The organism is Saliphagus sp. LR7, from assembly GCF_003344565.1.
In the GTDB taxonomy this organism is placed as follows: domain Archaea; phylum Halobacteriota; class Halobacteria; order Halobacteriales; family Natrialbaceae; genus Saliphagus; species Saliphagus infecundisoli.
The window spans coordinates 391,260-446,008 of sequence record NZ_QPND01000003.1 but is presented as its reverse complement, the minus strand read 5'-3'; the positions used below and the strand labels follow the sequence as shown (position 1 = coordinate 446,008).

Below are 54,749 nucleotides of genomic sequence, written 5' to 3'. Positions count from 1 at the left end.
CGCCGACTGCGACGCTACTCTGTCTTCCGCGGCTGGGATGGATCATTGGAGCACCCGTCCAGCCCAGATTCGTCGGTAATTCAGGCTTCAGCGGCAGTGAGCTGAGGACGCTTTGTGAGGTACTGAGACTTACACCCCAGATACCATCGGCTGCATCGCTTGCGAGCGCTTTCCGAAGCGAAGGTATAGGCCCCCCATACCCTGCCGTGGCCATATCTCGAATCTGGTTAGGTCCTATGAAAACCGCCCGCGCTAACACCCACGCCCCAATCAATTCCATCACTATTCCTGGAATAACGTCTGGGATCACGCCACAAAGGATAGCATCTAATATAAATACAAGAATTGGTATAATCACACCGAAAAAACCATATAATTTTGTTGCTGAATTGAATCTGTCGAGAAAATCTTTTTCTGCATGTAGTGCTCGCATTTCGGCGTTAGAAGGGGATTGCCTGTCAGGCTGATCTTCTGTTGATGAGACCACACCCCAGAGAAGGCGGCGACCTACCCAATCAGTGATTGAACGAATTAACCGAGCCATCGATTTCTCTCTTAGCTCCTAGAATCCTTGTTCTCTTCTTCAAACCCTATATGGGCGTTCTCTAACCATTCCACATTCATGCCATCTAGCTCTTCGTTATTTTTCAATTGTTTTACTACATCGAGATGGCTTAATTCAATTCGGATTTTCCCATTGGAGATTCTGGAGTCCGCGACAGACAATCGGCTTCCTTCAAGGACAGAAGACACTGTTTCTTCAACGCTATCAGTCACTTCCTCTTCTTTATCCGAAAATTCACGAAACCGATCAACAATCTCTTTGCTCATATGCTATCCAATCAACTAGGGAAAAAAAGTTTCCGACCGATGCGTAGTACTACCCGGTCTTCAAATTGGCGCCGAAACATTTGTATCAAAATCTCTCGAACCGAGTCTTAGATACAAGCCCCTCCCGGCCATTCACCGAGTCAGGCCCACCGATTTCTGCCTCCTCTGTATGTGACGATCCGACGTGTTGCTCGGGAAGGGACCGATCCTCGCTCCCGAGACCGCCCAGCGCCCGCTACTCCTGGCCGTCGTCGTAGACCAGCAGGTCGATCTCGAGGACGGCGACCTTCGGATTCCGACGCGGATCCAGAAGGACTACCCCAACGATCAGACCCCGGACCCGGCGACGTTTGAGCTCGACCCGGCCGGCGCTCTCGGGACGATTGAAGCGATCGAACGCTACGTCGACGATCGCGACGGCTCCGCGGCGGCGTTGTTCCCGAGCCAGAAGGGGAACCGGATGACGCCGAAGGGAGTCAACGACGTCGTCCAGCGGGCCGCACGCCGCGCGGAGATCCGTCCCTACTCCTACGAGGGTCGTCGGTCGGCCGACGTCGTCTCGTCGCACACGCTACGGCACGGCGTCGCCTGGCGGATGCTTCGCGCCGAGGAGGACAACCGACTGTATCACGTCCGGAACCGACTCCGCCACTCGTCGATTCTCACGACCGAGCGGGAGTACGATCACTTCCAGCGGATCTAGCCCTAAGTACACCCGTCGTCGGTAGTGACCAGTTTCGCTCTGGTCTGGGAACGCATATGTACCTCCAGCGGCAAGAAAGTCGTGCCGACGGACGCCCTCTCCGGACTCAGCCACTCCTGGAGGGGAGCTCCTGAGGCACTGAGTGACAACCATGTTGATCGAGACGACACCTGCGACGGCGCTGCTCGCGATCCAGCTGTTCCAGACAGCACTCATGATCGCGATGCTACTCGACGATTGAGAGTCCGGGTGCCACAACGCGGCACCCTCTCCGGACTCAGCCAGTTGATGCTACCAGCCTGGCAGCCTAATAGCTTGCGGACGACCAGTCTGGTAGTTGCTCGGACGGACGTTTAGACCAGATCACGGATGTGGCTACCGATCTCGAAGGTGGAAAAACACTGCCCCGGTGGCGATCATCCCGGCTATGAACATTCCGACAGCGACCCATTCTCTGGATGTTGCCGTATAGTAGACCGCTGCAAGAGTGACCGTGTGAAATACCATAAGCCCGATCGTCAATTTGAACTGCCGCTGCTGACGAGAACTCTGTTCCTCGAGTAACTCGTTCTGCTCCTTTAGGGTCTCATGGAGCCCTGAAATGTCGACTCCCTCAAAATCACTATCCGTGTCGGGACTCAGATTCCCGATGAGGTCACCGTCCAAGAGATTGTCAACTGAATCTGTTCCATCACCCTTCTCATCTTGACTATCATCCATACTCGCTCCGTTAATCAGCTCTGAGAGTGATTTTCGCTCGTTTCCCCCACTCATTCTTTCTCCATCTCCTCGGTTGATACTTCCATAGAGTATGCATGTGTGAACGTCGACAAAAAGTTCGGGGTTGATCGTCGGTGTTGCCACTAAGCGTTCGTGTTGATACGACACGCCTCAGAAAGCGAGGCGATCAACCGGACACCGCGTTTCCGCTGAAAAGTAGTCCCGCTGCTCAACGGCCACCAGGGGTGACACCCCGTGTGCCGAGTGAAAACAATCCTATTCGACGTAGACGCCGTACTGGTGTAGAAGCTCGTTCGTGATCGCGAACAGCCACTCGACCGGACGCTCCATCGCGACGCCCTTGGTGGTCGTCTCGATCAGGTGGGCGTCCATTCCATCGCTCGCGCAGAACCGGATCATCGAGGCGATCCCGGTCCCGTCGGACTGCCCGGGAACGTGACTGAATTTATACTCTCCGCCGAACCTCGAGGGATCGACGTACCGGGCGTTGAACTCCTTGACTGCCGTGGCTCCTTTGGATTCTCCACCCGACGAGGAGTAGATCGCCTGACCCGCACCGTCGGGATAGATGCCAGTCGATCGGTGGAGGTCGATCACGACATCGGCGTCCTGTACGTGCTCCCAGATCGCTCTCGCGAGCTCCGTCGACGGCTCCGAAGATCTGGGCCAGACGCGGTTGAGATCGTAACCGGCGGTCCGGGACCGGTCCGCGATCGCCTCGGGGTTCGCTCTCGGGATGATCCGGAGCGTCCCCGCCTGGGGTCGCATATTCGCCAACCTTCCGGCGATTCGCCAGCCTGGATCCTCGTCCCCGTGGACGCCGCCGATCAGCGCGATAGTCGGCCCCGAAGCCTCACCCTCGATCTCGAAGACGGGCGTCTCGGTTCCCTCGGCCTCGATCCACTCGCAGGCGCGGCCCGATCCGCTGCTGGACACACCACTGTTTCCGCTGTTTCCGGAGGCCTGGATCGGCGGGTGCTCGTCGACGTCGCCGAGCGGGTCTCGGATCACGAGTTCGTCGACGACGTCACGGGGATCGGCGCCGGGCCACATCGTCTCGACCTTCCGCAGGTCGGCGTCGAGCAGCTGGAGGGCGCCGACGCTCGAGCCATCGTAGAGAACGATCCCGTCGAGCAGCTGCGTCCCGTCGATCGACAGCCGGTCGGCGCCGTCCTGGACGCGGATGCAGTAGCCCTCAGCGCCGGCGAGGGACCCTCCGCGGACGTCGACCCGCCCGGACTGGACGTCGATCGCGTCCCGATCACCGCCGCCCCCGGAGGCGTCGATGACGCTGTCCTCGAGGACGACGTTCCACCGATCGACCTGGACCGCCGCGCCCTTCGCTGACGTGTCGCCCGTGTCGATCACGCGGACGTTATCTCCCTTCGCTGTCGCCCGCCCTTCGCCGCGGAGGGCGAGGCCGTACTGGCTCGTCTTATTGCGAACGTAGACGTCCTCGAGCGTGATCTGGTGGGACTCGTCGGACCACAATCGGACGGCCTCGTTCTGCCCGGTCTCTTTGTGGACGTCGAGCCCACGGACGACCGTCGCGAGCGCGGCGTCGGCCCCGAAGCAGATCCCGTTGGGAACCTCGTCCTGGTAGAGGCCGTCGTAGTCGTCAGGGGTGTCGGGATAGCGGGGCGACTCCTGGTAGTAGTCCTCCTCGAGCATATCGGCGCTGAGGGGGAGGTCCCAGTCGGCGTTGCACGCGATCGCGACGTCGTTCTCCCCGATCCGGATCGCCGTCCCGCCGCAGTTGTGACCTTCACAGCCGAGGAGGATGTGAGAACCGGGGCCGTCCTTGAGGTAGAAGCCGTTGTCCCACCACTCCTCGACGGAGCAGCCGACCCAGAAGTTCGTGCCGACGTGCTGGGTCTCGGAGCCGACGCCGATTCCGTGGTCGAACTGCGTGTGATCGACGTTCCCAGCGGGGGTGTCGCCGTCCGTGAGATTGAGATGTCGGTGGACCCCGACCCCGCCCTCGGAGGTCATGCAAGAATAGAACCCGAACTTGTCGCCTCTCGTCGAGTCGCGATCGTCGCCGTCCTCGAGGCCGCGACCGTCGTCGTAGTAGTCCCGCCGGCCCTCGACCGACAGGTTCTCGGTTCGGACGTGATCGTTGACCCACCAGCGCCCCCAGCCCGCGTCGTAGCCCTGCTCGGGATCGACGACGAGCGCGAGGTTCCGCAGCGAGAGTCGGTCGAACGTCTGGTGTCTCGACTGGGTGCCGCCGACTCGGAGAACGTAATCGAGGTCCTCGCTCGCGACGACGAACCGAGTTCCAGGTGGCGCGTCGATCCGCAGCTCGCTCCAGTCAGCGTTGCCGTGGAGGTCGATCGGCGTTTTGATCGGGTAGTCGCCCTTTTCGAGCCTGAAGTGCGGATCCTGGTGCTCGAGGACCTTCGCGCCAAAGTCGTCGCACTCCTCGGGCGAGAGCTCGATCGTCGGGCCGCTCGTCTCGATCGGGCCGCGGTCCTCGAGGGCCGACCGGAGCTGGGCAATCTGCTCGCCCTGCTCGGTCTGAGTCTCCTCGAGAGTGTCGATCGCGTCTTCGTTCTCGGTGATCTGTGCGTCAGCCGTGTCGAACAGCTTTCTGTCGGTGGTTTCGCTGGACATGATACTGTTGTTACTGTGAGTCGCGGACCGTCACCGACGGTTTGGCCACCCGATGCTGTCACTCGGTGAAGACGTTCCGAGAACTCGACGGCCTGATCGTCAACGTCCCCGCTGTCGTCACCTGTTCATCCACCACCTCGTAGCCTGTCGTGTGGAACCGCAGTTCATGGTGGTATGTCCCGTCATCGATCTCTCGAGAGTCCTCGGGCGGGATGGTGAACGTTGCCGTCGCGTCGGCAACATCGATATCTCCATCCGGGATCTCGTAGACGACTGTATCGTTCCATTCGTTCGGCGTGACGACCCAGTGAACCTGCGACCCCTCGAGGTTGTCGCGGTCCTCGACCGGGACTGTGATGTTCGCCGATTCACCCTGCCACATTTCGAAGTCTTGGTTTTCGAGGGTCATGTGTATCGCTCCGCGAAGTTCGTACTCGGCCGTCCACAGTCCTCCCAGAGTCTGGTCGGCAGCCCACAGTCCTCCGAGAGGTTTGTCGGCGGCCCACGTCCCGCCCAGGGTGATCTGCCGATCGGCCGGTTCCTCCCGCGGGTCGAACACGTAGAGGGTGGCCGTTGCAGCGTCCGTGTTAGCCGCCACCGTGAGAAGTGAACGGGTCCGAAGAGCCGACGCGCCGGCCGTCTCGGCGTCCGATCCCGCCGCGACCAAAGTGTGTTCCTGCCGGAGAGGCACGACACTCGCATCCGGATCAGCACTCGCAGCCTGGAGGGTGCGGATTTGTCTCGTCGGCGCCGTTGCAACCTCAGCGTCGACCGCACGCACCCCCAGCGAGATAGCGTCGGGCTCCTCGATCGCCAGGGGGACCGTTGCACTCTCGGCGTCCGTCCCGGCGGCCGTGAGGGATCGAAACTGAGTCGTCGTCGCCGTTGCCGCGTCGGTATCAGCTGACACCCCCGCAAGTTCCCAGGCCTGCGTGACCTCCGCCTGAGCGGTATCCGCGTCAGCGCTCGAGCTCGCCAGCGATCGCGTCTGGGTGGTCGCCGCGGTCGCCGTCTCGGCGTCGGTCGCCGTCGCCCGAATCGAGATGGCTCCTGGTGGAGTTGATGTGACCCGAGCGGTCGCACTCTCAGTATTGCTCGCCGACGCGGTGAAGGCGCGCGTACTTGACGTCGTCGCCGCCCCGGTATCGTGATCGGTGGCACTTGGCAGAAGTGTGCGTGCCAGCGTCGCCGTAGCGAACCCGCTGTCGAGATCGGCACTCGAACCCTGGAGGGAACGGGTTCGGCCGAGTAGTGCGGTTGTCGTGTCCGTCTCGGTGCTCGTCGCCGCGAGGGACCGAACCCGCGTGACTGGCGCCGCTCCGGTATCGATATCGGTAGAGTTCGCCAGGAGCGTTCGCACCAGCGCGGTCGTGGCCGTTGCACTCTCGACGTCAGTCCCCGTGGCCGTGAGCGGACGCCCACGGGTCGCTGTTGCCGTCGCTCTGTCGGCATCGGATGACGCACCCGAAAGTTCCCAGGCCTGCGTGACCTCCGCCTGAGCGGTGTCCGTGTCGACACTCTCGCTCGCCAGCGATCGCGTCTGAGTGGTCGCCGCGGTCGCCGTCTCGCCGTCGGACGACGTTGCTCGGAGCGTGACGGGCTCTGGTTCAGTCGATGTGAGTCGGACCGTCGCACTGTCGATATCGGTAGCGCTCGCCAGGAGTGTCCGCGCCAGCCCCATCGTGGCCGTTGCACTCCCGATATCGGTGCCGTTCGCAAGAAGCGTTCGCACCAGCGCGGTCGTGGCCGTTGCACTCTCGACGTCAGTCCCCGTGGCCGTGAGCGGACGCACACAAGTCGCTGTTGCCGTCGCCGTGTCGCCATCACCTGATAGGAGCGAAAGTGCCTGCGCCCTCGTGACCTCCGCCTGAGCGGTGTCCGCATCGGCGTTCGTGCTTGCGAGCGTTTGCGCCCGGGAGGTCGCCGCTGTCGCCGTCTCGGCGTCGGACGCCGTCGCCTGGATCGAGACGGCCTCTGGTTCGACCGAAGTACTCCGAGCTGTCGCGGTATCGGTATTGATCGCCGCCGCGGAGAGGGTGCGCGTTCTTGCCGTCGTCGCCGCTCCGGTGTCGATACCAGTCGCACTCGCTCGAAGTGTGCGCGCCAGCGTCGCCGTAGCGGCCGCACTATCGGGAACGGTCGCACTCGCCCGGAGTGTTCGCTCCCGTCTCGTCGCAGCGGTCGAACTATCAGCGTTAGTGCTGGTGGCCGCAAGCGAAAGGAAACGGCTCGCTGTCGCCGTTGCCACGTCGGTATCGGCGGACACACTCGACAGTTCCAGTGCCCGTTTAAGCGACGCCTCGGCTACGTCCGCGTCAATACTCTCGCTCGCTACTGTTCGCGTTCGGGTCGTTTTCGCGATCGTCGTCTCGGCGTCGGACGCCGTCGCCTGGATCGAGACGGCTTCTGGTTCGGTCGAGGTCAGTCGAGCCGTCGCGCTTTCGGTATCGCTCGACGCTGCGGTGAGGCCGCGCGTTCTCGATGTCGTCGCCGCTCCGGTCTCAAGATCGGCGGAACTTGCCAAGAGTGTTCGTGCCAGCGTCGCCGTAGCGGCCGCACTATCGGATCCGATAACACTCGCTTGGAGTGTTCGCTCCCGTCTCGTCGCAGCGGTCACACTATCAGCGTCAGCCCCGGCGGCCACGAGCGAGCGAGCTCGAGTCGGAGTCGCCGTTGCCACGTCGGGATCGGCGGACACACTCGACAGTTCCAGTGTCCGCTTAAGCGACGCCTGGACGGTATCCACGTCGACACTTTCGCTTGCGAGTGTCCGCGTCCGGGAGGTCGCCGCTGTCGCCGTCTCGGCGTCGGACGCCGTCGCCTGGATCGAGACGGCTTCTGGTTCGACCGAAGTACTCCGAGCTGTCGCGCTATCGGTATTGATCGACGCTGCGGTGAGGCCGCGCGTTCTCGCCGTCGTCGCCGCTCCAGTGTCGGGATCGATACCATTCGACCGGAGTGTGCGCGCCAGCGTCGTCGTACCCGTCGCACTGCCGGAGTCGTCACTACTTGCCGTCAGGTCTCGAGTGCGCGAGATCGAGGCCGTCGCGGCATCCGTATCGTCCGCGGTTGCGATGAGCGACCGGGTTCGCGACCCAATCGCAGTCGCGGTGTCGATCTCGGCCGCCGATGCCGAGAGGGTTCGGGAGAGCGTCGCCGTCGCTGTTGACGTGTCAGTATCGATCGCACTCGCCGCGATATATTCTAACTGCGCTGTTCGAAGCGTCCCATCGGCGATGATCGTCCCGTCGGCTTCAATCGTCTCGTATGTCTCTGTCTCGCCTGTTGGGATGGTGTGTGTCTCACCAGAGGGAACGTACAGGTCGACGGTGGAATCCGGCTCGACGGCAGAAGGTGCGACGACCCCCCCGTCCGGGGTCGCGGTTTCGGTATCGGAATCGGTCTCGGTTTCGGTATCTGACCCCGTTGGCGAGAGTTCGACCATCTATAGGTGTGGGTAGGCGAGCGGTTGGGTGGGGTTGGGGAGTTTACCCGAGTGTGTAAGTGATCGCCCCGGCCGGGATCGAGACTTCCTCGCCGATCGTGATCTCCGGGTCGTTCGGTTCATCCGCGACGATGAACTCGTCGGTGTCGGCGTCGTGGATCACGACGTCGACCACGGTCCCCCAGTCGTTCTCGGCTTGGCCAAAGTCTATGACGACGTCGTTTTCCAGGGTCGTGTTCTCCCCCGGTACATCGGCCGTGGTCGTCCAGTCGGCCTGGGCAACCGTCTCGGCGGAGTAATCCGCCGTCCCGACCTCCTTGGTATCGAGTTCTGTTTGTGTATCGTCGTAATTGACGCTGGTCGTCATCAGGCGGATGTCCGCGCCGCCCGCGATGATGACGTCGATTGCTGACTGTGCTGCTGTCTGATTGAGCCCTGGCATTGTAAGGTATCTCTGACCGCATCCACTCGGGATTCCGCCCGTTCGTTCGACTCTCGATGCATCTCGCGGCCGATCAACTCGCCGCGGAAGTGGTCCGGGGTAGTTATGGCTGGTTCGCTACAGTTTCGGTGTTCGCACCAACCGTCTGTACTGTGGAAGTTCCGGAACCGCGACCGTTATTGCCAATGAACGTGTTGTAATCCGACCCGCTCGATTCCACAAACGCATCTGACGAAACTGTAGCATCAACGTTCGAGCAAATACAATCAGAGACACCGCTGAATATGATTCCGTGACCCCTGGTCGTTTCACCATTTTCCCGGATCGTCCCACCATCAATGACAATATCGGATAACGACCCACCGACTACCAGAATCCGGGCCCCACGACCACACACCCGGGCTGTAATGCGTGCAGTTACATCTCGGATCGTCGCGCCTGCGTCGTCGGGAATAATAGTAAGGGCGTCCTCGTCCATCCCAGTGGCAGTAACATCCACATTGACCGACTCTAATATGGTATTGCCGTCGGAATACAGGTACACACCACGATGGCTAGGTGCTTCAGCGAGATCGCCCGTGACCGCCACGTCAATATCGACATCGCGGATAGAAACTGCTTCAGGGTACACGTACACCCCTGATTGCGTGGTCGACGCCCGCAATTCAATATCAGGTTCATCAACACAGATATTCTCCAAGGGGCCACCCCCTGACGAGTGCCCAAGAATCGTTACTGCGCCTCTATCAGTTCTGGGCTGTTTGATAACGTTATTTTGAGTCGTTGAGCCGCTTGAATCTCCGAGGAGAAGGACCCCTGACCCAGTATTCTCGATGACGTTATTTTTCACGACCCCTTGCGCGTGATGGAGTGACGCGCCCGCTTCGGACCAATCACCGCCGTCCGTATCGTGGAAGTAGTTGTCCTTGATTTCAATATTCTCGCAAACCCCGTTGGGTCTACCCATGTGGGTGCTTGAGGAAGCGGACTGGGCGCAGTGTCCGTACTTTGCGTTATGGGACTCGCAGTTTTTGATCGAGCAGGCTTTTGAGGATCGGCGGATTCCGAGGGTATCATCTCCGGTGTGATGGCCGTAGACGCCATTGATTGTGGAGTTTTGCCCCTCGGTGATGTACGCCGAGAAAAACCGCTGGTCTTCGCCACTCGGCCCACCGCCAGACGTGATGTTATACGCGATATTGTCAATCTCAAGCATCCCCGTTTCCCCATTCCCGATTTGAGAACGAGTGCATTTGTGGAGCCAGACGCCCGCCAACGATGTTAAGGGATCCAGATTATCGTTTTCGTCGTGGATTCGACCAGCTCCGACAATATTGACGTTCTCGTTTCCGTTCTCATGATCTGGGTTTGTAATTAATCCAACAGTGTCGTAACCGTTCAGTGCGGTCATAACGGACGGAGAGAAGTCTGAGGCGGGGGAAAGCGTACAGCCAGCAGGGATTACGAGTGTTACGTTATCAGGAACGAGTGGTTGATCGGAGAGGGTGTACGTCCCCCCCGGAACGACGACCGTTCCGCCTCCCGCTGGAAGGCGGTTAATTGCCTCGTTGATACCCGCGGTATCGGAGTCGCCGACCGCAAACTCAACCGTATCCGAGAGAGTCTCGGTAGTTACCGAGGCCAGCGCAGCCGACTCTCCCAGCGCGTCCCCGGCGTGATCGTGAGAGTCGGGCGGCCTCGACTCCTCTGCATCGTCAAGGGTTGCGTCGGATATCTTGCTGTTGAGATTAGCGAGCGTATCCGTGGTGTGACGGTCGCCACTGAGGCTGTGGTCCTCCGGCGTGAACGTACTCGGAACATTTACGAGATTGTCATAGCTTCCAGAGAACAGCTCACTCGCGAGAGCGTAATCCACGGAGTGAGCCCCATCGCCGTGGGGATTGTCAGCCTTCCCCGACACCTCGGTATCGACATAGTCCTCGGAAGCGGCGTTAGTAATCTGGCTAACGGTATAGTCACCAGATTCGGCAGTAACGTCGCTGGTGCGGCCGAAAACCGAACTAACCGCGGCCTCGGGACTTTCAAGTTCTTCCCAGTTACTTTCGACCGTCGGTTCGTTTCCACGGAGAATATACGATTGTGAGGCGCTCTGATCGATCGCTACGTCGCCAGTCTCAGCCTGGGTGAGATCCGTGAGTGCCTGGCCGGGCTCAAGGACGTATGTATCCGTGATCGCCAGCGCCGGGAGCTGGCTATTCGGAACCTGACTATTCGCGTCGAGGGAGGCTATCCCGTTAGCCGAGCCGACGTCAGCCTGGGCGGCATAGGCCTTGGTGTGGGACCCGTTTCCGTGGGTTTCAGCTGTGAACGTATTGGGGACGCTCGTTAAATCACTGTATTCTCCCGAGAAAATCGCCGACGCCAGGGCGTAGTTATCAGTGTGAGCCCCGTTTCCATGGTGCTCCGGCGGCTGGGAATCGCCGTCAACGGCGATTGGAGTCCCTGTTGCATCGAAGACAAAGAGAACGTTTCCGTTCTCATCTCGAATTTCATCGCCCTGGTCAAACTCGATACCGTTTGGATCGTCGCCTAAGCTAACCATGGTTGTGTTGTTTCTCTAATAATTCCGCAACGGGGTTCCGCCACTCGTTTGTCTCAGTGCGTCTCAGTCCAGCCGATTCAGTTCGGTATCGGTGGGTTCACTCCGCATACCCGAGATCGGCGAGGCGCTGCTCGACGTCCGCATCGGCTGTCGGACGTTCGTCCCGGCGCGTGTGTTCGATCGTCTCGAAGGGGTTGCCACCCTCGCCACCCACCGACTCAACCTCAAGCCATGGCACGACGCGCGTCCACCGGCTCGATGCTTGGTGGGACCACCGTCCACCCTCGCCGAGGTGCTCGCCGTGGTCAGCAGTCACCACCACTGGACAGTCGAGTGCGCGGACGAGACGCTGGACCTCTTTGAGCGCATAGATGAGGTTCGACGCGTACGCTCGTCGGATTTCGTGCTGCGAGACCTCGCCGGCCTTGGCCTTTTCTCTCCAGTGGTTTGTCACTGTCTCCCCATCCTGATCGACACGCTCGCGGAACGGGACTTCGTCGTCCCGGACGAGTTCTGGCAGTCGGTACTCGCCGATATAGGGGAAATGGGGTTGGAGATAGTGTGCGACGAGCCGGGTCCGATCCATGTCCGCGATCGCGCCGAGTGCCAGATCCGTGATGACGTCCGCTGGCGTGGTTTTGAGGTCGCGGTCCCAGTGGGTGTCCCACGCCGGGATGACGTCCCCGAAATAGGTCTCTGGATCCGTCCAGTCCGCGCGCCCACGTTCCTCGGTGTAGAACTGAGAGATCACCGGCGACGGGTTGACATAGGTGAGGTCGTGAAAGCCGTCCCATGTGTTGTGGACGTACTCTCCCGTCCAATGCCCCGCCGACCACACCTCCGAGAGATCGCCACGGAGGTAGCCGTCGGAGATCGCCTCGAACGCATCGTATCGGCAGGCATCAAGGATGATAAGTGCGAACTCGTCCTGAGCAACGAACTCCTGAATCCGGGGCTTTTGGCGCTGAATCGAGCGCCATCGGCGGTAGCCCTCTTGCCGGGCCTCCCCGACTTTGGATGGGGCGTGTTGGCTGAGGTACTGGGGGACGCGCTCGGGTTGGGCGAGTCCCTTGCGGACGAGCGTCAAGAGATCGTGCATAGCGGCCCGCTCGCACGGGTTTGCCTTGAATCCGCCGGTCTATTAGGTTTGATTCGCACTCGTGATCGTGTTCGCGCCGACAGTCTGGGGAGCCGCTGTCCCGCTCCCTCTCCCGTTACAGTTCGCAAACGTGTTGTAATCACACGCGTCCTCCTCCGAAAAGGCGATCCCCTCGCCGTTAACGTTGGGAACGCCGCCAACGTTGGCACGAACTCCCTGACAGATTGAATCCACCCCGCCGCGGAAAAACACACCCCTCGGGGGGCGAGTGGTATCACGGACATACCGATCCGTCGAGAAAATAACGCCCCCAGAAACTGACCAGTCTTCGAGAGTGCCCCCATTCTCGTTCGACGCTAAGACCCCATACCCACATTCACGGATTGTCGGGTCGCTGATCGTCACTCGCCGGACGTTCCCTCCACCTCGAGACGCGATCGCCGAGTCGGGCATATCCCGGATCGTCGGCGACGAGACGGAGACTTGTGCGATCCCGCTTCCGTTTGGATTCCCGATGTCGATACCGACGACCCATTCCTCCCCGGCTGGCCCACGGATTGTGGGGGATGAGATGTTGATATTGATGAGCTCCGCCGTCTCGTCATCAAGATAGATCCCAGTTTCAGTGTTGTCTGACATGTCGATAGTCGTCCCATTGACCGATATATTCACGAGTCTCCCCGGCGTGGAACTGTGTGCGTAAATATAGGTCCCGTAGACGTATGGATCTCGGATGTAGTTATTGCTGAGCGCCGCCCCGGAGGACTCCCCGAGAACAAGGACTCCCGAGCCCGTGTTGATGCATCGGCAATCCCGAACCGACGAGTCCTCGGCGTGGTGGAGCGCGATCCCCGCTCGTGCCCAACTCGGTCCGTCCGAGTGTTGGGCAACACACGATTCGATGTCGATATCTCGGCAGGGCTCACCGTTTATCCGGCCAAAGTTGCTCTCGCCAGCAGCTGCTTGGATCCCGTGGCCCGCTCCCGAGTGCTCGGTGGTGCAATTTCGGATCTGGCACCGCTTTGACGTCCGACGGATACCGAGCGTATCATCGGCAGTATATCCCCCGTATAGACCGTCCATTGACGAATCAAAACACTCAGTGAACAGACAGGCGAAATACCGTCGATCGGAATCGCTGCTGGGGTCTTCTTGGAAGAACGAATACAGGATGTGGTCTATCGTGAGGTCCCGGACCGTGGAGTCCTCGCACTTGTGGAGCCACACCCCGGCCCACGAGAGGGTAGGGTCAAGATCCGCGCCCTCAGCATGGATTCGCCCCTCCCCACGGATGTGGATATCGGAGTTGCCGTTGTTGTGGTCTGCATTCGTCACGAATGCAGCAACATCGTGATCTTCGATTGTTGTCGTTGAAAAGGAGTGATTGCTTGCCGGGGTGATCGAGACTCCATCGGGGATATGTGCCGTGACTCCCGACGGTACTTCGATTCGGTCCGCAATTTCATACAACCCAGGCCGAAAAACCACTGTGCCGTCAGAATCGGCCAGTACGGCGTTAATCTCTGCGACCGAATCGCCGGGTTTGACAAACTGAATCCCCGAAACCGACCCAACGGTCGCCGATCCGCTAATGTCAAGCTCATCGCCAGAGAGATAGCCTATATCAAGGGAATCTCCCACAACATCAAGAGCGGGGACGGAGAGCGACCCTGTATCTTCAAAAGATGTGATACTGGACACATTGGACTGGGGGACGACCTGCGGGAAAGGAACCTGCCGACTGACGCCGGCGACCCACATCCCGCCGTCATACCCCCAATTGAATCCTCCTGGATCCATCTCGACAGCAAACCACTCCTGGCCGCCGTACTGGCAGGAGATGAGCTGGTGGTCAAGGTTGTCCTCCTTTGCCGTCCGGACCACGAGCGATCCGGCCATCTCCCCCTCCGAGGAGATGCTCGCGTTGATGTCGAGCGTGTTGACCGTCCACGACTCGTCGCCGGAGTTTCGGTACCCCGTGACTTCGTAGTTGATCCGACCGTCCGTATCGCTCGGCCGGCAGAGGAGTAGGACGTGCGGGACCGTGGGATCGGTCCAGTCGTCGGCGCCATCGACCGGCGTCCACGCTTCCCGAGTCGCGTCACTGTCGTCCTCGAGGGACATCACCGCGGGGTTCAGGTAGTCGGACCCCAGGCCCTCGCCGTCGTGACGGTCGCCGAGGATTCGGTTGACGATATCCCACGTCGGTCGATAAATCTGGTTGTTCCAGATGCGAGGATCGTGCTCGTAGCCCTGTTTCGCAATGGCGCGCTCGTCGGGGTAGTCCTGAAGCCCCTCGTCGGGGTGGACTTCGGTCTCTGCTTCCGCGTGGTTCTCCTCGCCGTCGGTCTCGTACTCGTGATCTGCCATTGTTATGACTAATTGTCGTAAAATCGCTGTACTCGGTGCCGGTGCTACTCGTCGTCCTCGAACCAATACTCCCGATACGTGAACCGGAACGGGGCCTCGCCCCAGCCGCGATCGGTGCCGGCTGGCTCGGGCTCGTCGGGATCCGTTGCAGGATCGTACTGGTCGTCCAAGAACTGGAACCACTGCCGCTCGAGGTGACCCTCGTAGCCGACGCCGACAGCCTTCATGCGCTCGATGTGCTCGGTCACGTACGACTCTGGGATCGGACTCGCGTCGAGGGCGGCCTGGTCGATTTCGACGTCGAACAGCGCGCAGGTCTCATCGAACGGCTCGACGATCGTCACGGCGCCGGGCACCGAATCGAGATCGATGCCGAGCAGCACGGCGACCGAGTGTCGGATTTCGTCGATCGTTCCGCCCGAGATCATCACAAGATACCGGGCACGGATCCGGCGCCGGAGGGACGTCTCGCTCTCGCCCTCCCAGCGATCGACCTGAACCCCCTCGCCGATCCGCTCAAGCTGGCGACCGGCGGCGAAGTCGAGATACTGGGCGGCGAAGACCTCCATCGCCGCCGCCCGCATGACCTCGGCGAGCTCGGCGTAGACGGCCAGCAGGGTGCCGTAGTCCGTTTGGACGTAGTCGCCGTTCTCGTCGGTCGGCGTCTGGAACGGCGATTTGAGATAGCCCTCGATCCGCTCGCGTTCGGAGATGTCACGGGCCGGCGAGACACTCTCAGCGAGTGCGCTACGGACGTCGACGAACTCCTCAAGCCAGACCCAGGGGTCGTCGTACTCGCCCTGTGAGAGTGCGGTTCCGGTGCTCGACATCGGTTACGTCCTCCGGGTGACGTTGATCTCGATGTTTGCCGGATCGACGATCGGGATCTGATCGAACCCCATCGTGATCGTCGCCTCGTCCATGTACTGCGGGTCCGTGCCGATCTGGACGTCGAGGTTGTCGACCCAGGACTCGATGTCGTGATCGAGCACGGCGCCGAGCACACGGCTATAGTAGACGTCCTCGTCGAGGCCCTGGCCGTCGTACCACTCGCCGGCGATCGACCCGCCGATCCACTCGACGATGTTCTCTTTGACGATCGCCTCCGTTCGCGAGGTCCACTCCCGTGTGACCTCGAGGGAGACGTCGACGTGGATATCGACCCACTCGGCCGACCGCCATCCGAGTCCGGTGGCGTATTCGGTCCCATCCGAATCGTCGAGCTCCGCCGGTCCCGACGAGGGGCCGACCGACCGGATGCCGCAGGCCCGCTTGTTGAGGACGGCCTGCGAGATCACGGACGCATCCGGGTTCGATTCGGTCAGCGGGTCGAACGCGACAACTGGCTCGATCTGCCTGCCGACGTACACCGTCTCGCCCGTGTCGGGATCGGTTACCTCCCGGATCGGCAGGTCTTCCTCGATCGAGACGTCCCGGACGTCGGTCTCGTTGTCGCCAGCCGTGAGGATCTCCGCCTCGATGGCGTCCTTTGTCGCAGCCCCCCCGATCCCGAGTGTATTCAAGTACCTCCTGCGGAACTCGTGGTCGACCTCGCGATCGCGACCGGAGACGAACGAGTAGGTCGTGTCGTCCGCTCGGGTCCCGGTGCTCCCTGTTGGGAGTGGGTTCGTGACGTCATCGACGCCGTTGACGCCGTCTATCACGCGGTCGATCGCGCCGGCTTCGACGTTGGTCGACGAGCCTGTCTGTTCGTCGGTCAGGTTGAGCGTCGACGTGACCGGGTCGACCGCACGGATCGGGACCCGCTCGATCATGGTGCCGCCCGCCGGGATCGTCGCCGGATCGGTCGTCTCGAAGTAGATCGTCTCGCCGTCGCCGGCGGCGCCGGTCGCGACGCGCGTTCCGGCGTCGATATCGATGTCCTCGGACGCTTGCTCTTCCGAGGGGTAGAACGTCACCTCTCCCGTTGCCTCCCGGCGCTGGATCCGATTGAAGCCGTGCTCGGAGAGTTTTTGGTCGAGCTGCTCGCCGACGGCCGTCCCGAAGTAGCTCGAGTAGTAGACGGCCTCGAGTTGTTCGAAATACGTGTGGAACTGGAGGACGCCCCACTCGACGCGCTGGAGCTCCTCGCTCGAGACGCCGGTGATCTCCATCCCCGAGCGGTCCTCCCACTCGCGGACGAACGTCTCCCAGATAACGTCGATTGGAGGCCTCCGAAATCCGCTTGACGTAACTCCGAACTCCCGAAACAGGTCACGAATCGCTAGCGTTGATTGTTCGGTGCCGTTGCTACTCATGAGTGTTTCTTGCCATTTGTGATGTGTTTTTCACTCCGCTATTTCTATCAGCGTGTCGAAAGCACCATCAGAGAAGTGTTCCGCGGTCCGATGGCAGGATGCGCATAGTGGAATGAGGTTCCACTGTTCGTTCGGCCCGCCACAAACGACGGGTATGATATGATGCACCTCTACCCTCGACCGAGACCCGCAGTGTTCGCAAGCACTATCGGCCTTTTCCAACGCCTTATTGCGGGCCTTCCACCAAGTTCCGGTAGCCGCTCTCCGCAAGGCAGTATAGTATCCACCCCCGCCTTTCCACTGCGGGTGTCCAGACCCAGAAAATTTCTCCGACAGGAAATCCCCCGCACACCCTCGGGAGCAGTATCGTTGCCCCTCTCTATTCGGATGCACCTCAAACTTCTCGCCGCACATTTCGCACGCCTTCTCAACCTTCCCCGTGTAGATGGGGTTATCCTCACCAGTTTGGCGTTCTGATTTGGCATTTCCAAAACATTCCCTACTGCAGTATTTTCGAGTGTCGGCGAGGTGTTTCATCAACACCATTTCACCCCCGCACCACTCACAAGCCTTCTGCACGCGTTCGGATCGGTTGGGATTGTTTTCGATTACGCACTTTTGGTCGCGACATCCCTCGCTACAAAACCTCGCACTCTCTTCGCGCGACGGTTTGACTTCGAATGCACCACCACAGTTGTCGCAGGTGAGTTCGACATCGTCCTTCTGTTGCGCATCAAATTGACATTCTCGACTGCAGTAGACGTTCTCCTGATCTTCAAGAGCAGTCGACCACTTCTCGGTCAGGTCTTCACAGTTGTCGCAACTCACCTCAACTCTCGGCATATCCACAAATGACTTCGAAGGTACTTATAATTACTTAGTTCTACTTAGTAAGTGGGGCTAACCAAGACCAAGAATTACTTACCTATGGGTGCTGTTGAGATGGTCAATATGGTTACGTACCAATTCCAAGTGGATGATGAAATCTGGGAAGAATGGAAGGATACAGTCCCTCGAAGCAAGTCGCTCGACAAACGCTTAGTCGAGCTAATTGAGGCCGATACTGAGGGACAGGTAGATTGATCTACTGCGGGATGTCGTGGAACTAAGAGCGAGCGCCGCCGATCCAGCGCCACCACTCGGACCCCGCCCCAAGTTCCGCTGGCTCGCCGTTCGTGAGATGGACGGTCACCCGGACCGTCGCGTTCTCACGATCGCCACGGGGCCGGTTGATCTCGATATCGCTCGGCTCGAGGCGCTGGACACGAGGGTCGGCGTCGGGGCCGATCGCGTCCCGAATCGCCTCCTTGGTCTGGAGGTCGGACTCGCCGAGGGCCTGATCGGGATCGATCCCGAACTCCGGCCGAAGGGGGTCCTCGCCCTGAGCCGTGAGCAGCGTCCGGGCCAGCTGTCGACCGACCATCGTGGGCCCGTCGATCACGCGGACCGGGCCGTCCTCACGAACTCGGGCAAACGAGCCCGTCTCGTGGGAGAACCTGACGGCACGGCCGAACGAGTCCGTCGATTCGTCGTACTCTCGTGTCGGATTGTCGAATGAGGTTGCCATGGCGTTAGTTCGTCGTTAGGAGGTTGCTGGGGCCCGAGCCGAGTTGATGCCCCGCTTCGGAGAGCGTCGTCGCGACGACACGCTTGTGCTGCTCGATCTGGTCGGCCTCGTTCCACGCGCTCCACGTGATCCCGATCTGGCTGTGGATCCCGTGGGTTTCCCAGGCGTAGGTCGCGAGCATCCCGTCGTTCTGCGCGCCCGCCTCGTCGACGGTGTTCCCGACCGACCACTCCTCCGAGGGATCGAAGGCGTAGTTGGCGTTCACCTCGTCGACAGCGGCCTCGCTGATCGGGCGCGTGGTGCCGTCGTCGCTCGGGAAGATCGCATGGCCCTCGCCGCCGGACTCGTAGAGCTCCGTCCGCGTGTGGAGATCGACGAGGTACTCGGCGTTTCGGGCCACGAGTTCGTCCTCGATGGTTTGTGCGACCGACGTCTGCGGGCCATCCGTGAGGTCGAACGCCTCGTTAAGATCCTCGCCGTTGCAGGTCCGGGTCTCGTTCGCGGCCGCCGACGGGCAGGGTGTCGGCCAGACGATCATCGTCCCGCTCTCGACGGGATGGGGCCACTCCGTGAGCATGTCCTCTAAGGCCGTCACGCCGGTCTGCTCCGACGCGTGGATGTTGAGGGCCACAGTGACGGGGCCGGCAGCGTCGGCCTCGTAGACATGGATCTCGCTCTCCTCGGCAGCGCCCTCGTCTGCGACGTAGGTCTGCCACTCGGGGAGCGGTTCGGCGTCGGTCGTGAACGTTGCTGGTTCGCCAGTCGACTCGGCTTGCTCGCCGTCGTGGCTGGCCGTCCCTCGAGCCCGGAACTCGTACTCCGTCTCGGTGTCCAGCCCCGAGAGGTCGGCCGTGTACTCGCCGGTCGACGGCCGGGTTTCGGGATCGGTCTCGGTCCACGTCGACGTCCCCGCCTCGCGCCACTCGAACGAACAGTCGGCCGTATCGTAGCCGGTTAACTCCTCGAGCGTTCCCGTCAGGGTCGCGGCCTCGTGGGTCACGTCCGACGCGGCGCCGGTCGCGACGGTGATCACACGGGCCGGCGTGGTGAAGGAGACGACGTCGCCTGTAACTCGGTCTGGATCTGGCATGGATTAGGCCGTTGAGTAGTCGAAGTAGGTCGTGGGGACGCCATCGTAGTCCGCGGTCGGGTCGGCCAGGCCGAGATCGGATGCCGTGATCGTCTGATCGGTGTAACTCGTGTCGTCCTCGACGATGACTGTCCCGTTCGACCCAGCCTCGATCTCGTCGTTGTTCTCCGAGAGCAGGCGGCAGGTATCGGTGTCGGGGATGTGCAGCGTCGCCCCCGTATCGGCACTGGGCGGCGAGACGCCGACGAGGGCGCCCGTGTTGTTCGAGCGGTCGTGGAAGTAGACGTCCTCGAAGGTGATCTGCGGGACCGGCGTCGACGAACTGCCCGAGCGGTTCATCCGCACGGGCCGACTGTTGCCCGACTCGATATCGAGGACACAGCGATCGAAGTTGACCTCCTCGATCTCAGTCCGCATCTGGATCGCGTTGCCGCCCCAGGAGTTGCCCTCGGCGATGATCTGGAGCCCGATGATATCGACGCCGTCGCCGTAGTCACACACGAGGGGCGTGCCGGCCGGGTGGTCACCCGTCGTCGGATGATCGGTGACGACCTGCGTCCGGCCGCCGATGACGGTGTCGCCCCAGGAGACGCGAATCCCGCCCTTGCCGTTCTCCTCGGCGACACAGTCCCAGACGATGTTCTCGCCGTTGGGCGTGGAACTCGTGAGGTAGAAGCCGTTGCCGAAGAACTTCTTGACGGTGACCTCCTTCCAGACGTTGAGGCCCTGGTGATCGGGGTTGCTGTTCGGCCCGATCGCGTGCGAGGAGTCGCTGCCCGTCTCGACGGACATGTCCGTGCCGCCGTCGGGGAACTCACAACGGTGGACGAGGCCGGTCGCGCCGTCGTCCACCTGGACCATGAACGTGTTGAGTCCGCCGACGGCGTTGTAGTTCCCGTCGCCGGTCAGGTCCTGTTGGCGCTGGCGCTGACCTCGGAGGGTGACGTCCTCGAACCAGGCGCCGTTGCTGATGTTCACGCACTGCATCAGGCCGACGTCGGTGGTCCCATTCCCCGGGTCCTCGGTGATGTCGAACGTGATCCCCTCGAGGGCGAGGTCCGTCGCCCCGTTGATGTTGAAGAGGTATTCGAGGTCGGTCCCGACGTAGTAGATGGTCGCGTCGTCTCCGATTGCGGCGATCGTCTCCCCGAGCGGCTGGGACGTCGAGACCGCAGTCTCCATCTCGTAGGTCCCGTTACCGAGGTCGACCACCTCGCCGTTCTGCGAGGCCGTCCTGATGAGCTCGGCCAGGTCGCCCGATCGACCGTCGTATGCCGAGGCATCGACTACGGAGTAGTCGCCGCTGTTGAGGAAGTCGGGTTTGGCGTCGAGTGCATCCCAGGCGCGTTGTGGGACGTCGTTCGCGAGGTTGATATCCCCTGTCTGTCCACCCGAGTCGGCCGTAAAGGTGAGGGGATCGGTCGTCTCCGTGCGTCCCTCGCTCGGGACGTCAACGCGAGCCCGCCATTCGTACTCGGTGCCCTCGGTGAGCCCGGAGATATCGATCTCGTACTCTCCGGTTGCCGATCGCGTCTGTGTGCTCGACTGCGTCCACGAGCCCGAGCTGCTGGCCTCGCGATACTCGACCGAGACGTCGGCCTGATCGTAGTACAGAAACGTCAGGTCGCTCCGGAGGGTCGCCGTCGATCCACTGATGTTCGTCGCGGTGACCGCCTCGACAGCGACCGCCGGGTCGGTCGTGAACTCGTAGGTCGACGGATCGCCGGTCAGGATCGTTGCCTTGGAGAACGCCAGCGCGTCGTAGTCGGTGCCGTCCTCGAGGCCGGTGACGTCGAACGAAAAGGTGCCTGGATCGCCGAGGACTGCCGCATCGACCGACTCGACGTCGGCGTTGCCCTCGGGATCGGAGAGGTCCGAACCCGAAGGCCCGTAGACGAAGCCGACGGTTGTGTCCGCTGGCCCGTAGAGTTCCGTGAGCTCACCGTGGAGTGTGACGCCGTCGAAGTTCAGACCGGTCACCGCGTCCGTCAGGACAGCGTGGTCCTGAACGAAGGTCCTGATCAAGCCCTGATACTCGTACTGGGTCTCGTCCTCGAGGCCGGTGATGTCGCCGCCGGGGAACGGGCCCGACTCGGACATGACGTAGCGATCGGTCTCGATCCACTCCGACGCGCCCACCTGTCGATAGCGGAACCACACCTCCACGAGATCGGAGGTCGTCTCCCCGAGCCCCATATTGAGGGTCACGCTGAACGCGCCCGGGTTGCTGATATAGGGTTCGTCCGTCGGCTCACCCGCGTCGTCGCTCGCGACGAATCGGAGGGTATCGCCGGTCGCTCGCTCGCCGCCCGCTTCGGCAACCGCTCGGTATTCGTACTCCGTCCCAGTCTCCAGCGAGTCCACGACGTCGCTGAACGGGCTCGACGAGTCGACGTCCTGGCGGGCTGTCTCGGTCCATGCCGAGTCGCCCACCTGCCGGTACTCGAAAAAGCACTCGGCTGTCTGTTGGCTTCCGCTCATGTGAAATGGTCAGTTATCGGGGTAGAACGCAGTCAGTTCGCCGTTCAGCGTCGCCGAGTCGGCGTCGACGTCGTCGGGAAGGCGCGTCTCCACACTTAGGGTCGATTCCGTGCTGAACTCGAGGACGTCGCCGAAGTGAAACGAACTCGAGTAGGTGTACTGGTCCAAATTCCCGCGGAGCGTCGCCCCAGTGTCCGACACCTCGTCGGGCTGGAACGTCGAGACCGAGAGGCCGACGTGCTGGGCGGTCGCGACGGCTCGGAACTGATAGTCGCTGTCGGGTTCGACGTCGACAGTCTGGCTGAACAGCGCCGGCGAGTCGAACGTTGCCGAGCCGAGCCGGTCGCCCGTCGTCAGAAGCTCGTCGGCGAAGTCAATCTCGAACGCGACGTCCGCCTCGTCGTACGACCCCAGGGAGATCAACTCACCCCAAAGTTTCGCCTCCCGGGCCTCGACGTCGGTGACCTGCACCGTCTCGACAAGCAATCCGAACTCGTCGGCGACCAGCGAGCGGACGCCGGCCCGTGCGGCTCCAACCGGCATTGTCAGGCGGTTTGCATGTTCTTGCCGCTCACGATGCCATACCACTCTCCGAGGGTCCGGACGAACGAGAGCGCATCTCGAGCACCGGATCCAGTCGAGATCTCGTGTGCCTCGCCTTCGGTCCAGACGGTTTCGGCAGGCCACTGGACAGTGTGTCCGCCGACGTCGTCCTGCTGGACAACGACCCACAGCTGCTCGCCGTACTTCTCGCCCTCTTCTGTATCGGCGATCTCGATCTCGGCGTTGCCCTGGAGGGTGAGATGCCAGTGGTTCGCCGCCTCGGGATCGATCGTGTAGAGACCGCTGATGGTATCCTCGAACGTGTCCTCTCGGTAGCGGCCGTTCGTGATCGAGTCCGTCTCGAGGTTCGGGATGCCGACCGCGTCGGTCACGGTCATCTCCCCGCCCTGCGAAGTCTTGGCCTCGATCTGGCCGTCCTCGATCCCGAACTCGGTGCCGTCAGCCGTCTCGCCCGAGATCCCGCTCTGGTCGACGGACATCGAGTGGCCCGCTGCGGACTCGGCCGTGACAGAGCTCCCGTCGCAGGTCATCGAGTTGCCTTCCGAGTCTGAGCAGCTGACCGACGAGCCGTCGCACGTCACCGAGTTCCCCTCGGGATCGGTCGCTTCCATCGTGCCGCCAGAGCAGCCGACCGACGCGCCCTGGGGTGAGACGCAGGCGACGTTCTCCCCCTCGGCAAGCATCTCGGCGCCCTCCTCGTTGGTCGCCTTGAACTGCCCGTCCGTGAGCTCGATGTCGGCCTCGTCGGTCTGGCAGCGGATCTTCTCGCCGTCGACGGCGATCTCGCAGAAGCCCTCGAGTTCGTCCTCGCCTTCCCCGTCGTTGAAGCCTTCCTGGAAGCCTTTCTCGGTCGGGACACGAAGCCGACAGCCGTCCTCGCCCATCCCGACGATGCAGCTCTCCCACGTCTCGGGATCGTTCGGGTCCTGGATCGGGAACGCCGACTCGATCCCCTGGGGTGAAACCGTCTGCTCCGATCGCTCGCCATCCTCGCCGACGGGCGTCGAGAGCGTCGCCCCCTCCTCGGTGACCTCGCAGAGGTTGTAGGCGTCCCAGTTGATCGCACCGTCTTCGATGGGGTCCTCGTCCCAGGCGGCGTCACTGCCGGCGTCGTCCCCGCCGTTCTCGGCGGTCGCCGCGCTCGCCATCATCATCCCGCCGCCGGAGACGTAGCAGAGCTGCTCGTCCCCCGGTGAGGACATCAGGACGCCGTTCTCGCCGCGCTGGATGGTGTGCCCGCTCGGGTGGGCTTCGGACTTGCTGCCGTCCTCGCTGTGACGCTCGCGATAGCCGCCGGGGTACGCCCGGTCGTAGTCGCCGGGCGCACTCTCGACAGCCTCCTGATCGTCATATCGGAGGCCCGGCTTGAAGTAGCCGTCCTCGGCGACGTGATCGCGGTGCTTGTCGAGCGTTTCGTGGTAGTCCGAGTCCTCCCGAAGCGCCTCCATCGGGACGTCCGGCACCGTGAGCATCCCCGGCTGCGGGAGTTCGATCGGCGGGACCTCCCCGTAGCCGTCGCCGGCCGACGGGAGCATGACCGGGATGTTGACGAGTTTCCGCCCCTCCTCGTGTTTGACCCGGACGTTCACCCGGTCGGGCTCCTCGAAGAACTCCTCGGCGATAACGGGGATCTCGAAGTCCTTTTTCTGGAGATGCTGATCGACGATCCCCGCCCCGGTCGACTGGTAGTCCTCGAGAAACTTTGCCATTTGAGTCCTCTGTCAGTAAGGGCGGGCGATCCCCGCGTCCGTCTGCTGTCCAGCGGGTTGATACCGGTACTCCGAGTCGGTCGGCGCGGCCTCGAGTTCCATCTCGTGGTCGCCGTTCTCCGTCGACGACGTGAGGCTGTAATTGACGATCCGATAGACGCCGTTGATCTTCTCGGTCCTGATCGGCACGAGGGCGTCCTTCTCGATCTGCGGATCGAGCAGCGCCTCGACCTCGACGTTCGAGCCGCCGTCGGACTTCTTCTCCTTGCCCTCGACCTCCCCCGAATCGAGGACGTTGCCCTGCTTGTCCTCGGTCAGGACGTCGATCTGGGCGCCGACGTCCTCCGCCTTCGGGACGACGTTGACCTGGCCTCGAGTGGCATACCACTCGTATTTCTCGTCGCCGAGGTCCTCGGCCTCCTCGACGATCCGGTCGAACCAGTGATCGAGCGTCGACTGTTGGGAGATGGACCACGAGTCGCCGATCACACCGCCGGGGACGGTGATCCGGCCGGGCCGGAGGTCCGCTAGCCGGGCGAGGTCGCGAGCGATGAAGTCGACGGTCGGCTCCTCCCAGGACTCCGTCTCCCGGACCTCCTTGATCCGCTTCTCGCTCTCGTCGGCACCGGAGAACTTGTAGGCTGTGTCGGCGCCGTCGACCTGCCCCGGTTGCTTGGTGCCAACCTCGCCGAAGATCACTGGCTTCGTGATCTCACCGCGGTAGCCGAGTTCGATCCTGAACGGGTCGCCCTCGGAGAGTTGGGTCCACTTGTCCTCGGCGAGGTTGTAGATCGTCGCCTCCCCGCTCAGACCGTCGTCCTTGTCGTGAGAGACCGAGACCTCCATGTGGACGTCGGAGTTGTACTCGCCCTGGGCGACGACGTCGAACGCCGGCGTATGGACCGAGCGGTACTGCTGCCACGCCTCGAACCCCATCGCTAGAGGACCCCCACTTCTGGCAGCTCCCGCTCGAGGATCTCCTGGCGAGCAACCCAGTCGGCCCAGCCCGGCGATCGAGCGCCGGGCCACGCGACCAGCTCGACCTCGTCGCCGAGCGTCTGGGGCGAGACCTCCTGATCTTCCTTACTGAAATCGATGAACGCGAAGCCGATGTGCTCTCGCCAGGTGTAGCCATCGCCGTAGTGGACCGGCTGGCGCGAGATGATCTCGCCCACCTCGTCGAGTTCGACCTTCCACGTCCAGTACCCGGCCGTATCGTTCCAGTCCATGAAAATATCGAACGCCCGATTCGGGAGCGCGGGATGGTCCCGAACGGTGCGACGGACGGGCAGTCGCTCGGAGATCCGATCTGTCGGGAGGTCGATGACGTCCCACGAGACGATCCGGAAGCTCGTGACTACTCCGGGCTGATCTGTGGCGTTGGTGGACATTAGAAGAAGTCCCCGATGTCGTCGGCAATGCTATCGACGGGCGACATCGCTTCCGAGAGGAACCCACCGCCCTCGGAGGACGTCTCCGGCCCGTCGCTCGTTTCTCGGCTGTCGCCGCCCGAGGTCTCGCTCGCAACCTGACTCTCCGAGCTCCCGGTCGCCTGCCCGTCTCCGGTGTTCGCGACGATCGACCCGTCGCCGACGTCGGCGATCTCGATCTGCTTCCACTCGAGCGTGACGTCGAACTTGTCGTCGTACTGGACGTCGTTGTCCCGGCCGACCGAGTCGACGACGACGTTCGAAACCGACCCCTCCGCGGTCGTGATCGTGATCGGGTCCTCCTCTCTCGCGAGATCCCGCAGGGCGCCGACGTCACCCGACCGTGAGGAGATTTGGATCGAACCGGTTTCGGGGAGGGCGACGTTGCGCTGGCCGACCTCGGCGCCCGACTGGATCGGCTTGCTCGGGACGTCCTGCTCGCTCGTCTGCCCGCTCCCGACGGCGCGCTGGTACTCGTTGCCGTCGATGATGATCGGCCGGCTGTAGGTGGAGTTCGGGTTCTCTGAGACTCTGGGCATCGACTAGTCACCTGCCATGTCGCGGCGTTCTCGGTTGATCTCGTCGGCGAGGTTCTGCGTGTGCTTCTCGGCGATCTCGTTCATGCGCTGCTCCGAGGGCGTGCCGCCACCACCTTCGCCGCCCTCGTGGTAGTGGACCTCCGTGTGGACGGTGACGCCCGAGCCGCTGGTCGTCTGACCGCCCGATGGCGGCGGGCCGCGACCGTATCTGCCGCCGGGGCCGCTAGACGACGTGCCCTGCTGAGGTCCGGCGGCCGGAGCCGCGGCGCCGCCAGCAGCGGGACCGGGACTCATCGGCGTCGGCGGCCCCTGGGTCGTTGCCGGTCCGGTGATCGCCGCGGCCAGCGGGTTCCCGTCGCCAGTGAGGGCGCCGGCCGCGTCACCGACCATGCCGCCGAGCGGGCCCGGCAGCGCGTTCTGGAGTTGGCTCGCCATCTTCTGGGCCGGGCCGATCGGCGCGCCCTGTTCCTGACCGATCCCCTTCGCGACCGTCTGCGGGAGGGCGCGGCCCTGTTCGGTGATGTTATCCAGCGGCCCGCGTTCGGCGTCCGAACTCGGAAGGTAAGAGGCAACCTTCCCCATCGCGCCCTTGGTCGCCGACTCGAGGGCGCCGTCTCCGTCACCCATCCCCTCGGCGAGCGTGCCGAGGATCGGGATGTCCTTGAGGCCGGGGATGAGCCCGAGGATCGTCTGGATAGCCCCCTCCAGCGACCAGAACTCACCTAGCAAGGGAGCCAGCAGCCCGCCCTGTTGGAGCCACGCCAGATACCCCTCGAGAGCGCCCATCGGATCCGTCACGATCCCGATGGCCGTTCCTAAGAGATTGAAGTCGCCCAACAGTGGTGACAACAGGCCCCCCTGATTCATCCACGACAGGTACATTCGGAGGAGATCAAGCGGAGAGAGGAGCAGTCCGATACCGCTTGCCAACATGCCTGCCGCCTCGCTTGAATGGCGAAGCGCCGCACCTATGAAGGAGATCTGGAGTGCAAGCGGGAGGGTGATTATCTTGACGAAGATTCCCAGAAGCTTGCCGAGAGTGCCGAGGAACGACCCTGTCGCGCCGGCCGCCCCGCCAAGGACGCCCCCGAGCCAGCCGATCGTCGACCCGATCGCAGAGGCGACCATTTCGGCCTCAGAACCAATACCGATGAAGTCCAAGAGGCCCGATTTAAACGCGATGACCGCGGCAGTGACGCCTATCGCTATCCATCCAATGGGTCCGAGGGCCGTCATGAACGCCAGTGCCGACGCGGCGGCTGCCGAAAGTGCGCCACTGGCTACCCCTGCCGCGCCGGCGAGCGTGAACTTACTCGCGGCAGCGGAGATCGAGGCCGCCCGCCCTGCCCAGAGGCGAGTGACGAGCTGGGAGGTCGACATCGTCATCAGCGTCGTCGCCGTTGTCGCGGCCTGGGTTGCTGACGTGTACGCCCACTGGGCTGCGGTGTAGGCGTAGGTATTCGTGTAGGCTGCCTGGGCGGTGACAGCTTGGATCTTCATTTGGGCGATCATCGCTGCGATTCCAATGGCGGCAGCAGTGGACGCCGCCCCAAGGGCGAGAAGAGCAACACCGAACGTCTCCGCGATCGCCGCGTTCGAGTTCAGCAGATCGACGAGGCCGACGAGCGCCGATCCCCCGAGCATGAAGACAGGCTCGAGGGCCTGATAGGCGGAGTACGCGAACGCCTGCATTGAGCCGATTGCGTACGTTATCTGGCCTCGAAGCGACTGCATTCGGCTGTCGGCGAGGTCGGTGCTGGTGACTACAGAATCCAACCAGTCGTTGATCTCGCTGGCGCTGTCACCGGCAGCGATGTTTTCTGTCAGCGTTTCGGCTGCCCCCTCGTCAACGTTGAGTGTGGTTTGAATTTCAGTTTGGAGTTCTTCGTCCGTGAGTTCTCCACTCAGTTCGGCGTACTGAGCGATCATCTCCTCCTGGTTCATCCCCGGCGTGATCTCGACGTCCGAGCCCGCGAGGCGGTCGTCAAGTTCACCGCTATCTAGGTTCTGGAGTTCCTCGAACGAGCCAGCGAGGTCCGCGCCGGCGACCTGATCGACCTTCTCCTCGAGGGCTTCGACGTCGCTGATAAGCGGTGCGATCGCGCGCTGCCCACGCTGACCGAAGACGTCGGTCAGGAACGCGGCCCTCTCCTGTTCGGTGAGGCCCTCGGTCGCCTCCGACAGCGTGCGGATGATCTCGGTGAAGTCCTTGACGTTGCCCTGCTCGTCGGTGAACGACGCCGCGCTGAGCCCGACTGATTCGAGAGCATCCGCCGCCTTCCCGCTCGGCGAGACTATTCGAGATAATGCGTTCTGGAGGCTCGTACCTGCCCGAGAGCCACGGATACCGTTGTCCGCTAGTGCCCCAATGGCGGCGTTCGTCTGCGTGATGTTCTGCCCGGCAGCGGAGGCAGCCGCCGATGTATAGTCAAGCGCCTGGCCGGCCTCTCGGACCGACGTCGCGCTGCTGGCGAAGACCGCCGCCAGGCCATCAGAAACCGCCCCGGCCTCATCGGCCTCCATATTGAAGGCGTTCAGGCTGCTCGTGACGATCCGACTGGACTCGGCGAGTTGGAGTTGTCCAGCAACAGCGAGGCGAGAGACCGAGTCGACGGCCGCGATCGCCTCTTCGGCCGACATCCCCGAGTAGACGAGTTGTTCGAACCCCTTCGCGATGTCATTGAGATACAGCGGGAGCTCAGCCCCGAGTTCTTGGGCCGTATCCCGCATCATGTTCATCTCGCTGGCCGACGCCTGCGAGGCTGCCTGGACGATGCTGAACGTCTGCTCGACAGCCATTCCAGCTTGTCCGATTTGCTGAAGTCCCAACGCGGCGGCCGTCGCCCCTGCGGCCGCGACAAGGAACGCCCCTTGGAGAGCGCGGGCCTTCTGGTCAACCGAGTCCATTGCGGCCTCGGTCCGGTCCATCTCTCCGCGGGCGTCGCCCATCGCCCGATTGAGCGGCGACGTATCGCCCTGAAGGGAGATGAACAGCCCGCCAACCTGGGTGCCACCTGCTGCTCCTGACATTGGTGAATACGGTCTCTTGAAGAGTCGCGCGGCTCGCCGGGTGCGAGCGTGAAAAGTCGGTTACGGCGCTATTCTATAGGTCGTTCGAGGACGAACTCGTACGTTGTGCCGTCGATATCGAGAGTCTCCACCAGTTGCCAACCTTCGGCCGCAGCCTCGACAAGAGTCGGCTCAGCGTCGCGCTTCCGTAGCGACCCAGAGAACTCGACCGTCTTGTATTCGAATCGCTGCTCGGTCATGGGTTCGAGATTGTCATTACCGGTGAAAAGTTCCCGGGCTAATCCGCCGCGAAATCGCCGAGTTCTGTCTGCCCAACGATCTCCGCGCCCTCAAGTTGCTGCCGGTACTCTTCGCCCGAAAGGCGGCCCTCGGGAAGTTCATCACCCGACCAGTCCGTGAATGGCGCGTCGAATAGATCTCGGCAGTATTCTTCTGAGAGGCGGTGGCATGAGTGACATAGCGGGATTAGTAGGTCGTCCGAATTACATCCACCAGATAAGATCGGAACGATATGATGTACTGCGAGGTTTTGCGGGGCATCTGGTCCGCTTTCCCCGCACATTTGACATTCGTTACCATGATTTTCACGAACCTTTCCAGCAGTTTTCGCCCAGGGGCCCGAGAGGTAGGATCGGAGGGTGCGGTATAATTTGTGCCCACCCTTCCAGTGGTTGCTTTGCGGACCAGACAACCCAATATCTCTACATTCTATTGAACAGTATTTTCGACCATCTGAAAGAGAGGATCTAATCTCTTGATCGACTCCACAGACTTCGCAGGTGTGGGTTACATACTCTCCGTGAGGCGGGTTTCTTTTCTGCCAAGAGGCGCGGCAATTTTTGTCGCAGAAAATATGATCGTAGCGTTCGAGACGGTATTCATTGCAGATTACATCCGCCCCACATTCAGTACAATTCACTCGCTGACTGTTGTAGCGTGGGCTGTTCTCGCCAGCCACCTTCCCTGAATCAGACAGAGCCTCGCCAAAGCAATCCGGAGAACAGTACATCCTCCGATCTGCTCTTGACGGGGGTACGTCGTACCCATCGCCACACCATTCGCAAGTATTCGTGACCGGGCCGCCGTTATACCCAGGATGGTCCTCACCTGACCGATTCTCCGATTTCCAAGCAGCCTCACAGTCAGTGCTACAAAACAGCGCAGCGTGTTGCTCAACACGGTGCCTTGGCCGAGTTATGCCTTTTTCGCACCAACTACACTCCGTTTCGACCCCGTTTATCTGCTCACCGTGCGTCTTCGTATGGTGAATGTTCCGGGCTGCGAGTGTGTCGAAACCTCTCTCACAGCTTGGGCACTGATATTCTCCCTCCGTTGGGTCCGGTATGTCGCCGCCGTTCTGGAACAGACGCCGACACTCACGATCGCAGAATAACCTCTCCGACCGCTCAATTCGGTTTCTTGGGAAGTAGTTAGTTTCACCACACCACGGACATTCGACTGGCTCACCGGCGATACTTTCACCGTGCGCCTTTGAGTGGTGTACCTTGAGACCTCGATCTGAGTCGAACGACCGTTCGCATGTCGGACACCCGTGAACCTCCTCATCACCGTCAGAACTATCGTCGTCAATCGCGTCCTCACTCATGCTTGGATCTCCAAGCGCGTCGACCGGTCCCTTTCACCGGTCGGCTTTCACCGAATCCGCGCTTAGAGATGCATGAGTGTCCAGAATAGTAAGTATTTGGGTTAACAGATCACGCCATATTCGAGAGACGCTGCTCGACCTCGTCGGCCGCCTGGGCCATGCTCTCGAAGTCGCCGAACCGGCCCCATGCGAACGCGAGGTCGAAGACGAGTTGCCGCTCTCGCTCGGTCAGCCGGTCGTTCCAGATCTCATCGGTAAGCGTGGGCTCGTCGACCATCGCCTCGCAGAACTCGCGTTTGTCGTCCCGGAGGACGGCGACGAGCAGCTGCTCCATCGTCTCCTCGTCGTCGGGTTCGGCGAGGACGAACCGCTTGGCCTGATAGCCGCCGACGGTCTCGATCGTGAGCTCCGTCGTCGCCGGCTCGCCGATCCACGTCTCGGCAGCCCCCTCGTAGTCGATCGCGTCGTCGACGTCCCCGAAGAGATCGCTAGCGGTCTCGCCGCCCGGAGAGAGGTCTTCGCGATGGTCACCGTCGCCGCTGAACTCGATCGTCTCTGCTTCTGTTTCGGTCATGTGTCCTCCTCTTGCTTCTGTTTCAGCCGCTCGATGTGGTTCCGGAGTGCCGTGTCGTCCACCCGACCCTCGGAGACCCGCTTCTTCACGGCGCCGTCGAGCATATCCCATTCCTCTTCGGTGAGGTCATCGGGCCGCTCGCCGTACTTGGCGCGCTCCTCGGCCTCTTCGCGCTTCTCTTTCTCCCACTCGGCGTAGACCTGCTCGCCGATCGTGTAGAGATCGACCCGCTCGGCCGACCACTTGAGGGTGTCCTCGAGCGTGAACGGGTTGTCCTCCTGCTTGGCGATATGGAGGCGGGCAAAGCCGTCGTCGGACTCGAGATACCGCTTAGTCGTATCTATCTCGAAATTTGCGCTCGCCCAGGATCTCCTCAGACATCCGCTGGCCAATCTTGAACTTGTCGTACCAGTTCATCGTCCCCCACAGCGACGTCGCCTTCGAGTGGTCCTCGAGTCCGTGTTCGCCGGTTGGGTCCGGAACGACCGTCTTCCCCTTCTCGGGGTGCTCGACGATGTAAACGTCGTAGTGGGGCGTCCCCTGAACGGTGAGGCACTCATCGGCCAATTCCCGGCGGAACTGCTTCATCTTCTGCTGCTTCCGATGGTCGTCGATCTCCTGGAAGTCCTGGAGCTGGCGGATCGGGCGCTCGAGGTCGTCCATTCGCGCCGGTTCCGTGACTTCGAACGGCGTATTCTTGAACTCGAACTTGTGTTCGACACGTTCGCCGACTTGGGACGACTCCGTGATCTCCGTCCCCTCCCAGGAGAACTCGCCGTCCTCGTCGAGCAGGCCCGTGTCGTCGAGCGTCGGGTCCGGTTCGACGTCCTCCGAGTCGGAGTCGGGATCGGGGTCGTCGTCGCGATCGTCGCCAGCGCCGGCCGCCGTGGGCTCGCCACTCGGATCGGATGGTGGGCTTGCGGTCGCCCCGCTGTCGTCGCCCTCCTCGCGAACAGCGACGCCCATCACAGCATCCATCTCGGCGTCGGTGATCTCGTCGTCGGCGTAGGCGACCTTGACCTCCGTGACGGTCGGCCGAGTCCGGGCGCTGCCGGTGATCTGCTCCACGACCGCGTCGACGTCGATCTGTCCGGGCTCGGTCTCGAGGTCGTGATGGGTCACGGCCTCGGTCTCTCCGGTGGCCTCCTGCTCCCGCTGGCGCTGCTCGTACTCCTCGCGAAGATGATCGTACTGCTGGATCATCGACATGCGCGCCTGTTCGTCGATGTCGGGGTGGTCGAGATCGTCGAGTGTGAGCTCCGACGGGGGCGTCGTGTGAAGCTTCTCCGGCCCGACGAGATCAGGATCATCGTCGCCCTCGAGGGTCGGCGTCTCGTCGAGTGACGTGGGCTGCCCGCTCCGCGCCGGTTCGCTGTCGGTCGCCGGCTGGTCCGATGTGTCCCCGCCGACGCTGACGTCGATTGTTTCGTCCCCGATGCCCTGCTCGTCCGTGGTGTGTTCGTCGTCAGTCATGAGTGGCGTCTGGTGTGCCGAAAGGCCGCGTCGGCACTGTACGGAAAAGGATCAGTTGCAGCGTGATGCGGTCGGGAACGGAATCAGGCAACGGGCCAGTCGCCGTCCCAGTCGACCGTATACATGTAGCCGTCGTCGGCGCCGTCCTGGCTCCAGCTGCCGAAGCGGACACCGACGACCTTGTGGCGGTCGTTCGCGTCCTCCTCGGGAAGCGCGAAGACGGCGGTGCCGATCCGGCGCTCAAGGACTGCCTGCTTGAGGAGCGGAGCCGCCGGCGAGGTCGGGAAGACCTCGGCCGAGCCGCTCGCTCGGACCGGGCGGTCGTAGTGCAGCCGGTAGTCGTCGACGGCCTGCTCGGTCGAGCTTTCGTCGCTGAACTCGATGTCGAAGCTGGCGAAGCGGACGATGCCGACACCGTTGATGTATGCCTGTGCGTCGCTGACGGAGATGCGGCCCGTCTGGCCTTGTGGAGTCTGGTTCGTGGACATGGATCTGTCTCGTGGGTGGTTTCTGTCGGTGTGCTACGCGCCGGTCAGAGTGTGAGGACGATCGTGACGTTGAGGCGGTGGACCGGCTCGTTGAGCGTCAGCTCAACGCGAACACCGCTCCAGATCCGGTTGGATCGATCGGACTGGCTGGTTTCCTCGCGGGGCGGGACCGTGACGCTCATGTCGAGGAACATCTCGCCCTCGCCGACGTCCGACCGCAGCTCGTCCTCGATCGCCCCCTCGATGGCCGCCTGGGTGATCGAGTCGAACTGGGCGCCGTCCTGCAGGCGCTCCGTTGCGGAACGGACGATCCGCTTCAGGGCGTACGCCTTGCGCCGGACCCGGTCGAGATATCGGTAGTCGTCGCTGAGGCCGGCCGTCGTGAGGCTGTTCGACAGCTTCGGGTCGCCGTTGTCGCTGTAGATGACGTTCGACGGGCCCGAACCATCGTCGCCGTTCTCGAGGGAGCCGGCCTCTCCGGGCTCGCCGACGAAGCGCCGCAGGCGCGGGTTCGACGGCATCGCGACGTCGAAATCTTCTTGGAAGATGTTGTAGCCCGCGTCCTCGACGGCGAACTTGCCGAGAGCCTTCGCCCCGATCGCCTCGGTGGGCGACTCGTGCGTGATCGGAAGCGTCCACGCCGACGGAGCGTAGGCGCCGACGTCCTGGGCGAGCTGGAGGGCGTGCTCCGGCCGGTCGAACAGCTGGGCGCTGTGGTAGACCTGGGCCCGCATGGCCTGGTGCTGTGCCTGCCACGGGGCCAGCGTGTCCATCTCGCCGATGCTCTCGTACCCGTAGCTGTGGTTGGCGAGATCGAGCCCGTCGACTACGCGGCCGTCGACCGCGCCGAAGACGTCCGTCCACGAGATCGTCGAGTAGGTGACCTCGATCGAGCCCGACGTCGACGTCGTCCCCTCGCCAGTGTCGTTGTTGAGGGCGACCGTCTCGGCCGAGTCGTCGGGATCGGTCTCGCCCCGGCCGGCGTAGAGACTCTGGGCGTCCTCGAGGGACACCGGGCTCTGGACGGTGTGGTAGACGACGGCCTCGGTGCCGTCGATCGTCACGGTGACGTCGGCGAGCCCGGAGACCGGGACGTTCGACAGCTGGAACTGATCGGTGGCGTCGAAGGTCTCGGAGTGCTCCTCGAACTCGACGGCCATCGCCTGGACGGTGTCGGCACCGTCGGCGAAGTACTGGCTGGCGGCCGTCTGGAGGTCGCTGTCTTCGCCGTAGTCGTCTGCGACTGACTGGGCGTCACTATGCGGTGTCGGGTTGAGGAAGCCGGCAGTGGGCTCATTCCCGGTCTGGTAGCCGTCGATGAGCACCATGTCCTGCAGGGCGTCTCGAGGCGCGGCCCCGAGATCTTCCTCAACAGTGGCGTTTACGAGTCGTTCTGCGATTGGCATTGGATGTGTCTCTCGATGTGTTGTCGGTGGTTGGCAGGCGATTCGAAAGCGTCAGCGGGTATCGTAGGGATCAGGGCCGGCCTCGACCTCGGGGTCGATCTCCTCGGTGACGTAGTGGAACTCGCTCCACGAGTCGACGTAGGCGAGTTCGACGGCGGCGTTGCACTGGGCCTCGCTATCCTCCACTTGGTCGGACATGTCGGTCGTCCCACGGCCAGGGATCTCCCGGGGCAGGACCGAGACCGACAGCTCGTCGGCGAACGTGTCCGGCACCGTCGGGTGGGAATCGTCGATCGGGGCGCCCTGCTCGTCGAACAGGTCCAGCGGGCGGGAGGGCCACGTCTCGGTGAGGAACGAGTGGACGGCGTCGCACAGGGCGACCGCCCGGTCTCGGGGACCGACCACCTCGTCGGCGATCATGGCGGTCCCCTCAGCGGTGACGATCAACTCGAGCGTGTCGTAGCTGTTGTGGCCCTTGATCTCCCGGCCGTGAGCGTGGCCCTCCTCGACCTCGTCGGGATCGAACCGCTCGGTGGCGACGTGGTTGTCGACCGGGTTCGTCTCCTCGATCACGCCCGTCTCCGGCCACGCCAGGGCGACGCTCTCGTAGGGCTCCGGGGGCTCCTCGAACCCGGCGCGGTGCTTCCGGAGCTGGGGCTCGAGAGCGACCTCCGAGATCGCGTCGTCGGGGTGGGAGACGTCGACCCAGTAGAGGTCCGGGAGTGCCTCGATGATCTCGTCGCGGACTGAATCGGGGAGCATGATCTAGCGAACTGGGTAGTCGCCGCCACCGTCACCGCCGTCGTCGCCGTCCGAGCCGTCGACCACGCCCTCACCGCGACTGTCCGGCGTCAGGGCGTACCAGGCGAAGCGATCGCCATCGAAGTCCGTGACCTCCGGCGCCTCGACGCGGTACGGCGAGTTCTCGCCCACCCCATCGTCGAGGATCAGGCGGTCGTCCTCAGTAACACCCCGATCGAGCATGGCCCCGAGGACGTAGTGGACGTCGTCGTCCGGCCGATGGGGCAGGATCTCGAGGTCGTCGGCATCGGGTTGGGAGACGAAGAACTCGGTCTCCACCTCGTCGCCGAAGTGCCAGACCGTCTCGCCGCCGTCGTTCTCGGCCTCGCCTGTCCGCCAGGTGACGGGCCGGGTGAAGTCCGGGTCCTCGAGCACGCCCCGGAACGACGACTGGGTCGTCGGGCTCGAGTCCGTGCCCAGGTAGGTCATGAGAAGACGGCCCGGAGGTTCAGCGCCATGATCGCCCGACTGATCCGCCGGACGAGCGTCGACTGGAGAAGCTCGGTCCGGAGATGCGTCAGCGCCGGCTGGATGACTGGGCGCTGCGGGACCGTCTCGGTGCCCATCTCGTGAATCCCGATCTTGGAATCCGAGTTACCGAGCACGACCGAGAACGGGCCCGTTCGCCGGACGAAGTTCGCACCTCGCATGTCGCCCGACTCCTCGAGGATCGACGCGTGGCCCTTGTTGAGGATCGTGATCGGGGAGAGCTCCTTCCAGGGCCGGCCGAGGGCGTCCCGGTTCTTGTCCCAGTTCTTCTCGACGTTCTCCTTTTCGGCTTGAGCGGCCTCGTGGAGTCCCGTCGAGAGGGCCCCCTCGATCGCCGCCTGAGCCTCATCGAGGTTGTCGGTTCGTTGGACGGGCATGGTGGATCACTCTCCGTCGTCGATGTCGGGGTGCAGCGGGTCGTCCTCCGAGAGCCTGACCTCGTTGTTCTCCGACTCGAGGGCCTGCTTGACGCGGACCGTGTACTCGATGTCGTGCTCGCCGGCCTCGAACTCCTGGCCGGCGAAGCTCATCACCATCGCCTCGGTGACGATCCGGACGGTATCGGGGGCGTCGTCCCCTCGGGGATCGGGTAGGTTGATGCTCTCGATCCCGGCCCCGGTCGCTCCGGCGCCGGTGATCGCCCGCTGGATCCGGGGCGACTGGTTGGAGTTGTTCGCCTCGGCATCGCTTTCGTCGGCAGCCTCATCGGCCTCTGAGTCGTCGCCGGTGACGTCCTCGAGTGTGGCCGAGAGCGCCTCGTGGGCGGTCTTTCGATTCTGACCGCCGGACTCGGCCTGTTGGAGGGCGCGGATCTGGTCAGCGTCGTAGTCCTCGGCCTCGAGGGCCGCCTCTAGTTCGTCGACGGTGGGCTCCTCGGCGATCGCTCGCTCCTGGAGGTCGTCGGCGGGCAGTTCGCCAGTGTCGGCGAGTGGATTGTCGTCGTCCATGCGTGTGTTCACTGTGTGTTCATCGGTGTGTCCGGCTGTGTTCACGTCGCCGTCAGGCGATCAGTACGAGTTAGTGCCGTCGCGAGTCACGGTGACCGCCCACTGCTCGTCGGTCTCTGTGAGGAGGTCGTCGCGACGCTCGCGAAGGCCCTCGATGAAGGTCTCGACGTCCCAACTCTTGTCGACGTCCGTGGCGCCCTTCGAGGACAGAAACGCGTCTTTATCGTTCTCGATCAGGCGGATCGCCGCCGACAGCGGGATCAGGTCAGCGAGAGCCTCCTCGTCGGTCGAGTTGGGAAGCTCCCGCCGGAGCCGGCTCTCGGTCTTTCGGACGTGGAACTTGACCTTGCTGGTGTTGAGATCCTTGTCGAAGTCGTCGAGTTCGAAGTACGTGTCCTCGATGAGTTGCCCGTCGACGTCGTCGGGCATCAGCTACTCCTCCTCGAGTTCGGCGTTGATCGCGTCGACGGCGGTGCTCCGGTCTTCGGCCTCTTTCAGGGCCTCGAGTTCGGCATCAGTGTAGTCGCCGTCCTCGAGTTTGTCCTTCAGCTCCGAGACGGTCGGCTCGGTCGGATCGAACGGCGGTTCGATGTCCTCAGAGTCGGCATCGTCGTCGGTCTCTTCGGACTCGTCGCCACTCTCGTCGCCGTCGCCCTCGGCAGGCTCATCGACACGCTCCCAGTCGCCGGAGCGGTGCCCAAGGTAGTGGTCGGCGTCTTCCTCGTCGACGTCGATCTCCTGGCCGGGCTCGATCAGCTGACCGGTGTTCGCGAGGTCGCCGAACAGGGCATCCCCATCCCATCGGAGTGTTGGCATCGGTGGAGGCCCCCGTTAGACCCCTCGGATGACGCCGAAGTTCTCGCCACGGGGCACCTCGAAGCCGAGCTCCTGGGCGCCCTTGATCCACGAGCCGATGGGGTCCCAGTCGCCCTTCCGCTGGACGAAGAAGCCCTCGTTCTGCTCGATGGCGAGCTGTCCGGGGATGTCGACCCCGTTCATCGTGTTCGTGAGGTCCTCGAGGAACCAGGGGAAGTACGCCGACGCGGGGCCGGCCCGACCGACGACCACGTTCCGGACGACCTCGCCGGCGTTGGGGTCGTACGGCTCGAGGATGTTGTCGCTCGCTGCCGCGTCGGGATCGTCGACGACGTTGTCGTTTTCGTCGATGAGCTCCCCGTTCTCGTTCTCGCGGGGCACCTCGACCATGACGCGCCGGATGTTGCCGATGTCCTCGTCGACGATCTCCTGGATCGTGCTGCGATCGAGGCTCTGGATCCGGACGCCGGTGAGGCGATCCTCGAGGTCCGACGTCTGCTTGAGGTCCCGCATCGCGGAGGGACCCATGTAGACCGTCGGTCGCGGGGGGACGCCCTCGCCGTAGAAGCCGTTCGTGGTCGTTCTGTAGGCGAGGTGGCCGAGTTCCTCGACCGGCGTCGCGTTCGCCGAGTCCGACCAGGCGGTCCCGTCGTCGATGACGTGTCCCGTCGGGATGGCGTCGTGGTGGGAGGTCCCGAACTGGCCGATCAGGCCGTCGATCGCCTCGTCGCCACGCCAGCTGATGATCTCCCGGGTGAGGTAGATCTTGATCTGGATCTTCTGGACAGCGCGCTGGAACAGCGAGTAGACGGTGTTGTCGCCGAGTCGCCGGTCAGCGTCCTTCTTCGGGTTGAACTTCTCCTTGTACGACTGGGTGTCGATGTCCTCCTTGTCGGGGAGCTCGAGCGACCCGACCGGCGACTCAGAGTCGCCATCGACAGGCTGCATCCGACGGACCATACCGTCGAAGGTGTAGTACGCCTCGTCGGGGTCGTCGACGTTGATGATGGGGAACGTGTTCAGCGCCGAGGCGAAGCCGTCGCCTTCGGACAGCTGAATCCGCTCCATCTGGTCGACCTTCTCGACGACCTCGTTGCGGATGACTTCAGGGCGGAGCAGGTCTGCTTCGTGTGCAGTAACGGGCATGTGTGATTAGGGGTGAAAAGCGGGGTTGGTTGCGACGTGATTCGTCACCGTCGGCGGGCGACGGCGACCTTGTCTGCGGTTCCCGAGGCGTTTCCGTGGGGCGTCCAGACGCGGCCCATGACGAGCTCCGGCGTGTCACCGCCGGCAGAGTCGTAGGCGCGGACGCCGCCAGCAGCGTCGACGACGAGGTCGCCCGGCGCGAGGGTATCCTCAGCAGCGGGAAGCCAGTCGACGTACTTCCGGAGGAGAACGCTCGACTCGCCGAGGACGTCCCCGGACTCGTAGGTTGCGTTCTCGTCGTAGTCGTCCGGGTAGCCGTCCAGGTGGCCGACAGACGCGCCGGCCTCCGAAGTGGCGGCAACGTGGACACGACCGCGGGACTGGCCGACGATCTCGACCAGATCGCCATCGGTCGCGACGGTGCCGTCACTCGCCACTTCGACGACGACGTCGACCGTGGAGCCGGGCGTGAACAGCGTGAGGTGGCCGGACGCCATCAGGCCTCACCTCGCTGGGCCTCGACCTTCTGGCGGAACTCCTCGGGAGTGTCGCACTGGGCCGGGTCGACGCCCATCCGTTCCTTGGCGAAGGCACGGTAGGACATCTGCTCCTTGGAGGCCTGGCGGACCTGCTCGGAGCCCATCGCCCCGACGGCGATCTCGTTGGCCTGCTCGAGTTCCTCGTCCGTGAGGTTCTGGCCGGGCTCGCCCTCGGGGGCGCCCTGGCCGTTCGGGGCCGGCGTGGCTCCCATCTGTTCGCGAACGATCTCGACAGGGCTGGCGTCCTCGTCCTCGGCGTTCTCGGAGATCATCGAGAGGAGTTCGCCGGCGGTGTGCTGCTCGGCGATCTGCTCGGGAGTCATCATCGACTCGGGGCCGAGGACGATCTCGCCGAGCATCTCCTTCAGCGACTCGACGTCGTCGCCGTTGGTCGCCTCTTCGAGTTCCGAAACCTCCTCGGAGAGCTGTTCCTTCTTGCTTTCGAGGTCGTCAACCTCGTTTTCGAGGTCCTCGATGCGGCTCTCTCTCTCGGAGAGCTGCTCCTCGAGGTTTTCCTTCTCGTTCTCGGCCGTCTGTGCCCGAGTTCGGGCGTCTGCTAGCTGCTCGACTAGCTGGTTCTTGTCGCTCATAAGTGGGGTATCTGGGGGTGCGTCGCCACCGGGTTCTGCGCCGCCCCCGGTGGACGATTGATCTGGGTTGACGCGTCCCGCACGGGTATCCGCCCGCTCGTCAACTGTGAGAGTGCTATCGCCGTCGGTCTCAGCAAGGCCCTCGTAGGCCGCTGCCTCGAGCCAGTCGAAGTCCTCGAAGACGGCGAACGGCGAGTCCTCGAGGGCGGCCATCAGGTCCTCGTTCAGTGTGTTGAGGTCGGCCGCCTCGGTGTCGATCACCGCGACAATCTCGGGCTGCTCGGCAGACTCCGTTGCGCTCGCTCCAACACCGTCGATCGAGACGAGCGCCGATACCGCCTCGTCGACGTACTCCTGGTCGACGAAGCTGTCGTAGCTCACGAACCGGAGTGTGTAGAGCTGGGCCAGCTGCTCAGTCGACTCGTCGATCCAGCCGAGGCGCTTGAGCACTGGAGCCGCGAGCCGGCCGAGCAGGGATCGGTCGCCAGCGTCCTCGCCGGGAGCGTTCTGCTCGGAGTCGATGGCGTCAGTGACCGACGGCAGTGAGTTCACGCCGTTCGGTCCGATCCGCTCGAGTGTGCCCGCCACCATCCGGTGACGCTCGTTCCGAGTCTCCCAGCCGTCGAACGCCGCGTTTGGCTGGTGGACCTCGACGAGGACGTCCGCCTCGTCAGCGTCTTCGAGAGGGTTGGCGACCACGCCGTATCGCTCGCCACTGGGCTCGCGAGTGCCACCGGCCGACGACTGCCATCGGACGGCGTCGCCGACACCGACAGCTAGCTGCTCGAGTGCAGCCTGTTGCTCCTCGTCGGGGCCGACGTCGTGATCGTCCCACTCGGCGTTCGCGAGCGAGAGGATCGTCGAGCGGGCCCGGCCGGCGCCGTCCTCGGAGAGGCCATCGACCTGCGGAGCGAGGTCGTATGCCGACTCGAGGGCGTTCCGGTTCAGTTGGCCCTCGCCATCGAGGACCCACAGGGCGAGGTCGTCGCCGAAGGACTCGACCGGACGGAACTCGACGATCGCCGCGTTCTGGGCCGTGTCGAGATCGCCGTCGTAGGTGTCTTCGAGCGTCGGGGCGTCCCAGGACGCCGTCGACGTCCCCGAGTAGTCGGGCTCGGAGATCGTCGCGTCGGCCATCTGCTCGACCATCTCGGAGGTGACGGCGCCGCCAGCCTCGGGGTTGTACGCCAGGGCCTCGGCCATGCCCTCCGTGATCGAGATCGAGGCCCCGTCCGCAGCGCCGCGTTCGAGGAGCGTGACGCGCGGGAGGGCGACGATCTGCTCGACTGGGTGACCGCCCCGATCGCGGTCGTACTCCTCGAGGAACCGGAGCCAGTCGGCCGACAACTCGAGGAGGCCCATGTCGATCCGTTCGGCGATCCCCTCGTCGACGAGCGGGGCGTAGCCGACCGGGCCGACGTCCTCCTCCCACTCCCACTGCTCGACCTCGCCGAGGATCCGGTCGCCGGGCACCTGGGCCGTGATCGGGTAGTGGGGGTTCTCGCCACCCTCGCCGAGGACGACCCGAGTCGGGTTGCCTTCGAGATCCGAGAGTGCGCCCTCCTCGAACGCTTCTCGGAGCGGTTCGCGATCCCAGATCGACGGGGCGTTCTCAGCGCCGTCGCCACGATGGCCGGTGACGTGTTCGCCGACCTCGACAGGGACGATCCGTGCGACCGGGCGGTCCTGGCTCTCGTCGTGGACGATGTTCGCGACGCCGTCGCTCAGCTGCTCGTGGTGGTCTTCTCGATCGATGTTCATGATGCAGGTTGAGTTGCTGTGTTCGGGATCGGGACGATCAGGCACCGGCAGGCGGGGTGCGTATCGCGAACGGGCTTCGGTGCGTTCCCGTTCCGAATCGCCTTGAGACGGTAGGGCCCGCCGGCCGCGTAGGTCCGGCAGGTCGGACAGACACGCAGGTCGCCGGCAGTGATGAAGTCGGCCTCGGTGCCGTCTTCCTCGTGGACGTCGATCTCGACGACCGTGCCCGTCTGCTCGACACCGGCCTCGTAATACCGCTCGATCGCGGCGTCGTTCGTGATCTCGACCCCGTAGGAGTGGGCCAGCAGCCGGGTCGCGTTCTTGCCCGCTCGCGAGTGGTCGACGCGCTCTTTCAGCCGGTCGAGTGTGACGCCGACCGCTAGTCCTGCCCCGATGGCCTCCCGATACTCGCGGGTGATCTCTTGTTCCGTCCGCCGGCCGACGTCCTCGAGCTCCTGAGCGACGGTGAGGTACTCCTCGGCCAGCTGCTCTTGGTGGAGGTCCGAGGGATCGTCGCGAAGGACGTCCGTGCCGTCGATGTCCGCGTCGACGTCGTAGCCGACCCGTCGGAGTTCACGGTCAGCGACGTCGATGCCGTGAGTGTAGAACTCCCGAACGCGTTGGGCCGTCCAGTGGGCGCCTTCTTGGGCGTCGCGTTGCCGGACCGGCTCGACGACGATCCGCTCGATGGCGTCCTCGACCCAGTCGCGGAAGTCGGCGATCTGCTGACTGTCGGAGACGTCGTTCTGAGGCCGGTAGTAGGAGTTGCCCCGAAGCAGGTCGTTCAGTTCGCCCTTGAACTCCCTCCACCGCTTGTTGAACTTGCCCTCGAAGCGTTCCCGGCGCGTCGTCGTCCGGGTGGGATCCTCCGAGGCGCCGCCAGTCCCGGTCTCGGCGAGCTGCTCGACGTAGCCGGCAGGGGAGTGGTCTGGGCGGCTCGACATAGATCAGTCCCCGTCTGACCACGTGTGAAGGTGGGCCGAGGCCTGCAGATATCGCGGGTTGCCAGTCCGGAGGTAGTTGAAGTACGCCCGACGCGACTCTGCCTCGGCGTCCATCAGTCCCCCTCCGTCCCGGTCTCAGCTTGCTCTCGGGCCTCGATCGCCTCCTGCATCCCCTCGTCGGCCTCGTCGATCGCGGGCACGGTGTCCTCGTCGGCCTCGTCGATGAACTCCTCGGGGTCCATGTCGGCCAGCTTGAGCGGGAGTTTCGAGCCGAACATCGTGTCCGCTCCCGACTGGGCGTAGTTCGCGAGGGCGCCGATGAACGTCGAGACGGCCTCCGAGTCGAAGTCCGATCGCTCGAACGGGTTGTCCGCCTTGGGCTGCTCGAGCTTCCAAGATACCTCGCCCTCGTACGACGTCCCCCCGGAGAGTTTGTCGGCCTTCTCGGCGAACAGCGGCTCGATCTTCTCCTCGATGTGCAGCTGCTCGCCGTCGACGTAGCGGTCGTCCTTCGCCATCTGTGGCTCGGCGACGAACTGGTTGATCCCCTCCTCGAACGCGATCTTCAGCTTCGAAACCGGGAGCAGCGAGAAGATCGCCTCGATGTCGTACATCACCGCGTCGTCGATATCAGTGACCTGCCCCTCGACCACCTCGATCTGGAGGTCGCCCATCTGGCCGGGGAGGTAGTCGACCCGGCCAGCCTGGGACTCCGTGTCGCCGTCCGACCGCCCGGATCGGGAGGCCGTGTCGCCCTTCTCGCCCGCTTCGGCGAGCGCCTCGGCGTCCTCCTGGTCCCACTCCTTCCCGATGTAGATCCGGTGGGGATGCCCGGCGAGTGCGATCGACGCGTTCTGGTCGCGTAGCTTCTGCTTCAGGGCGTCGATGTGGTACTTCATCGCCGGCCAGAGCGTCCGGCCCCAGGGGCTGTCCTCCGGCGGATCGTAGGTGATCTTGACGATGTCGTCGGCCGCAAAGCGGATCGAGTCGAAGTCCTCCGGGTCGCTCTCGTCGGGCTTGCCCGGTTCCTCGAGGCCAGGGTACTGGATGTACGCTGCCGGTTCGCCGTCCTCCGTGCGAGGATGGCTCGAGTGGACCGGATCGTCCGGCTGGACGATGAGGTTCTGGTACTCGTGGGTGTAGATCTGCATCGTCGCCGGATCGAGCATCATCACCGCCGCGAGGGCGTCGGGATCGTCGCGGGTGCCCACCTTCTCGAGGAAGGCCCCCGGCTTGGTCCGGCGCTTCGATGGGAGTTGGTTGATGATCTTCCGGATGTCCTGGCCGGTCTCGCCCCCGTGAATCGCACAGTTCTTGCCCCAGAGCTCGAGGGCCTCGGTCATCTCGTCGTCGCGATCGCCGTCGATCGTCGCCTCGACGTTCCAGCCGGGCTCGACGACCTCGTCCTCGAAGATCTTCAGCGCCGCCTGGACGAACGCGAACTCGAGGTAGTACTCGTTGTAGTCCTGCTGGATCGACTGGGGCGGCTTGTGGACCTCCGTCTCGACGAGCTCGGTGCCTTCGGGTGTCGTTCGCGACGTCCACTGAGTCGGGTGGCGATTGCCGCCGGCTTCGGGGCTGTCCCGGGTATCGTAGCCGTAGACGTACTGACCCGAGCTGTCGGGTCGCGATTCGCCACGCGGGTCTAGCGAGTCGTTGGATGGTGAATCGGACATGGGTGGCAGAATCGACTGTTACAGGCTGAAGCCGGCGCCGAAGTTCCGGGGGTCGAAGTCGGTGACGTCGTCGAACTCGGTATCGTCGCTCGCCGCCCAGGCCGCCATCATCGCCGAGTCCAGGTAGTCCGGCGAGTGGTCGAGCTTGTCCTTCACAGCGTCCTTGCTCGTCAGCGTGTAGACCTCGGCCCCGTCGTCGCCTCGGGAGGCGTAGAACTTCTCCTCGAACTCGAGTTGGCGAGCAGCGGCGAGGAGTTCCTTCCGCAGCGAGCGGCTCTGGATCGCACCGCCGTTCTCGAAGTACTCCCCCAAGAGGTCGTTGCCCTCGGCCCACTTGCTATAGAAGGTGTCCTCCTGAGTCGCCTTCGAGCCGGCTTCGAACTTGCCGACGTCGGGGAACGCGTCGGCCAGCATGTCGTGGATCGCCTCGCCGGAGCCGATGAAGTCGACGCCGATCGGATGGCGGGGCATCTCCTCGAGAATCGACTCGAGTTCCGCACCCTGCTCCTGGTGGTTCGTCCCCTGTTCGTCGTACTGGATGACGATGACCTCCGGGTACACCGTCGAGAGGACAGTCTTGTCGGAGCTCCGGGCGACGTCGATCGCCGATCCGAGGGGCGGGCCGAGTTCGAAGCTGTCGTCAGCGGCGATCTGCTCACCCCGGTCGAAGGCGGCTTCGATGTCCGAGACGCCGTAGGGCCGGTTGACGGTTGCCCCGTCCGGCGGCATGATCCCGGCCCGGCGCCGGTACCATCGCTTCGAGAGGTCCGACCGGAAGTCGGGGTTGTCCCGGAGGTCGTCATCGGTCCGAAACGTCGGCTCGCCGTTCGTGTCGAGCTTCGGCGCCGAGACGCGGCGGGCGGTCTCGAAGCCGGGCCACGTCGAGGCGTTCTGCTCGACCCAGTCGTCTTCCAGCTTCGACACGCCGGCGATCCCGTCGACCTTCGGGCCGTCGCGCTCGCCGATATCGACCTGGACGTTGTACGCATCGAAGCTCGAGAACTCGAGGACCTCCCAGTTCGGGTGGTCATCCATCAACGGATAGATGGAGTTGGTCTCGTCCTCGGGCGGGTTCGCGATCGCGATCAGTCGGTCCCGATCGTCGCTCGCGAGCGAGCGCATCGCTTCAATGACGTCCTCGTCGACGTCGTCCTTGTCGGCCTCCTCGATGATCGAGAGGGTGTACGCTGAGTGGACGCCCTCGAGCTCGCCGGCGTCGCGGGGGGACGTCGCCTCGAAGAAGTGCTCGGGGTCGCCGTCGATCTCGATCCGCTCGGGGCGGGACTTGTACTCGCCCGGGAGGGGGATCCGCGCGCCGGTGTGGAGGTTCTCGACGGGCTTGCAGTATGTCCGCTTCATCTTCCGCTCGGTCCCGGACGTCGCGAACGACACCGCGGGGTACCGGCAGAACAGCCAGACGATCGTGATCGCGGCGAGGATGTAGGACTTCCCGAGGCCGTTCGCCGACACGACGAGGACCTGCTTGTGGGCGGCGACGGCCCGGCAGATCTCGCGTTGTTTGCCGACGGGCCTGATGCCGAGGTAGTCCTCGATCGCGTCCTCGACCCAGGTGACGTCCCCCTCCTCGGCCCGTTTCGCGTAGTGGCTCGGCGGCTTCGGGACGTCGTCGGGATCGATCTCCTCTTCCTGTGCGGCCTGTTGAATCGACATGAGCTAGTCCTCCTCGCCGTGAGCGCGGCGAAGGTCGGCCATGAACATCTCCTCGAGCCCGCCGAGGCCGACGTCGACCTCGTCGGCCGGCGTGATCCCGAACGTATCGCAGATCGCCTCGAATCGGCGGCCGAACCGTTCGTCACCGGAGCGCCGATACTTCAGGAGGTAGTCGGCAGCGATCTCCCGGGCGACCTCCTGTGCGTCCTCTGGGTCGCGCAGTTGCTTGCGGACGTCCTCGGCGGCCGCCTGCTCGTCCTCGGTTCGCGTGTCTCGAAAAAACTCCTTGAACGCACCATGGTCCTCGCCGTTCGTGTTGCCCTCCGGGGCACCTCCGTTGTTCCCGACGGCGTTCTGGTTGCCTTCAGGGGCGCCGGCGTTTCCGCCATGGTTCTTACAGCGACCCTCTCCGACGTGGTCCGTGCCTCGCCCCGGCCAGGACTTGCAGTAGCCGACGAAGACCGTCTCGCAGTCGTCGCGTTTCTCCGTCCGCTTCCCGTTGCAGTTCTCGTCCGTTGGGTCGCGAGATGGGACTTCGGAGCTCGGCTGGCCGATTAGTTCGTCGACGTCCATGGAATTGAGTTGTGTCGTCAGCAGTTCGAAGTAGTCGTATGGCGGTCAAAAGCCGGGTTTTCCGACGTTCGGAGATGGCTCGGAGACGTCGCGAGGCGTGGGAGCCTCGAGGTGCTTCGAGGTAGAGCGGTTCCCGTGCTGGCCCTCCTGATGGCAGTCCCGGCAGAGACCGATCAGGTTGTTCCGGCCGGGGTTCCCCTTCCGGTGGTCTCGGTGGTGGAGTTCGATCCCGTCGATCGCGTCGCGGGGACGGCCACAGCCGGGGCAGGCGTGGCTGGATTCGTCGTGGTCGCCCCAATAGAGGTTGCGTGCCAGCTGGCGGACGTCGTGGTCAGGCATCGGAATCGGGATTGAGGAGTTCGTACGTGCAATCGCCACAGAGGGTGACGGTGTCGCCTTCGTCGTACCCGAAGTTCGAAAGGTGGCCGCCGATCGGGTGCGTTCTGAAAAAGTCCTCTTGGAACTGCGCGAGGAGCGCCGGGAAGGGATGACACTCCCGACCGCAGTCGTCGCAGTTTGCGCCGTAGCCCATGTGTTAACCCTCTGTTCATCGATGGGTCAGTCGATTCTCGACCTCGTCAGCTGTCTCGCGGGACGTCTGTGCGACGATATCGTCGATGTGGTCGACCGTCAGCAACTCCATCTGTTCATCCGTCTGTTCACGGCCGCCGTCGGTCGGTTTCGTGCCCTCAGCGGCCTCGAGAAGTCGATCGATCGTATCGCTGAGGCTGTCGTCACCGGCGCGGTCCCGTTCGGCGACGAGTCGCTCGTGGACGCCCTCCGAGGTCGAAATCGTTTTTCGGTCACTCATCGTCCAGGCCCTCCTCGGCGTCTGCTTCGGGATTACCGAAGTGGTAGACGGCGAGATCGTGTCGGAACTGGCGTTTGTCGTCGGGGACGTCGCCGATCGTCGGCACCGGATCGATTGTTGAAACGAGGAGCGTCCCCGAGGCCGCTTCATCGACGAGCTCGTGGGCATGCTCCGTGGTGATCTTCTGCATGAAAATGTAGGCCTGACTAGGGGACGAGCATCGTTGGCGGGACCTGGACCTCGGTGCCGTCAGTTGCAATGAGGAGTTCCTGGCGCCACTGGAGGCGCTCGTGGATGTCGACGATGTCCTTGACAACGACGTCGACCACAGTGCTGCCGATTCGAACGTCGACGGCCTGGCCGATCAGGGCCCGGAGATCGGTCTCGTCAGTCGTCATCGGGGTAGTCCTCCGTTGCGTCCTCGAGTTGCCCTTCGTTGTGGTAGTCGTCATTATCACGCCCCATGTCGACCGACACCGCGGGCGCTGCGTTGGCGACCTCTTCGAGCTTGAAATCCCACTGGCGGCCGAAGATGATTCCGAGGACGATCGAGACGCCAGCGTAGCTCATGAACATGAGGCGGGAGTAGGGCGCGGCAACCTCGATTCGGCCAGTGATGATCAGAACCGTCCAGCCCATCCAGAACAGCAGGAGGAGGGTACTCTGGGCGGCCTGCGTCCGGGTCGTCTTGTCCATGAGTAACCTCAGTGCTGCGACCTCGCAGCGGGCCTTTTCGAGAGGTCGGCTCCAGTCATGAGCTGCTCGCGGATCGAAGTCGCGCCACGGAACTGGTTTCGTGGACATGTCATCGATCAGCCCCGATTGTCTCCGGTATCGTCGCTGCCGGAAGGGCCGCTGACCCTCTTACGGAAGATCTTGCTCGCCGTGCTGCCAAACAGGACGAAAATCGCGACCTGGCCGATCTGATCGGTGATCGGGGGCAGATCGGCGTTCATCGCCGGGGCAACGTAGAACGTTGCGATGACGATCAGGGTACTCAGGCCGATCAGGTACCACTCGAAACGACTCTTCGGGTCGGTGCCGGTATCGGAACCGGATGTGGCCATAAGGACGGACTCGGGGAGTCGAACCCCGATCGCTGCCTACAGCAGTCCGTTGGGTGGGAGCGGTGAGGTGTGCGCCGGTCGCAGGGATGGTTTCCTGCGAGGCCCGCCGGAGATCCTCGGCTCTCCAGTTGTCCCGGAGGCCACCGAGGCGGTCGAGCCAGACCCGACGCGATACTGGGCGGCGCATGGATCGAAGACTGACGTCCTGCTGATCACGGATTCCGCGTTGATGACGATCTCCAGTAGAGGTGGTTCGGGGGTGCGTTGGATCCGCCCAGGAGCGATTCGTGTCCCTTCAGGCAACAGGCCCACATGGGGACGCGCCGGACTCCTGGGTGACTACAGGTGGATCGACGCCTCGATCGCCTCCCGGACGGTGGCGCCGTCGACGATCTCCTCGAACAGCTGGCGCTCGTCGATCTGGTGGATATTGCCCGATTCCCTCAGCCGGACCGTGAGGGTATCGGCGATCACGAACGGGTGGAGATTCCGAAGGTCTTCGTCGGGGTGACTGTGATCGGTCGCCCCGCAGCGCCCGCAGATCGTTCCCGTCCGGACGATGCTATCCGACGGGTCGGGAGTATGCTCCTCGGGATCGGGCTCTTCTACCTCAACGAGGTCGCGGTCATGGTAATAGGTGAGATCGACGAGCGAGTCCGGGTCCGGATCGTCGTAGTCGTACTGTGCGCTCGAGAGACTCGCGATTTCCTCGCGATCCCTCTCGTACCGGCGGGAGGTCTCGCCGATTGTGGCGTTCTGGGTCCGATGTTGGGTTCCGACGTATGCATCCGGCGGTGTCCGACCGCTGGCGAGGATGTCCGCCCGGTGAACGACCTTCAACTGCGCGAAGCAGGTGAAGCAGTACTTGTGCGAGTGTTTCAGGTGATCGAGAAGCTTGTTGGCTTTCTTCTCCCGTTGATGGACTTCGTAGCAGTCGCTCGAACAGAACGATCCTTCGACGGCAGGGGGCTCGAAGTGCTCATCGCACTGTCCACACTGATAGGTCTCGGCGGGCACTGTTGCGATTGACATAGCTATGGAGCCGACGGCCGCTACCAACGACCGGCGGAGAACACTGAGGTACTGGGACGATGGGGACGTGTGTTGATTAAAGAGAGTGTTATGGGAGAGGGTTGCTCATACGAGATTGATCTCTACAGCCAGACAAAATCACCAAAAGGATAAATACCGGCTATTGCAAATTAATACCATGGTTGAGATTAGCACAATACCGAATACGAAAGGGGGGTTCATTCTAGATCATTGCCATTCGGATGATGAGGTAGAAAAATTGGATGTGTATTTCACTGATAGAGGATGGGAGAGGGTACCAGAACAAGAGATGATTACTAGAACGACTAATTCTGATTATATTGAAGAGGAAGAATATCATACAATAATTCTTCCATATCATTCTGAATCAGAAAGTCAAACATTTATATTTTGGAGTAGTTTAAACCAAGTTCCTTCGGTGGGATATCATATAACAAAGTTAGATACAGAACCTTACCTAAATAACTTAGGCGAACTATCTAATAATTATGGTGAAACGACAATATCTGATGGTGGAAAGTCAAAACATAAATATAAGAGAGAGAAAAAGCAAGTGATTGGTGGGGACGTTGAGTCAGAAACTACAACAATAACCTCAATTAAAGAATGTGGAGATGTAGATTGGCAGTGCGTTGCTTCAATTGCAGGTAGTTCATTAGGAGCTTTAGCAGCTTGTGGTGCGTGTGCGACTACCTTAGAACCACTCTCTTGTACAGCATGTCTGGGGACAGTCTTACAGCAAGGTGAAGGTCATTGTGAGTGGTGCAATGACAATGATTAACTTGCTGAGGCGCGTAGACTGTTTACCTATAAAGGGTGAGCACTATCCCACTGCCCATGTTCAATAAACAATTAGGGACATATTCGAGAAATTTTTATCCGATCTTAATAGCAGTAGCCTGTCTCGCTGCACTCATCTACATTATCCAGGCGGGAATTGAGCCAGTCGATCTTCTACTCACAGCGGTTTTTGTATTGCCAGCTATTTTTCTTCTTATTCATTACCAACAGTATACGAGCGAGGGAAACGGCAGGTTAGCGTCTATTATAATAACTTATGTTCCAGGCGTCATTTCTATTGGAGGGATAGTATACATATTGTATATTTCATGGACTACTGGTTTTTCTACTCGGCTATTATTCTTCCTCATTCTATTTTTGGCCATATTCGTGCGGTTCCTATCAGCAATAAAACTTAATAATAGGAAACAATGATCGATTTCCTCGATACATTCATAAAATAGGTTTAACTACGGGTTGATTTGATGATTGAGCTTAGCCCCCACGATTTGAGTCTTCGTTAGCTACGCTGTAGAGTATTGACCGTGCGTCCCCGATGCAATTTCTCGAATCGATCAATCGCCGTTGCATTAATCGACGAGTTGCATATCGGACTGTTCGTCGCGGGAGGTACGTCTCCTCAGCAAGCTCTGTCTGCGAGAGCTCGCCTTGATACTCAAGAACTTTTAGAACGAGCTTGCAGCTGGGCGGGAGATCTTCGATCTCCTCGGGCATCTCGAGTTCCGTCACTGTGACCACCTGTTCGGAATGAATTGACTGTCAGTCATCAGATGGGACCTCCATTGGAGGGTCAAAGCTCTCAAGGGTCGGGCTGCTCCCGACGAGGAGTTGCTCACAGAGTGATTCGGCCAAGTTTACCGAAACCGCGTTTCCAATCTGCTTGACCGTCTCGGTCTTGTTACCGGCGAACCCGTAGCTCTCGAACCCCATCGCTGCAGCGAGTTCCTCGAGCTTGAGCATCCGGAACAAGATATCGATCCCTAGTGGGAACAGTTCGGGGACGACGAGCGCGAACCGGTCCCGCGTCGAGATCGTCGGCACCGGCGCCCCGATCGGCTTGCCGACGTCGCCGGCGATCCGGCGAAGGACCCTGACGGCGCCCGAACTCATCCCGCCGGCGCCACAGAAGAGGGCGACCACGACGATCTTCTCGCCGGCCGCGATGGTGTCGTAGATTAGGCTCTCCGGCGACGTCATCGGTTCCCCCTCCATTCGCGCTCGTCTAGGCAGCGATCACACCACCCGAACCAGCCCCGTGGGTAGGCCTCGACGGGTTTTCGGTAGAGGTTGTTTGACTTCTTCGAGATCTTACAGAGGGTGTCGGTCCCCTCGTCGCTCGCCGGGATGTGGAACTTGCGATCGCGGCCACCCTGGCCCGACCGGACGACGAGCTCCTCAACGCCGTCCGGGGCGCCCGCGTCGCGGGTGTCGGCGCTCATCGGCCGGAACCCTCCGGCTCAGACTTTTTGTATCGAGACGTTGATCCGAATATATGGCTGAGTATGTGGCTGTCTGCCATGACTGTGACTGGGAGCAACCGATGCCGGATCGGGAGAAGGCTGAGCACGCGAAGAGAGTCCACGAAGACCGGCATGGCCACGACGTGACTCTCGACATTTGAGGGTCCGGATCTCACGCGTCCTCACCCCCGTGATCTACCCCCGCGTAAACTGAACATTGATCGCTGCCAACGACCGAATGCGTTAATAGTTCACATGGTGTTAGCCTCTCATGGAATGTAATCGCTGTGATAGTGATGGGTCCGACCGGGTAGAAATCGAATATGAGACAGGAGCTGTCGTAATCATGTACCTCTGCCAAGAGTGCTCCAAAAGAATAGCACGGGATGCTGAGGTAACCGGAGCCAAGCCTTCTCCAAAGGCGTAATCCTAGACAACCCCAGAGGGAGTTGCGATCAGTATCGCCCTTAGACATCACGATCCGCCCCCGTGTGCATGAACCAGCGAGTGACCTCCCGCGAGAAGAACGAGGCACCACACTCAGGACACTTCTTCCGGTGCGGGTTGGCGTTCTCCCCGTGTTCTTGCCAGCCACAATCGCAGATGTTCGACCCGTTCATCGTTCCACTCCGGTCCCAGACGTAACGCGGTCGTTTCTCTCCGACATGATCAGGCCCTCCCGATGTGCTTCAGATAACCTTGTTTCGGCTCGATCAACACCCCGTCCTCCATCCGCATCTTCTGGATGTCGCTGTAGATTCGGTCGCGATCATAGCCGTGCTCGGTGACCAGCTCGTCGACGACCGTCTCCTCGCCAACATGGCCCTGCTCGCTCTCGTCCTGGAGGCGCTGGATCGTCTTCGCGAGCGTCTGCTTGCGATCCTTCTGGCTCTTCGAGGTTCCCGTCTCCTGGATGTCGGCGTCGAAGTTGCCATCCTCGTCCTGGCCGAAGTCCCGCATCGACTTGCCGACGGCCTCCGTCGCGATCCGAGCGTGGCGCTCGGTGATCACCTCGGAGAACTCGAACTTGGCAGCGGCCTCGGTGACCCGAACGATCCCTTCTAGCTTGCGGAACGTGACCGGGACGGGTTGGTCCTCGTTGTAGTCGTAGATCCCCCGGAGCGAGTTGAAGCTGTCCTCGAGCTTCTCGCGGACGGCCTCGCTCTCGAAGACAGGGTCGGGCTGGCGCTTCGCGAGCGCGATCCACTTCCGAAGGATGTCGTCCTCGACGGTCGGGACAATCCGCTCGGCGTCCTCCTCGTCGATCTCGAGATCCTGGCCGGCCCGCTTCGCGGCGTCGCGCCCGGAGAGCATGTGCCGGGCGATCTCCCGATCCTCCTCGGGGTCGGGCTTGTCCTTGACCGTATAGATCAGGTCGAACCGACTCAGGAGAGAGGGCTCGAGATCGAACTGTTCGGCAATCGGTTCGTACTCGCTGAATCGGCCATGGAGGGGGTTGCCCGCGGCGATCACGGCGGCGCGGGTCGAGAACGTCGCGTTGATCCCGGCCTTCGAGACCGAGATCGTCTGCTTGCTCATCGGCGCGAGCATCGACGCCCGAACGTCGGGCGACATGTCGTCGAGCTCGTCCAGCCAGAGCAGGCCCTCGTTCGCTTTCACGAACGCGCCGGCGTCGATCGTCCACTGTCCGTCTCCAAAGTCGTCGCGCGTAGCCGCCGTCGTAAGCCCGGCTTTCCGGGCGTCCGAGGCATCGACGCTCACCGATCGGGCCGCGATGTCTGCGATCCGGTCGCCCAGCTTCGACTTTGCCGTTCCAGGATCGCCCAGCAGCAGGACGTGGAAGTCGCCCCGATCGGCGTCCCCAGTCGGGTAGACGACGCGCGAGCCGCCCACCGACGCGAGCACGAGCGCGCGCTTGATGTGCTGATAGCCGTAGATCTTCGGCGCCAGAGACTCGGCGGCGACCTCGAGGGGATCACCTTCGGCGCCGTCGGCGAGCTCGCGAATCCGCTGGCGTTCCTCGCTCGCGATCTCGATGTCCGTATGGTCGGTCTCCTCGACGGCGATGTGATGGCCCTCGACATAGGGTTCGAACTTGTGGCTCAGACTGTTGCCCTGGGTCTGTTGTTCGAGATGGACGGTGCCAGTGACGGTGACGCGGTCGCCGACGGTCGCGACGTCCGCGAGGTCGTCCTCGACGAAGACGTCGACATCCTGGCCGGCGCCGGCGGCGACCTCCGGGGGCGTCTGCACGCGGAGTTTCTGGGCGTCGACGAACTCCGACTGGTCGAAGTTCACCTGGAACGGGCCCTGCCGTTCACAGCCCTGGCACTCGTGAGGTTCCTGGAAGTCCCGCCCGCTCTGGGGGATCCGAGTCAGGGTGCCACAGACCTGACACTCGAAGGCCGCCTCTTCGATTTTGCTGTAGACGTCGGTCGCCTTCGAGATCTCCCCGGTGATCGCCCGATACATCCCGGCGTGATCGGTCGGCGAGAACTCACCGGGGTAGTAGGTGTGGAGGTCGGGAAGGTTGTAGACCCGCGCGTGGGCCCGGGCGAGTGAGACGTCGATCGGGAGGTCGAACAGCCGCAGCGCCTCTTCGAGATACTGCTGCATCC

58 protein-coding genes (1 of these 58 only partly in view) are annotated in these 54,749 nt (G+C 62.7%); 5 read left to right on the top strand and 53 right to left on the bottom strand.

Annotation, left to right across the window (positions count from 1 at the left end; all coding sequences use genetic code 11):
* Both DVH23_RS24540 and DVH23_RS07120 read right to left on the bottom strand, forming a co-directional pair.
* Window positions 1-433 (bottom strand): hypothetical protein (locus DVH23_RS24540; RefSeq protein ID WP_232833711.1); only part of this gene is annotated, 433 nt, incomplete at its 3' end.
* 122 nt (window positions 434-555) lie between these two features.
* Window positions 556-831 (bottom strand): hypothetical protein, encoded by a 276-nt coding sequence (locus tag DVH23_RS07120; protein ID WP_114576738.1) that lies wholly within the window; start codon window positions 829-831, stop codon window positions 556-558.
* A 184-nt stretch (window positions 832-1,015) separates the two neighbouring features.
* On the opposite strand from DVH23_RS07120, the gene DVH23_RS07115 reads away from it, so the two are divergent.
* Window positions 1,016-1,534: a tyrosine-type recombinase/integrase gene (locus tag DVH23_RS07115; RefSeq protein WP_114576737.1), complete on the top strand. Its 519-nt coding sequence runs from the start codon at window positions 1,016-1,018 to the stop codon at window positions 1,532-1,534.
* A 375-nt stretch (window positions 1,535-1,909) separates the two neighbouring features.
* Here DVH23_RS07115 and DVH23_RS07110 read toward each other — a convergent pair whose 3' ends face one another.
* The 3 genes from DVH23_RS07110 to DVH23_RS23530 all read right to left on the bottom strand — a co-directional run bounded on the left by DVH23_RS07110 (window position 1,910) and on the right by DVH23_RS23530 (window position 6,683).
* Window positions 1,910-2,308: a hypothetical protein gene (locus DVH23_RS07110; RefSeq protein WP_157972357.1), complete on the bottom strand. Its 399-nt coding sequence runs from the start codon at window positions 2,306-2,308 to the stop codon at window positions 1,910-1,912.
* A 222-nt stretch (window positions 2,309-2,530) separates the two neighbouring features.
* On the bottom strand, window positions 2,531-4,891 hold the full coding sequence (locus tag DVH23_RS07105; RefSeq protein ID WP_114576735.1) for a succinylglutamate desuccinylase/aspartoacylase family protein: 2,361 nt from the start codon (window positions 4,889-4,891) through the stop codon (window positions 2,531-2,533).
* A 58-nt stretch (window positions 4,892-4,949) separates the two neighbouring features.
* Complete coding sequence (locus DVH23_RS23530; protein ID WP_157972356.1) at window positions 4,950-6,683, bottom strand: hypothetical protein; 1,734 nt, start codon at window positions 6,681-6,683, stop codon at window positions 4,950-4,952.
* A gap of 82 nt (window positions 6,684-6,765) precedes the next feature.
* On the opposite strand from DVH23_RS23530, the gene DVH23_RS23525 reads away from it, so the two are divergent.
* On the top strand, window positions 6,766-8,352 hold the full coding sequence (locus tag DVH23_RS23525) for a hypothetical protein (protein ID WP_157972355.1): 1,587 nt from the start codon (window positions 6,766-6,768) through the stop codon (window positions 8,350-8,352).
* 27 nt (window positions 8,353-8,379) lie between these two features.
* Here the strand turns inward: DVH23_RS23525 and DVH23_RS07095 are convergent, their stop codons facing one another.
* The 18 genes from DVH23_RS07095 to DVH23_RS25245 all read right to left on the bottom strand — a co-directional run bounded on the left by DVH23_RS07095 (window position 8,380) and on the right by DVH23_RS25245 (window position 30,040).
* On the bottom strand, window positions 8,380-8,778 hold the full coding sequence (locus DVH23_RS07095) for a hypothetical protein (RefSeq protein WP_157972354.1): 399 nt from the start codon (window positions 8,776-8,778) through the stop codon (window positions 8,380-8,382).
* A 103-nt stretch (window positions 8,779-8,881) separates the two neighbouring features.
* Entirely contained in the window at window positions 8,882-11,341 is a 2,460-nt protein-coding gene (locus DVH23_RS07090; protein WP_114576732.1) for a right-handed parallel beta-helix repeat-containing protein, read from the bottom strand.
* Between the two features lie 97 nt (window positions 11,342-11,438).
* The gene (locus DVH23_RS07085) at window positions 11,439-12,440 is read right to left on the bottom strand and encodes a sulfatase-like hydrolase/transferase (RefSeq protein ID WP_114576731.1); all 1,002 of its coding nucleotides are present in this window, start codon (window positions 12,438-12,440) and stop codon (window positions 11,439-11,441) included.
* A 42-nt stretch (window positions 12,441-12,482) separates the two neighbouring features.
* Window positions 12,483-14,810, bottom strand: a complete 2,328-nt coding sequence (locus DVH23_RS07080) for a right-handed parallel beta-helix repeat-containing protein (protein ID WP_114576730.1) — start codon at window positions 14,808-14,810, stop codon at window positions 12,483-12,485.
* 44 nt (window positions 14,811-14,854) lie between these two features.
* Window positions 14,855-15,640, bottom strand: a complete 786-nt coding sequence (locus DVH23_RS07075; protein ID WP_114576729.1) for a hypothetical protein — start codon at window positions 15,638-15,640, stop codon at window positions 14,855-14,857.
* Window positions 15,641-15,643: 3 nt separating this feature from the next.
* Window positions 15,644-17,068, bottom strand: coding sequence for a baseplate J/gp47 family protein (locus DVH23_RS07070; RefSeq protein ID WP_114576728.1), 1,425 nt, complete (start codon window positions 17,066-17,068; stop codon window positions 15,644-15,646).
* Window positions 17,069-17,098: 30 nt separating this feature from the next.
* The gene (locus DVH23_RS25250; protein WP_394342626.1) at window positions 17,099-17,482 is read right to left on the bottom strand and encodes an HNH endonuclease; all 384 of its coding nucleotides are present in this window, start codon (window positions 17,480-17,482) and stop codon (window positions 17,099-17,101) included.
* Between the two features lie 691 nt (window positions 17,483-18,173).
* Window positions 18,174-18,635 (bottom strand): hypothetical protein, encoded by a 462-nt coding sequence (locus tag DVH23_RS07055; protein ID WP_114576725.1) that lies wholly within the window; start codon window positions 18,633-18,635, stop codon window positions 18,174-18,176.
* Between the two features lie 4 nt (window positions 18,636-18,639).
* The gene (locus DVH23_RS07050) at window positions 18,640-19,725 is read right to left on the bottom strand and encodes a succinylglutamate desuccinylase/aspartoacylase family protein (protein ID WP_114576724.1); all 1,086 of its coding nucleotides are present in this window, start codon (window positions 19,723-19,725) and stop codon (window positions 18,640-18,642) included.
* A gap of 3 nt (window positions 19,726-19,728) precedes the next feature.
* Entirely contained in the window at window positions 19,729-22,206 is a 2,478-nt protein-coding gene (locus tag DVH23_RS07045) for a hypothetical protein (protein ID WP_114576723.1), read from the bottom strand.
* Between the two features lie 9 nt (window positions 22,207-22,215).
* Window positions 22,216-22,749 (bottom strand): hypothetical protein, encoded by a 534-nt coding sequence (locus DVH23_RS07040; protein WP_114576722.1) that lies wholly within the window; start codon window positions 22,747-22,749, stop codon window positions 22,216-22,218.
* 2 nt (window positions 22,750-22,751) lie between these two features.
* On the bottom strand, window positions 22,752-24,479 hold the full coding sequence (locus tag DVH23_RS07035) for a hypothetical protein (protein ID WP_114576721.1): 1,728 nt from the start codon (window positions 24,477-24,479) through the stop codon (window positions 22,752-22,754).
* A gap of 12 nt (window positions 24,480-24,491) precedes the next feature.
* Window positions 24,492-25,415: a hypothetical protein gene (locus DVH23_RS07030; protein WP_114576720.1), complete on the bottom strand. Its 924-nt coding sequence runs from the start codon at window positions 25,413-25,415 to the stop codon at window positions 24,492-24,494.
* A 2-nt stretch (window positions 25,416-25,417) separates the two neighbouring features.
* The gene (locus DVH23_RS07025) at window positions 25,418-25,870 is read right to left on the bottom strand and encodes a phage baseplate plug protein (protein WP_114576719.1); all 453 of its coding nucleotides are present in this window, start codon (window positions 25,868-25,870) and stop codon (window positions 25,418-25,420) included.
* Window positions 25,870-26,448 (bottom strand): phage baseplate protein, encoded by a 579-nt coding sequence (locus tag DVH23_RS07020; protein ID WP_114576718.1) that lies wholly within the window; start codon window positions 26,446-26,448, stop codon window positions 25,870-25,872. Before DVH23_RS07020 ends, DVH23_RS07025 begins: the two co-directional genes overlap by 1 nt.
* 3 nt (window positions 26,449-26,451) lie before the next feature.
* Window positions 26,452-29,478 carry a phage tail tape measure protein gene (locus DVH23_RS07015; RefSeq protein ID WP_114576717.1) on the bottom strand — a complete coding sequence of 1,009 codons (3,027 nt, stop codon included), beginning with the start codon at window positions 29,476-29,478 and terminating at the stop codon, window positions 26,452-26,454.
* Between the two features lie 68 nt (window positions 29,479-29,546).
* The gene (locus DVH23_RS07010) at window positions 29,547-29,717 is read right to left on the bottom strand and encodes a DUF4177 domain-containing protein (RefSeq protein WP_114576716.1); all 171 of its coding nucleotides are present in this window, start codon (window positions 29,715-29,717) and stop codon (window positions 29,547-29,549) included.
* Between the two features lie 38 nt (window positions 29,718-29,755).
* On the bottom strand, window positions 29,756-30,040 hold the full coding sequence (locus tag DVH23_RS25245) for an HNH endonuclease signature motif containing protein (RefSeq protein WP_157972353.1): 285 nt from the start codon (window positions 30,038-30,040) through the stop codon (window positions 29,756-29,758).
* A gap of 192 nt (window positions 30,041-30,232) precedes the next feature.
* Between DVH23_RS25245 and DVH23_RS23515 the strand changes: the two genes are divergently transcribed.
* The gene (locus tag DVH23_RS23515; protein WP_157972352.1) at window positions 30,233-30,445 is read left to right on the top strand and encodes a hypothetical protein; all 213 of its coding nucleotides are present in this window, start codon (window positions 30,233-30,235) and stop codon (window positions 30,443-30,445) included.
* A 748-nt stretch (window positions 30,446-31,193) separates the two neighbouring features.
* Here DVH23_RS23515 and DVH23_RS07000 read toward each other — a convergent pair.
* The 26 genes from DVH23_RS07000 to DVH23_RS06875 form a co-directional block, all read right to left on the bottom strand.
* A complete protein-coding gene (locus DVH23_RS07000; protein WP_114576714.1) occupies window positions 31,194-31,658 on the bottom strand; it encodes a hypothetical protein in 465 nt (154 codons plus the stop codon).
* The gene (locus tag DVH23_RS24170; protein ID WP_198667865.1) at window positions 31,655-32,050 is read right to left on the bottom strand and encodes a hypothetical protein; all 396 of its coding nucleotides are present in this window, start codon (window positions 32,048-32,050) and stop codon (window positions 31,655-31,657) included. Before DVH23_RS24170 ends, DVH23_RS07000 begins: the two co-directional genes overlap by 4 nt.
* A complete protein-coding gene (locus tag DVH23_RS23510; protein WP_157972351.1) occupies window positions 31,989-33,131 on the bottom strand; it encodes a hypothetical protein in 1,143 nt (380 codons plus the stop codon). The genes DVH23_RS24170 and DVH23_RS23510 overlap by 62 nt, the downstream gene beginning before the upstream one ends.
* Window positions 33,132-33,214: 83 nt before the next feature.
* Entirely contained in the window at window positions 33,215-33,619 is a 405-nt protein-coding gene (locus DVH23_RS06985) for a hypothetical protein (RefSeq protein WP_114576712.1), read from the bottom strand.
* A 44-nt stretch (window positions 33,620-33,663) separates the two neighbouring features.
* Window positions 33,664-35,025, bottom strand: a complete 1,362-nt coding sequence (locus DVH23_RS06980) for a hypothetical protein (protein ID WP_157972350.1) — start codon at window positions 35,023-35,025, stop codon at window positions 33,664-33,666.
* A 51-nt stretch (window positions 35,026-35,076) separates the two neighbouring features.
* Window positions 35,077-35,787, bottom strand: coding sequence for a hypothetical protein (locus tag DVH23_RS06975; protein ID WP_114576710.1), 711 nt, complete (start codon window positions 35,785-35,787; stop codon window positions 35,077-35,079).
* A gap of 3 nt (window positions 35,788-35,790) precedes the next feature.
* Entirely contained in the window at window positions 35,791-36,255 is a 465-nt protein-coding gene (locus tag DVH23_RS06970) for a hypothetical protein (RefSeq protein ID WP_198667864.1), read from the bottom strand.
* On the bottom strand, window positions 36,252-36,692 hold the full coding sequence (locus DVH23_RS06965; RefSeq protein ID WP_114576709.1) for a hypothetical protein: 441 nt from the start codon (window positions 36,690-36,692) through the stop codon (window positions 36,252-36,254). Before DVH23_RS06965 ends, DVH23_RS06970 begins: the two co-directional genes overlap by 4 nt.
* A 6-nt stretch (window positions 36,693-36,698) precedes the next feature.
* On the bottom strand, window positions 36,699-37,262 hold the full coding sequence (locus tag DVH23_RS06960; protein ID WP_114576708.1) for a hypothetical protein: 564 nt from the start codon (window positions 37,260-37,262) through the stop codon (window positions 36,699-36,701).
* 60 nt (window positions 37,263-37,322) lie between these two features.
* Complete coding sequence (locus DVH23_RS06955) at window positions 37,323-37,691, bottom strand: hypothetical protein (RefSeq protein WP_114576707.1); 369 nt, start codon at window positions 37,689-37,691, stop codon at window positions 37,323-37,325.
* A gap of 3 nt (window positions 37,692-37,694) precedes the next feature.
* Window positions 37,695-38,078, bottom strand: coding sequence for a hypothetical protein (locus DVH23_RS06950; protein ID WP_114576706.1), 384 nt, complete (start codon window positions 38,076-38,078; stop codon window positions 37,695-37,697).
* 15 nt (window positions 38,079-38,093) lie between these two features.
* Window positions 38,094-39,224 carry a hypothetical protein gene (locus DVH23_RS06945; protein ID WP_114576705.1) on the bottom strand — a complete coding sequence of 377 codons (1,131 nt, stop codon included), beginning with the start codon at window positions 39,222-39,224 and terminating at the stop codon, window positions 38,094-38,096.
* 44 nt (window positions 39,225-39,268) lie between these two features.
* On the bottom strand, window positions 39,269-39,721 hold the full coding sequence (locus DVH23_RS06940) for a hypothetical protein (RefSeq protein ID WP_114576704.1): 453 nt from the start codon (window positions 39,719-39,721) through the stop codon (window positions 39,269-39,271).
* Complete coding sequence (locus tag DVH23_RS06935) at window positions 39,721-42,114, bottom strand: hypothetical protein (protein WP_114576703.1); 2,394 nt, start codon at window positions 42,112-42,114, stop codon at window positions 39,721-39,723. Before DVH23_RS06935 ends, DVH23_RS06940 begins: the two co-directional genes overlap by 1 nt.
* Window positions 42,111-43,058: a hypothetical protein gene (locus DVH23_RS06930; RefSeq protein ID WP_114576702.1), complete on the bottom strand. Its 948-nt coding sequence runs from the start codon at window positions 43,056-43,058 to the stop codon at window positions 42,111-42,113. The genes DVH23_RS06935 and DVH23_RS06930 overlap by 4 nt, the downstream gene beginning before the upstream one ends.
* A 113-nt stretch (window positions 43,059-43,171) precedes the next feature.
* Complete coding sequence (locus tag DVH23_RS06925) at window positions 43,172-44,734, bottom strand: hypothetical protein (RefSeq protein WP_114576701.1); 1,563 nt, start codon at window positions 44,732-44,734, stop codon at window positions 43,172-43,174.
* Between the two features lie 18 nt (window positions 44,735-44,752).
* The gene (locus DVH23_RS06920; protein ID WP_114576700.1) at window positions 44,753-46,405 is read right to left on the bottom strand and encodes a hypothetical protein; all 1,653 of its coding nucleotides are present in this window, start codon (window positions 46,403-46,405) and stop codon (window positions 44,753-44,755) included.
* A gap of 3 nt (window positions 46,406-46,408) precedes the next feature.
* Window positions 46,409-46,978 carry a hypothetical protein gene (locus DVH23_RS06915; RefSeq protein WP_114576699.1) on the bottom strand — a complete coding sequence of 190 codons (570 nt, stop codon included), beginning with the start codon at window positions 46,976-46,978 and terminating at the stop codon, window positions 46,409-46,411.
* 45 nt (window positions 46,979-47,023) lie between these two features.
* Window positions 47,024-47,317 carry an HNH endonuclease gene (locus tag DVH23_RS06910; RefSeq protein ID WP_114576698.1) on the bottom strand — a complete coding sequence of 98 codons (294 nt, stop codon included), beginning with the start codon at window positions 47,315-47,317 and terminating at the stop codon, window positions 47,024-47,026.
* Window positions 47,310-47,510, bottom strand: coding sequence for a hypothetical protein (locus DVH23_RS06905; protein WP_114576697.1), 201 nt, complete (start codon window positions 47,508-47,510; stop codon window positions 47,310-47,312). Before DVH23_RS06905 ends, DVH23_RS06910 begins: the two co-directional genes overlap by 8 nt.
* Window positions 47,511-47,525: 15 nt before the next feature.
* The gene (locus tag DVH23_RS06900) at window positions 47,526-47,789 is read right to left on the bottom strand and encodes an antitoxin VapB family protein (protein ID WP_114576696.1); all 264 of its coding nucleotides are present in this window, start codon (window positions 47,787-47,789) and stop codon (window positions 47,526-47,528) included.
* Window positions 47,782-47,979 carry a hypothetical protein gene (locus tag DVH23_RS06895; RefSeq protein ID WP_114576695.1) on the bottom strand — a complete coding sequence of 66 codons (198 nt, stop codon included), beginning with the start codon at window positions 47,977-47,979 and terminating at the stop codon, window positions 47,782-47,784. The genes DVH23_RS06900 and DVH23_RS06895 overlap by 8 nt, the downstream gene beginning before the upstream one ends.
* A 16-nt stretch (window positions 47,980-47,995) precedes the next feature.
* Window positions 47,996-48,187 (bottom strand): hypothetical protein, encoded by a 192-nt coding sequence (locus DVH23_RS06890; protein WP_114576694.1) that lies wholly within the window; start codon window positions 48,185-48,187, stop codon window positions 47,996-47,998.
* The gene (locus tag DVH23_RS06885) at window positions 48,177-48,485 is read right to left on the bottom strand and encodes a hypothetical protein (protein WP_114576693.1); all 309 of its coding nucleotides are present in this window, start codon (window positions 48,483-48,485) and stop codon (window positions 48,177-48,179) included. The genes DVH23_RS06890 and DVH23_RS06885 overlap by 11 nt, the downstream gene beginning before the upstream one ends.
* A 116-nt stretch (window positions 48,486-48,601) precedes the next feature.
* Window positions 48,602-48,856, bottom strand: coding sequence for a hypothetical protein (locus tag DVH23_RS06880; protein WP_114576692.1), 255 nt, complete (start codon window positions 48,854-48,856; stop codon window positions 48,602-48,604).
* A gap of 339 nt (window positions 48,857-49,195) precedes the next feature.
* Window positions 49,196-49,888, bottom strand: coding sequence for a hypothetical protein (locus tag DVH23_RS06875; RefSeq protein ID WP_157972349.1), 693 nt, complete (start codon window positions 49,886-49,888; stop codon window positions 49,196-49,198).
* A gap of 178 nt (window positions 49,889-50,066) precedes the next feature.
* On the opposite strand from DVH23_RS06875, the gene DVH23_RS23505 reads away from it, so the two are divergent.
* Window positions 50,067-50,690: a hypothetical protein gene (locus DVH23_RS23505; RefSeq protein ID WP_157972348.1), complete on the top strand. Its 624-nt coding sequence runs from the start codon at window positions 50,067-50,069 to the stop codon at window positions 50,688-50,690.
* A 494-nt stretch (window positions 50,691-51,184) separates the two neighbouring features.
* Here the strand turns inward: DVH23_RS23505 and DVH23_RS06870 are convergent, their stop codons facing one another.
* Genes DVH23_RS06870 through DVH23_RS06860 form a run of 3 tightly spaced genes read right to left on the bottom strand, consistent with a single transcriptional unit; the run spans window position 51,185 to window position 52,149 of the window.
* The gene (locus tag DVH23_RS06870) at window positions 51,185-51,424 is read right to left on the bottom strand and encodes a helix-turn-helix domain-containing protein (RefSeq protein ID WP_114576690.1); all 240 of its coding nucleotides are present in this window, start codon (window positions 51,422-51,424) and stop codon (window positions 51,185-51,187) included.
* A gap of 45 nt (window positions 51,425-51,469) precedes the next feature.
* A complete protein-coding gene (locus tag DVH23_RS06865) occupies window positions 51,470-51,922 on the bottom strand; it encodes a DNA cytosine methyltransferase (RefSeq protein ID WP_114576689.1) in 453 nt (150 codons plus the stop codon).
* A complete protein-coding gene (locus tag DVH23_RS06860; protein WP_114576688.1) occupies window positions 51,904-52,149 on the bottom strand; it encodes a hypothetical protein in 246 nt (81 codons plus the stop codon). The genes DVH23_RS06865 and DVH23_RS06860 overlap by 19 nt, the downstream gene beginning before the upstream one ends.
* 53 nt (window positions 52,150-52,202) lie before the next feature.
* On the opposite strand from DVH23_RS06860, the gene DVH23_RS24960 reads away from it, so the two are divergent.
* Entirely contained in the window at window positions 52,203-52,331 is a 129-nt protein-coding gene (locus DVH23_RS24960) for a hypothetical protein (RefSeq protein WP_255565228.1), read from the top strand.
* 508 nt (window positions 52,332-52,839) lie between these two features.
* On the opposite strand, the gene DVH23_RS06855 is transcribed toward DVH23_RS24960, so the two are convergent.
* Window positions 52,840-54,749, bottom strand: the 3' portion of a protein-coding gene (locus DVH23_RS06855) for a minichromosome maintenance protein MCM (protein ID WP_114576687.1). 199 nt of this gene lie beyond the right edge of the window; 1,910 of the gene's 2,109 nt are visible here — the last part of the coding sequence; its start codon lies beyond the right edge, outside the window — the gene reads right to left on this strand; its stop codon occupies window positions 52,840-52,842.

Coding starts and splice junctions, on each gene's coding strand:
- DVH23_RS07040 (WP_114576722.1), bottom strand. CDS start 22,749: ATGCCGGTTGGAGCCGCACGGGCCGGCGTCCGCTCGCTGGTCGCCGAC.
- DVH23_RS06925 (WP_114576701.1), bottom strand. CDS start 44,734: ATGTCCGATTCACCATCCAACGACTCGCTAGACCCGCGTGGCGAATCG.
- DVH23_RS07085 (WP_114576731.1), bottom strand. CDS start 12,440: ATGCACGATCTCTTGACGCTCGTCCGCAAGGGACTCGCCCAACCCGAG.
- DVH23_RS07095 (WP_157972354.1), bottom strand. CDS start 8,778: ATGCCAGGGCTCAATCAGACAGCAGCACAGTCAGCAATCGACGTCATC.
- DVH23_RS07015 (WP_114576717.1), bottom strand. CDS start 29,478: ATGTCAGGAGCAGCAGGTGGCACCCAGGTTGGCGGGCTGTTCATCTCC.
- DVH23_RS07020 (WP_114576718.1), bottom strand. CDS start 26,448: ATGCCCAGAGTCTCAGAGAACCCGAACTCCACCTACAGCCGGCCGATC.
- DVH23_RS06885 (WP_114576693.1), bottom strand. CDS start 48,485: ATGGACAAGACGACCCGGACGCAGGCCGCCCAGAGTACCCTCCTCCTG.
- DVH23_RS06910 (WP_114576698.1), bottom strand. CDS start 47,317: ATGCCTGACCACGACGTCCGCCAGCTGGCACGCAACCTCTATTGGGGC.
- DVH23_RS07055 (WP_114576725.1), bottom strand. CDS start 18,635: ATGGCAACCTCATTCGACAATCCGACACGAGAGTACGACGAATCGACG.
- DVH23_RS06980 (WP_157972350.1), bottom strand. CDS start 35,025: ATGCCAATCGCAGAACGACTCGTAAACGCCACTGTTGAGGAAGATCTC.
- DVH23_RS07120 (WP_114576738.1), bottom strand. CDS start 831: ATGAGCAAAGAGATTGTTGATCGGTTTCGTGAATTTTCGGATAAAGAA.
- DVH23_RS06930 (WP_114576702.1), bottom strand. CDS start 43,058: ATGTCGAGCCGCCCAGACCACTCCCCTGCCGGCTACGTCGAGCAGCTC.
- DVH23_RS25245 (WP_157972353.1), bottom strand. CDS start 30,040: ATGTGCGGGGAAAGCGGACCAGATGCCCCGCAAAACCTCGCAGTACAT.
- DVH23_RS07045 (WP_114576723.1), bottom strand. CDS start 22,206: ATGAGCGGAAGCCAACAGACAGCCGAGTGCTTTTTCGAGTACCGGCAG.
- DVH23_RS24960 (WP_255565228.1), top strand. CDS start 52,203: ATGGCTGAGTATGTGGCTGTCTGCCATGACTGTGACTGGGAGCAACCG.
- DVH23_RS07030 (WP_114576720.1), bottom strand. CDS start 25,415: ATGGGGTTCGAGGCGTGGCAGCAGTACCGCTCGGTCCATACGCCGGCG.
- DVH23_RS06985 (WP_114576712.1), bottom strand. CDS start 33,619: ATGTCCACGAACCAGACTCCACAAGGCCAGACGGGCCGCATCTCCGTC.
- DVH23_RS06940 (WP_114576704.1), bottom strand. CDS start 39,721: ATGGCGTCCGGCCACCTCACGCTGTTCACGCCCGGCTCCACGGTCGAC.
- DVH23_RS06870 (WP_114576690.1), bottom strand. CDS start 51,424: ATGCCCGAGGAGATCGAAGATCTCCCGCCCAGCTGCAAGCTCGTTCTA.
- DVH23_RS06970 (WP_198667864.1), bottom strand. CDS start 36,255: ATGACCTACCTGGGCACGGACTCGAGCCCGACGACCCAGTCGTCGTTC.
- DVH23_RS06975 (WP_114576710.1), bottom strand. CDS start 35,787: ATGCTCCCCGATTCAGTCCGCGACGAGATCATCGAGGCACTCCCGGAC.
- DVH23_RS07050 (WP_114576724.1), bottom strand. CDS start 19,725: ATGCCAGATCCAGACCGAGTTACAGGCGACGTCGTCTCCTTCACCACG.
- DVH23_RS07105 (WP_114576735.1), bottom strand. CDS start 4,891: ATGTCCAGCGAAACCACCGACAGAAAGCTGTTCGACACGGCTGACGCA.
- DVH23_RS07070 (WP_114576728.1), bottom strand. CDS start 17,068: ATGAGTAGCAACGGCACCGAACAATCAACGCTAGCGATTCGTGACCTG.
- DVH23_RS06915 (WP_114576699.1), bottom strand. CDS start 46,978: ATGGACGTCGACGAACTAATCGGCCAGCCGAGCTCCGAAGTCCCATCT.
- DVH23_RS06865 (WP_114576689.1), bottom strand. CDS start 51,922: ATGGAGGGGGAACCGATGACGTCGCCGGAGAGCCTAATCTACGACACC.
- DVH23_RS06960 (WP_114576708.1), bottom strand. CDS start 37,262: ATGGACGACGACAATCCACTCGCCGACACTGGCGAACTGCCCGCCGAC.
- DVH23_RS07090 (WP_114576732.1), bottom strand. CDS start 11,341: ATGGTTAGCTTAGGCGACGATCCAAACGGTATCGAGTTTGACCAGGGC.
- DVH23_RS06920 (WP_114576700.1), bottom strand. CDS start 46,405: ATGTCGATTCAACAGGCCGCACAGGAAGAGGAGATCGATCCCGACGAC.
- DVH23_RS25250 (WP_394342626.1), bottom strand. CDS start 17,482: ATGTGCGGCGAGAAGTTTGAGGTGCATCCGAATAGAGAGGGGCAACGA.
- DVH23_RS06945 (WP_114576705.1), bottom strand. CDS start 39,224: ATGCCCGTTACTGCACACGAAGCAGACCTGCTCCGCCCTGAAGTCATC.
- DVH23_RS07080 (WP_114576730.1), bottom strand. CDS start 14,810: ATGGCAGATCACGAGTACGAGACCGACGGCGAGGAGAACCACGCGGAA.
- DVH23_RS07000 (WP_114576714.1), bottom strand. CDS start 31,658: ATGACCGAAACAGAAGCAGAGACGATCGAGTTCAGCGGCGACGGTGAC.
- DVH23_RS06965 (WP_114576709.1), bottom strand. CDS start 36,692: ATGCCCGTCCAACGAACCGACAACCTCGATGAGGCTCAGGCGGCGATC.
- DVH23_RS06935 (WP_114576703.1), bottom strand. CDS start 42,114: ATGAACATCGATCGAGAAGACCACCACGAGCAGCTGAGCGACGGCGTC.
- DVH23_RS06875 (WP_157972349.1), bottom strand. CDS start 49,888: ATGTCAATCGCAACAGTGCCCGCCGAGACCTATCAGTGTGGACAGTGC.
- DVH23_RS07025 (WP_114576719.1), bottom strand. CDS start 25,870: ATGTCCACCAACGCCACAGATCAGCCCGGAGTAGTCACGAGCTTCCGG.
- DVH23_RS06895 (WP_114576695.1), bottom strand. CDS start 47,979: ATGCAGAAGATCACCACGGAGCATGCCCACGAGCTCGTCGATGAAGCG.
- DVH23_RS06955 (WP_114576707.1), bottom strand. CDS start 37,691: ATGCCCGACGACGTCGACGGGCAACTCATCGAGGACACGTACTTCGAA.
- DVH23_RS23510 (WP_157972351.1), bottom strand. CDS start 33,131: ATGACTGACGACGAACACACCACGGACGAGCAGGGCATCGGGGACGAA.
- DVH23_RS06860 (WP_114576688.1), bottom strand. CDS start 52,149: ATGAGCGCCGACACCCGCGACGCGGGCGCCCCGGACGGCGTTGAGGAG.
- DVH23_RS06900 (WP_114576696.1), bottom strand. CDS start 47,789: ATGAGTGACCGAAAAACGATTTCGACCTCGGAGGGCGTCCACGAGCGA.
- DVH23_RS23505 (WP_157972348.1), top strand. CDS start 50,067: ATGGTTGAGATTAGCACAATACCGAATACGAAAGGGGGGTTCATTCTA.
- DVH23_RS06905 (WP_114576697.1), bottom strand. CDS start 47,510: ATGGGCTACGGCGCAAACTGCGACGACTGCGGTCGGGAGTGTCATCCC.
- DVH23_RS07010 (WP_114576716.1), bottom strand. CDS start 29,717: ATGACCGAGCAGCGATTCGAATACAAGACGGTCGAGTTCTCTGGGTCG.
- DVH23_RS06890 (WP_114576694.1), bottom strand. CDS start 48,187: ATGACGACTGACGAGACCGATCTCCGGGCCCTGATCGGCCAGGCCGTC.
- DVH23_RS06880 (WP_114576692.1), bottom strand. CDS start 48,856: ATGGCCACATCCGGTTCCGATACCGGCACCGACCCGAAGAGTCGTTTC.
- DVH23_RS07110 (WP_157972357.1), bottom strand. CDS start 2,308: ATGAGTGGGGGAAACGAGCGAAAATCACTCTCAGAGCTGATTAACGGA.
- DVH23_RS07035 (WP_114576721.1), bottom strand. CDS start 24,479: ATGGCAAAGTTTCTCGAGGACTACCAGTCGACCGGGGCGGGGATCGTC.
- DVH23_RS06950 (WP_114576706.1), bottom strand. CDS start 38,078: ATGCCAACACTCCGATGGGATGGGGATGCCCTGTTCGGCGACCTCGCG.
- DVH23_RS07075 (WP_114576729.1), bottom strand. CDS start 15,640: ATGTCGAGCACCGGAACCGCACTCTCACAGGGCGAGTACGACGACCCC.